A 57,671-nucleotide genomic window follows, 5' to 3' on the forward strand; every position below is an offset into this window, starting at 1 on the left:
CAAGACCGGCAAGCGCATCGTCGCCATGGTCGCCGAGGATCTGAAGCCCTCCGACATCATGACCAAGGACGCGTTCCACAACGCGATCGTCGTCAATTCGGCGATCGGCGGCTCGACCAACGCGCCGATCCACCTGGCCGCGATTGCGCGCCACATCGGCGTCGACCTGCCGATCGACGACTGGCAGACGCACGGCCACAAGGTGCCGTTGATGGTCAACCTTCAGCCCGCCGGCGAATATCTCGGCGAGGATTATTATCACGCAGGCGGTGTCCCCGCGGTGGTCGCCGAGCTGATGAAGCAGGGGCTGATCCACGAGGACGCGATGACCGCGAACGGCAAGTCGATCGGCGACAATTGCCGGACCGCGACGATCGAGGACGAGCGCGTCATCCGCCCGTTCGCGACGCCGCTGCTCGAGGATGCCGGCTTCATCGTCCTGCGCGGCAATCTGTTCGACAGCGCGATCATGAAGACCAGCGTGATCTCGCCGGAGTTTCGCGCACGCTACCTGTCCAACCCGGACGATCCCGAGGCGTTCGAGGGCCCCGCGGTCGTGTTCGACGGGCCGGAGGATTACCACCACCGGATCGACGATCCGTCGCTCGGCATCACCACCGATACGTTGCTGTTCATGCGCGGCGCCGGCCCGATCGGTTATCCTGGCGCCGCGGAGGTCGTGAACATGCGGCCGCCGGCGTATCTGATCCGCGAAGGCGTCCACGCCCTGCCCTGCATCGGCGACGGTCGCCAATCCGGCACCTCAGGCTCGCCCTCGATCCTCAACGCCTCGCCCGAAGCCGCGGCGATGGGCGGCCTCGCGCTGATCCGCACCGGCGACCGCGTCCGCATCGATCTCGGCAAGGGCACCGCGAACGTCTTGATCGCCGACGAAGAGCTCGCCGAACGCCGCCGCGCGCTGACCGAGGCGGGTGGCTATGCCTATCCGCGCTCGCAGACCCCGTGGCAGGAAATCCAGCGCGCCACCGTCGGCCAGATGGAAACCGGCGCGATCCTCGAAGGTGCCGAGAAGTATCAGCGGATCGCCCAGACGATGGGCCTCCCGCGCGACAACCACTGAGTACACGCAGCGCGGTACGGATCCGTTCAGACCAGGAGCCTTGATGACCCGATCCCTACCGCGCATCGTGACGACGCTGTCCGCGCTGGTGCTGGCCCAGGCGGCAGCTGCGCAAACCGCGCGGTTCGACAGCTTCAGCTATGACGGGCGATCGCAGGAGCGCGTCGTTGTGGCGCCGAACCAATACCGCAATCCGATCCTGTCGGGCTATTACCCCGATCCGTCGGTGACGCGCGTCGGCGACGACTATTACCTCGTCAATTCGAGCTTCGCGCATTTTCCAGGCCTGCCGATCTTCAAGTCGAAGGACCTGGTAAGCTGGGTCCAGATCGGCAACGCGATCTCGCGCCCGAGCCAGCTCGATCTTGCCGGGCGTGGGCTGTCGCAAGCGGTGTTCGCTCCCGACATCTCGTGGCACGCGGGCGTGTTCTACATCGTCAACACCTGCGTGCAGTGCAAAGGCAATTTCGTGATCACCGCGAAGGACGCGGCCGGGCCGTGGTCCGACCCGATCTGGCTGCCGTTCGAGGGGATCGACCCATCGATCTACTGGGAAGGCGACAAGGCCTATATCGTCAACAATCGCGCGCCCGACGAGACGCCGCGCTATGACGGGCACCGTGCGATCTGGGTGCAGGAATATGACTGGCGCGCCGGCAAGATGGTCGGGCCGAGCACGCAGATCGTCAATGGCGGTGTCGACCTTGCGACCAAGCCGGTGTGGATCGAGGGTCCCCACCTGATCAGGCACGACAACTTCTATTACCTGATCGCGGCGGAGGGCGGCACCGGCGACAATCATTCCGAAGTCGTGTTCAGGTCGAAAAGCCTGACCGGGCCGTTCGTCCCCTATCCCGACAATCCTATCCTGACGCAGCGCGGGCTGGCCGCGGATCGCGCGAACCCGGTGACGTCGGCCGGCCACGCCAAGTTCGTCCAGACGCAGAATGGCGACTGGTGGGCGACGTTTCTAGCGACCCGACCCTATGCGCCCGAACGCTATGCCATCGGCCGCGAGACGTTCCTGCTGCCCGTGACCTGGTCCGATGGCTGGCCGCACATCCTGGCGCCGAAGACCCCGATCCCGTTCGCCGCCACCAAGCCCAAGCTGCCCGCGCAGCCCCGGCCGACCACCCCCGTCACCGGCGATTTCGCGTATAGCGATGCGTTCGACGGCAAGAGCCTGGCGATTCAATGGATCGGCATCCGCGCGCCCGCCACGCCGTTCCATACGCTGGGTGCGGGTGGACTGACGCTGCGATCGCGCGCCGCGCTGGGCGATCGACAGGGCGTGCCGGCGTTTCTCGGCCGTCGCCAACAGCATCACATCGCGACGATCACGACGCGCGTGACCTTCGCGCCCCGGACCGATGGCGCACGCGCGGGCCTTGCCGCGGTGCAGAACGACGAGTCGTTCCTGTTCTTCGGGATCACGCGGATCGCGGGCAAGCCCGTCGTGGCGCTGTATGCACGCGACAAGGCGCAGGCCGATACGCTCGTCACGTCCGCGCCGGTGGATCCGTCGGGGCCGGTCACGCTGACGATCCGGGCCGACAAGGGCGTGATGGCGTTCGACTATCAGACGCGCGCCGGCCGCCGCACGCTGCTGTCGAACTTCGATGCGACGCTGCTGACTACCGCGCGCGCGGGTGGCTTTGTCGGGACGGTCGTCGGGCCCTATGTCTATGATCCCGCCGCCGGAACGTCGTGAGAATGCGCTGGACGGGTGCCTGCCTTGTAGCGGCGGCGCTGATCGCATCCCCAATGATCGCCGCGGCGCAGGCCTGGCAATCCGATCGCGGTGACGGGACCTTCGCGAACCCGCCGCTGAACGCCGATTATCCCGATCCCGACATCATCCGCGTCGGCGACGTCTTCTATTTCATCACGAGCACGTTTGCCGACGTGCCAGGGCTGACGATCCTGACCTCCCGGGATCTGGTGAACTGGCGGTTCGCGTCGCATGTCGTCGACACGCTGAGCGGCCGCCCGGAATATGACCTGCAGGCCGGCGGGTCGTATCGCCGCGGCATCTTCGCCCCCAGCCTGCGGCATCACGACGGGATGTTCTATGTCGCGGTCACCCCGGTCGGCGAGCCGACTCGGATCTACCGCGCCCGCGACGTCCGCGGGCCCTGGACGATGAACCGGCTGAGCGAGGCCGCGTTCGATCCGGGGCTGTTCTTCGACGATGACGGATTGGCCTATATCGCGACCGCGAGCAGCAGCGACGGGACCGAGACGCTGCTCAGCCTGGACCCAACGCTGCGGCGGATCACCGCCCGGCGGGTGATCCACTATTCCAAGGGCGCCGAAGGCTCGAAGCTGGTCCGACGGGGCAAATATTATTACCTGTTCAACGCGATCCCGCATCGGCTGGGGCTGACGGTCTCGCGCGCCACCGCGCTGGCCGGCCCGTGGGAGACGCGCAATCAGATCGACGACACCAGCGGCGGCCATCAGGGCGCGATCGTCGATCTGGCCGACGGCAGCGATTACGGATTCGTCATGATCGACGCAGGCGCGATCGGGCGGACGACGAACATCAGCCCGATCCACTGGCGCGACGGTTGGCCGATCTGGGGCACGCCCGAGGCGCCGAACCGGGTCCCCGCCACCGCGCGCAAGCCGATCCAGGGCATGCCCGTCGAAACGCCCGCCGCCTCCGACGATTTCGCGCAGACCAGGCTCGGCCTGCAATGGCAGTGGAATCACAACCCCCTCCCCGACCGCTGGTCGCTGACCGCAAGGCCCGGCTTCCTGCGGCTTAACGCAGCGCCTGGCAGTTCGATCTGGACCGCGCGCAACACGCTCCTCCAGAAAGGGCAAGCGCCGTGGAGCCGTGCCACGGTCCGGCTCGACGCGAGCCACGTCGTGCGCGGCGATCAATGCGGGGCGGGCGTCTTCGGCAAATATAGCGGCGGCATCGCGCTCGGCCGCGACGCGCAGGGACATTTGACGCTGTCGATGCGCATCATCGAGGATGTCGCCAGCCCGGCAAAGACGACGATCCAGCGCATCGTCCGGGAGAGCCCCGCCGTGACCGTCCGCAGTACCCAGCTGACGCTGCGGACCGAGATGGATTTCGGCGATGACACCGGCGCGGTGGCGTACAGCACCGACGGCACGACGTTCACGCCGCTCGGCCCGCGCTTCCCGCTCGCTTTCGACTGGCAAACCGGCACGTTCCAGGGGCAGCAGTTCAGCCTGTTCTGTTACAATCCGGCCGGTCGTGGCGGGTATCTCGATATCGGCTCGGTCACGCTCGACGGTCGGGGCAAACGGTAACCCTCCCCTGTCAGATCGTCGTGACGGACCCTCGGCACCGCTCGCTCTTCTTCTGTGTCAGGGGCGGCAATCTGCCGCGACGCGGCAGGGCCGACATCGGTAGAAAAGAGTTGCCGCCGGCCTTTGTCGGAGTATAAATTTCGTGTGAGCGATACCATGGCGCTGCCGGCGTGCGATGCATGACGGCGTGCCGAAAAGAATGGACCGCTCGAAACGCCTCCCGACCGAACGTCGGGGCGGTGGGCGCGCAGGGAGAGGGTGAGGATGATAGCCTATCAATCGACGAGCAGGGCTGCGTCGACCATCCTGTCCGGGATCACCGCATCCTTCGTTACGATCGGTTTGGCCACCGCGGCAGTCGCTGCGGCTCCGGACACCGCCCCCAGCCTCGACGGTCTGGTCGGCGATCACGGCGTCGTGCAGCGGGGCCAGCCGATCCTGCTGCGCGGGCGGAGCGTGCCGGGCCGGCCGGTCACCGCGCGGCTGAGCACGCGCACCGCAACCGCGACGGCGGATCGCAACGGTCGGTTTACGCTGCGCCTCGAACCGCTTGCCGCGGGCGGCCCTTATGATCTGACGCTGACGGGCGGCGACGGCGTAACCACCGTCCGCGACCTGCTGATCGGCGACGTGTTCCTGTGTTCGGGCCAGAGCAACATGGAACTGCCCGTCAACGCCGCGCAGGACCTGATCCCCGACGCGCATCCGGCGCTCGACGATCAACTCCGCCTCGTCACGATCCCCAAGGCGACCAGCGAGACGCCGCTCGCGCGGTTCGCCGCGATGCCGCGATGGGCGGCGGCCGGGCCGGATACGGTCCCCGGGTTCTCGGCGGCATGCTTCTACATGGTGCAGGCGCTCCGGCGGAGCGAGCGGGTGCCGATCGGTGCGATCCACGCAAGCTGGGGCGGATCGCGGATCAGCGCGTGGATGAGCGACACCGCGCTGCGGTCCGCGGGGCTGGCGCGCGCGGCGGACCTGCTCGCGCTGCACGCGACGGATCCGGTCGCGGCGGAGCGCGGCGCGTCGACGATCTGGGAAGACTGGTGGCGACGCGGCACCGGCGATGCGCCTGGACGCGAGCCCTGGCAGCCCGACGCCGCGATCGACTGGAAACCGGTGCCACGCATCGGCAATTTCGAGCAATGGGGCGTCCCCGCGCTCGCCGACTATAACGGCATGGTCTGGTATCAGCGCGTCGTGACGTTGACCGCGGCGCAGGCGCGCGGCGCGGCGACGCTGGCGATCGGCGTGGTCGACGACGCGGATCGCACCTGGGTCAACGGGATCGGCGTCGGGGGCAACAGCAACGCCGGCCGCGCGCGCGTCTATCCGCTACCCGCGGGGCTGCTGAAAGCAGGGCGCAACGTCATCACCGTCAACGACGACGACGTCTATGCCTATGGCGGCATGACCGGGCCGGAGGCGGCGATGATGCTGACGCTGGCGGACGGCAGCGCGGTGCCGATCGGCGATGGCTGGCGCTATGCGATCGCGAAGCGCGTGGCGGGCAATGCGCCGCGGTCGCCATGGGACGACATCAACGGCGCGGGCACGCTGTACAACGGGATGATCGCGCCGATCGGGGCGACCGCGCTCGCCGGGATCGCGTGGTACCAGGGCGAATCCGACACCGGCCTGCCCGGATACGAGACGCGGCTGGCGGCGATGATCCGCGGCTGGCGCCAGCAGTTCGGCGGGCCGGCGATCCCGCTGGCGATCGCCCAGCTCGCCAATTACGGCACGCCGCCGATCGCGGCGGGCGAGAGCGGCTGGGCGGAGGTCCGCGAGGCGCAGCGGCTGATGGCCGCCCGCGACGGGCATGCCGGTGTCGCGGTGACGATCGATCTGGGCGATCCGCTCGACATCCATCCGGGCGAGAAGCATGCGGTGGGCCAGCGGCTCGCGCGCGTGCTGCGTCCGCTCGCTTATGGCGCGCGCGCGCCGGCCGGACCGGCCATCGCATCGGCAAGCCGCGCCCCCGGTGGCGGCGTGACGCTGCGCTTCACCGGCGTCACCGGCGCGCTGCACGCACAGGCCGCACGCGGGCCGATCGGGTTCGAACTCTGCGGGGCCGAGGCCGGCAGCTGCCGCTATGCCGACGGCATCGCGCAAGGCGACCGCGTGACGCTCGCCGCCGACGGCAAGCCGGTCGTCCGGGTCCGCTATGCCTGGGCGGACAGCCCCGTGGTCAACCTATCCGACGACGCACAGCTGCCGGTCGGGCCGTTCGAGATCGTGCTGCCCTGACGTGACACGAAGGAGAAACGCGATGCGTGCTGATCGTCCAGGCTGCCGGCGCATCACAAAGCCTGGAACACCCGCGTCAGTCGGATCCGCGCGGCGAGCAGATGGACGACCTTGCAAAACACGCCGGTGTATCGGTAATGGTACCGCTACCGCCAATAACCGGCGGAGGAGAGGACTTTACCGATCTGCCGCATCGCGCGGTGACGTTGGCACGTCGACCAAAGCTACGTGACGGAGGCATGTCCGTGCCACCTGACCACCGATTTTTCGCCTGATACAGCCCTGCCGGAGATGTTGCCGTGACATTCGCTTTCGATACCCTCGACGCCCTTGGACCCGACTGGCGCACCGCGCGCTGGATCGGCCGGATCGACCGCGGCGAAGGCCCCACGCCCGTCATTGTCGCCGGCGGCATCGTGTTCGACATGAGCAAGGCCGCACCAACCGTCGCCGAACTGGTCGCGCGCGACCTGCTCGATCCGACTGCCGGCGAGGCGATCTGCGATCTCGATACGCTCGGCCTGTCGGTCGGTGGCGTACCGCGGCTGCTCAGCCCGATCGACGTGCAGTGCGTCAAGGCGGCCGGCGTCACCTTCGCGGTATCCGCGCTCGAACGCGTGATCGAGGAACAGGCGCGCGGCGATGCGGGGGCGGCGACCGCGGTGCGTGCGCGGCTCGAGGACCGGATCGGCGGCGGACTGGCGCGCGTCGTGCCCGGCACGCCCGAGGCGGCGGCGTTGAAGACCGCGCTGATCGAGGAGGGACTCTGGTCGCAATATCTCGAGGTGGCGATCGGCCCGGATGCGGAGATCTTCACCAAGGCGCCGTCCTTGTCGACGGTCGGCTGGGGCGCGGACATCGGCGTGCGCTCCGATTCGACCTGGAACAACCCCGAGCCCGAGATCGTGCTGCTGGTGGCGCCCGATGCGCGCATCGTCGGCGCGACGATCGGCAACGACGTCAACCTGCGCGACTTCGAGGGGCGTTCCGCGCTGCTGCTCGGCAAGGCGAAGGACAATAACGCGTCCTGCTCGCTCGGCGCGTTCATCCGCCTGTTCGACGACTCCTTCACGATCGACGATGTCCGCCGCACCGAAGTCGCGCTGCGCATCGAGGGCACCGACGGCTATGTCCTCGACGGCGCCAGCTCGATGAGCCAGATCAGCCGCGATCCCGAGGAACTCGTCCGCCAGGCGTTGAGCGAGCATCAATATCCCGACGGGTTCGTCCTGTTCTTGGGCACGCTGTTCGCGCCGACCAAGGATCGCGACGATGTCGGCCGGGGCTTCACGCACAAGTCGGGCGATACCGTCTCGATCGCCGCGCCCGGGCTTGGCCGCCTCATCAACACCGTCACCACATCGAAGGCCGCAGCGCCCTGGGAGTTCGGCCTGGTCGCGCTGATGCGCAACCTCGCCGCACGCGGGCTGTTGTCGGCATGACCCATTCGGAGAACAGCGTGCTGCAGAAAATCGCCGGTCGCCACGAAGGCGCCGTCTACCCATCGCTCAGGAACAAGCGCGTCATCATCACCGGCGGCGGGTCGGGCATCGGTGCCGGGCTGGTCGAGGGGTTCGTGGCGCAAGGCGCGCGGGTCGCGTTCGTCGACGTGGCGCAGGCCGACAGCATGGCACTGGTCGAGCGCCTGTCCGGCGGGGCGGAGCATGCCCCGATCTTCCACCCGCTCGACCTGACCGACATCGACGCGCTCGACGTCACGTTCAAGACGATGATCGAGCAGCTCGGCGGCGTTGACATCCTGCTGAACAACGCGGCCAATGACGACCGCCACACGATCGACGAGGTGACCCCGGCCTATTGGGATCAGCGGATGAACGTCAATCTGCGGCATTTGTTCTTCGCAGCACAGGCGGTGGTGCCGTCGATGAAGGCAGCAGGCGGTGGCGCCATCGTCAATTTCGGATCGATCAGCTGGCACCTCGGCATGAAGGACCTGATCCTCTACCAGACCGCCAAGGCGGCGATCGAGGGCCTCACGCGCAGCCTGGCGCGCGATCTCGGCCGCGACTGCATTCGCGTCAACGCGATCATCCCCGGCAACGTCCAGACGCCGCGCCAGGAGAAATGGTACACGCCCGAGGGCGAGGCCGCGATCGTCGACGCGCAATGCCTCGACGGCCGGATCCAGCCGGCGGACATCGCCGCGATGGCGCTGTTTCTCGCGTCCGACGATGCGCGTATGTGCACGGGACATAATTACTGGGTGGATGCAGGATGGCGGTAAACGGCGATGTAAACGGTGGCGTGGAACGCGTGCTCGGCGTCGGCGCGATGCTGGGCGAAGGCCCGTTGTGGCTCGACGATGCGCTGTGGTTCGTCGACATCAAGCAGCACCTGATCCACCGCTTCACGCCCGCAACCGGCGATCATCAGACTTGGACCGCCCCCGCGCAGGTCGGCTGGGTCCAGCCGCTGGCGGACGGCGGCATGCTGGCCGGATTGCAGACCGGGCTGCACCGGTTCGACCCCGCCGATGGCAGCTTCACGCACCTCCACGTCGTCGAGCCTGATTCGCCGGGCAACCGCCTGAACGATTCAACCGTCGATGCCGCGGGGCGGCTCTGGTTCGGGTCGATGGACGATGGCGAGAGCGCGGCGTCCGGGCTGATCTACCGCGCCGACGCAGACGGCGTGGCGCCCGTCGTCGACGGCATCGTGATCACCAACGGGCCCGCCATCTCGACCGATGGCACCACGCTGTATCACTGCGACACGCTGGCCGGCACGATCCACGCCTGCACGATCCGCGAGGACGGCAGCCTTGCCGACACGCGCATCTTCGCGGCGGTCGACGTCGCGACGCAGGGCTATCCCGACGGACCGATCGTCGATGCCGAAGGCCATGTCTGGGTGTCCTTCTATGGTGGATGGTGCGTACGACGCTATTCGCCGGACGGGGAACAGGTCGCCGAGATCCGCCTGCCCGTCTCCAACGTCACCAAGATCGCGATCGGTGGCCCCGATGGCCGCACCGCCTATGCGACGACGGCCGCCAAGGGCCTGTCGGACGATCACCGCGCGCTCCAGCCTTATGCAGGCGACGTGTTCGCGTTCGATGCGGGCGTGGCAGGCCAGCCGGCACACCGTGTCGCCACGATAGCGGGCCGCCGTATCACCTGACCGGCGCGGCTCCGTCGAACGAGAAAAAGGGCCCCGCGGAGCGATCCGCGGGGCCCTTTTCGTTTGGCGCTATCTTTTCCTCCCCCGCCAGGGGGAGGTAGCACCGAAGGTGACTGAGGGGGAGGACACCGAACGGCCGTCGCCCTTCCCTCCCCCTCCGTCTGGCAAGCGCCAGCCACCTCCCCCTTGCGAGGGAGGAGCGACGATCAGCCGGTCATGTCCTCGAGTTCGCGACCGCGCGTTTCGTTGACCAGCGCCTTCACGAAGAAGAACGAGATCGCGGCGAAGAACGCGTAGCCGGCATAGGTCACCGCCAGGCCCGGCGACAGCGCAAGCGCGGGGAAGCTGACCGAGATCGCCGCGTTGGCGATCCACTGCGCGAAGCCCGATACTGCCAGACCCGATCCGCGGATCTGGTTCGGGAACATCTCGCCGAGCATCACCCACATCACCGGGCCCCAGCTGGCGTTGAAGAAGATGACGTACAGATTGGCCGCGACCAGCGCGATCATGCCGTTATGGCCGGGCAGCGACACCGCGCCGTCCGCCCCCGTCACCGCGGTCGAGAACGCATAGGCGACCACCGCCAGCGTGACGGCCATGCCCGCCGAGCCGACCAGCAGCAGCGGCTTGCGACCGATCCGGTCGACGGTCGCGATCGTGAACAGGCAGGCCGCGATCGACAGGACGCCCGACAGGATGTTGATCTGCAGCGCATTGTCTTCGGTAAAGCCGACCGCTTCCCACAGCACGGCGCCGTAATAGAAGACGACGTTGATGCCGACGAGCTGCTGGAACACGGCGAGGCCGATGCCGGCCCACAGGATCGGCCGGATCTTGCCCGTGGTCTTGTCGACCAGGTCGCTGAGCTTGGGCTTGTGATGATCGGCGGCGAGCGAATTGCGGATCTCGACGACCTTGCGGTCCGCCTCGGCAGTGCCGAACAGGCGCGTGAGCACGACATGCGCCTCGGCTTCGCGGCCCTTGGCGACCAGGAAGCGCGGGCTTTCCGGGATCACGAGCAGCGCGAGGAAATAGATCGCGGCCGGGATCGCCTGCAGCCAGAACATCCAGCGCCAGGCGGGATAGCCGAGCCAGAAATCGGCGGTCGAGCCACCGGCATAGCGCGCGAGCGCGAAGTTGGCGACGAACGCACCGGTCAGGCCGGAGATGATCATGACCTGCTGGACGCTCGACAGGCGACCGCGGATCGAGGCCGGCGTGACCTCCGAGATATACACCGGCGAGATGACGCTGGCCGCGCCGACGCCCAGGCCGCCGATGATCCGCGCGAAGATGAAGATGCCGGAGCCGGTCGCAGCCCCGGCGAGCAGCGCGCTGAACAGGAACAGCGCGGCGGCGAGCATCATGACGTTGCGACGGCCGATCGCGTCGGCCATCCGCCCGGCGCCGAACGCACCGACCGCCGAGCCGACGAGGATCGCGCCGACATTGACGCCGATCCCGAGCCGACCGAGGCCGAAGGCGGCTTCGAGACCCTTTTGCGTGCCGTTGATGACACCCGAATCATAGCCGAACATGAACCCGCCGATCGTCGCCACCGCGACGATCGCGGCGATGAAGCCGTGGTTGACCGCGGCGTTCCCCTGCAATCCCGCTCCCGGATCTCCACTGTGCATATTCGCCATGATGTTCCTCTCCTGTGCGCCGACCGTTGCGGCCTGGTGTCGTCTGTCTTGGTTTTGGTAGTCGAAGCGGTCAGTGATTGTGCCGCGGCGTGCGCGCCGCGATGCCGCGATATTTGACCGCGAAGTCGAGCACCGCGCCATCGGCGAGCTGCCCGGTCTTTTCGCGGTACAGCTCCTCCCACGGCGTATTGCTCGGCGGTATCGGCGGCGCCGGTTCGCCACGCCGCCGCGCGATCTCGTCCGCGTCGACCAGCGCGTCGCACCGCCCCGCCTTGAGGTCGATGCGGATGATGTCGCCGGTTCGCAGCCAGGACAGGCCGCCGCCGACCGCGCTCTCCGGGCTGGCGTTCAGGATCGACGGGCTGTCCGACGTGCCCGACTGGCGTCCGTCGCCGAGCGTCGGCAGCGTCATGATGCCGCGCTGGATCAGATGATCGGGCGGCTGCATGTTGACGACCTCGGCCGAGCCGGGCCAGCCGATCGGCCCCGCCCCGCGGATCACGAGCATGCAATCCTCGTCGATGTCGAGCGCGGGATCGTTGATCCGGTGATGATAATCGTCCGACCCTTCGAACACGATCGCGCGCGATTCGAACACGTCCACGGCGCCGGTGCGCTCCAGATAGCGCGCGCGGAACGCGGGCGAGATCACGCTGGTCTTCATGATCGCGACGTCGAACAAATTGCCCGAGAGCACGAGGAAGCCCGCCTGCTCCTTCAGCGGCGTGTCATAGGCGCGGATCACCTCGCGATCGGTGGCGACCCGGCCGGTGATGTTCTCGGCCAGCGTCCGGCCGGTCACGGTCAGGCAATCGCCGTCGAGCCGGCCCGCCGCGAGCAGCTCGCTCAGCACCGCGGGCACGCCGCCGGCACGGTGGAACCGCTCGCCCAGGAAGCGCCCGGCGGGCTGCACGTCGACCAGCAACGGCAGGTCGTAGCCGTAGTCTGACCAGTCGGCGGCGGTAATCTCGATTCCCGCATGCTTGGCCATCGCATGGATATGCGGCTGCGCGTTCGACGATCCGCCAATCGCGGTCACGACCCGGATCGCGTTGAGGAAACTCTCTCGGCTGAGGATCCGCGAGGGGCGCAGGTCTTCATACGCCATGTCGACGATGCGCCGCCCGGTCTCATAGGCGAACTGGCCGCGTTCGCGGTACGGCGCGGGGATCGCCGCGCAGCCGGTGAGCGACAGCCCGAGCGCCTCGGCGACCGCGTTCATCGTCGAGGCGGTACCCATCGTGTTGCAGTGGCCGGCCGACGGCGCGCTGTCGGTGGCGCGCTGGAGAAACTCCTCCTCGTCGATCTCGCCCGCCGCGAGCTTGCGCCGCGATCGCCAGATGACGGTACCCGACCCGACCAGCTCGCCTTCGTGCCAGCCGTCGAGCATCGGCCCCCCCGACAGCACGATCGCGGGGATATCGACGGTCGATGCCGCCATGATCCCCGACGGCGTGGTCTTGTCGCAGCCGGTGGTCAGCACGACCGCGTCGATCGGATAGCCGTACAGCGTCTCGACGAGGCCGAGATAAGCGAGGTTGCGGTCGAGCGCGGCGGTCGGCCGGCGGCAATTCTCGAAGATCGGATGGACGGGGAATTCCATCGCGATTCCGCCTGCGTCGCGGATGCCGTCACGGACGCGGCGTGCGAGATCGAGGTGGATGCGGTTGCACGGCGACAGATCGCTGCCGGTCTGCGCGATGCCGATGATCGGCCGCCCCGAGCGGAGTTCCGCCGGGGTGAGACCGTAGTTCATGAATCGCTCGAGATAGAGCGCGGTCATGTCCGAGCGCGCGGGGTCCGCGAACCAGTCACGCGATCGGAAGGGCCGAACCGGTTGCCGTTGCACGCGAAACTCTCCTGCTGGCCGTCGCCGATCAGTCGGCGCACGTTAATACTGGTATCGCTACCATCTTCGCTGACGACGTCAAGCGCGCTGCGTCGGCATCGAGCATCAGTTTATCGCGGTTTTCGGACGCGGATCATGCCTGGTCCGCGCGCGGGCGCCGCCGCGGTGCGGCGTCCGACTGGCGACGGATCAGCGTGTAATCGAGCAGCCGGTGGCGGTCGGCGGTGGCGACTCCGGCCGGGCGACGAATCGCGGCGACGAGCATCTCGACCGCGATTCGCGCCATGTCCGCGATCGGCTGATAGACCGTCGTGAGCTCGGGCCAGATCGCGGTCGACATGATCGTGTCGTCGAACCCGCACACGGTGAGGTCGCCCGGCACGTCGAGCCCGCGGCGATGCGCGACCGCGACGGTGGCGGCGGCCATGTCGTCGTTGGACGAGAAGATCGCGGTCGGTGGCTCGGGCAGCGCGAGCAGCGCCTCGGCAGCGTCGAGCCCAGACCGGTAGGTGTAGAGCCCGGGCTGGATCAGCGTCTCGTCGACCGCGATCCCCGCTTCCTGCAACGCGGCGCCATAGCCTTCGAGGCGACGCGCGCTGGCCGACAAATTGGGATTGCCGGTGATGAAGCCGATCCGGCGATGGCCGAGCGCCATGATGTGGCGGGTCATCGTCAGCGCCGCCTCGCGGTCATCGATCCGGACGGCCAGGACATCGTCCGACGGCCGGCCGCTGGCGACCGACACCGTCGGGATCCGCGCCTCGGCGAGCAGGTCGAGGATCGCCTCGGCCTCGCACAAGGGCGGCGGCAGGACGATACCGTCGATCCCGCCCGCGATCAGATGCCGAGTCACCTCGAGCTCATGCTCGCCGAGGTCGCATTTCTCGACGATGATCTGGACATCGCTGCGCGCCGCCTGATCGAGACTGCCGAGCAGGAACTCGCTGAGGAAGCCCGCGCTCGGGTTGCTGTAGAGCAGCCCGATCCGAGTCTGCCCTGCCCCGGCCAGGCTGCGCGCGGCGGGGTTGGGCGCATAGTTCAGCGCGGTGATCGCGGCGTTCACCGCGTCGCGCGTGACCGGACGGACGTTGCTTTCGCCATTGATGACACGCGACACCGTCATCGGTGAAACGCCGGCGCGCCGCGCGACGTCGCTGATCGTCGGCGCGCCGCCCGCGCGACGCGACGGCCTGATCGTGGGAGGGGGAATGATGTCCATCTGGCGTAGCGTTAGCGCAACCGCCCGTCGCAGGAAATGGCTGTCGACTGCAGACGCTCGTCCGACCGCGGTGACCGGCATTCCTTATGCGCAACGGCGGCAGCGATGCGCGGCAACGCAACCATCAAAGTCCGCTTGCCCAGCCCGAAGGGGCTGTTATGGTAGCGCTATTTCCGTCATCAGGCGGAGGGCAGATCTCGCAGAAGATCGCCGACATTAGGAAGGATCGAACGGCCATGCAGCTTCGTCTACCCACCCTCGCCGCGAGCTTGCCGCTGTTGCTCGCCGGCAGCGTCGCACTGGCGCAGACTGCCGCGCCCACCGCCCCGTCCGCGCCAGCGAAGAGCGAGCCGCGCAGCCCCGACGGCAAGCGCTATCTGTCGCAGCCGCTGGTCAGCAGCATCTATACCGCCGATCCGTCGGCACACGTCTTCAACGGCAAGATCTACGTCTATCCCAGCCATGACATCGACGCGGGCATCGGCGACGACGATCTCGGCAACCAATATGCGATGCGCGACTACCGCGTCCTGAGCATGGACCGCATCGGCGGCCCGGTTAAGGTCAATGGCGTCGCGCTCGACGTGAAGGACGTGCCCTGGGCGTCGAAGCAGATGTGGGCACCCGATGCCGCCTACAAGAACGGCACGTATTTCCTGTACTTCCCGGTACGCGACAAGGCGCTCGACAAGAACGGCCTCGGCACGTTCCGGATCGGCGTCGCCACGTCGAAAAGCCCGACCGGCCCGTTCAAGGCCGATCCCAAGCCGATCGCCGGCAGCTTCTCGATGGATCCGGCCGTCTTCACCGACACGACCGGCACCAGCTACATGTATTTCGGCGGTATCTGGGGTGGCCAGCTCCAGCGCTGGAAGGACGGCAAGTTCGACGCCAACGGCTCGGACACCGACCTCGGCAAGGACGACCAGCCCGCGCTGTCGGGCAAGATCGCCAAGCTCAACCCCGACATGAAGAGCTTTGCCGAGACGCCGCGCGACGTCCAGATCCTCGACGACGCCGGCAAGCCCGTCCTCGGCGGCGACCATGAGAAACGCTTCTTCGAGGCGTCCTGGGTCTTCAAGCGCGGCGACACATATTACTATACCTACTCGACCGGCGACACGCACTTCCTGAACTATGCGACCGGCGACAACCCCTATGGTCCGTTCACCTATCGGGGCCATATCCTGAAGCCGGTGCAGGGCTGGACGAGCCACCATTCGATCGTCGAATGGAACAAGAAATGGTGGCTGTTCTATGCGGACACGCAGCTGAGCAACAAGAACCACCTCCGCAACGTCAAGGTGACCGAACTCAAGTTCACCGCCGACGGCTCGATCCCGACCATCGATCCGTTCGTCAACTGATGTTCCTCGGAATCGATATCGGCACCTCGGGTGTCAAGGCCGTGGTGCTCGACTCGCATGGCAGCGTGGTCGGCCAGGGCACGGCCGCGCTAACCGTGCAGCGGCCGCACCCGCTCTGGTCCGAACAGGATCCCGACGCATGGTGGCAGGCGACCACCGCGGCGGTCCAGGCGATCGACCCGAGCGTCCGCCGCGCGGTGCGTGGCGTCGGGCTCGCGGGCCAGATGCACGGCGCCACGCTGCTGGATGCCGACGACCGTCCGCTGCGCCCGGCGATCCTGTGGAACGATGGCCGCAGCTTTGCACAATGCGCCGCGCTGGAGCGTGCCGTCCCTGACCTGCGCGCGATTGCGGGCAACATCGCGATGCCAGGCTTCACCGCGCCGAAACTGCTGTGGGTGCGCGAGCATGAACCGGACGTCTTCGCGAAGATCGCCACCGTGCTGCTGCCCAAGGATTATGTCAGGTTGCTGATGACCGGCGACAAGGCCTCGGACCTGTCCGACAGCGCGGGCACTTTGTGGCTCGACGTCGGTGGCCGCTGCTGGAGCGACGCGCTGCTCGGCGCGTGCGGACTGACACAGGCGCAGATGCCGCGGCTGTACGAGGGCACGCAGATCACCGGCACGCTGACCGCCGCGGTCGCCGAGCTCTGGGGGATGCGGCAGGTGCCGGTCGCGGCGGGCGGCGGCGACAATGCGGCGGGCGCGGTCGGTGTCGGCGTGGTCGCGGACGGCGATGCGTTGCTGTCGCTCGGCACGTCGGGGGTGATCTTCGTCGCGACCAGCGACTTCCGCCCCAATCCCGATCGCGCGGTCCATGCCTTCTGCCATGCGCTGCCGGGGCTGTGGCACCAGATGTCGGTGCACCTGTCGGCCGCGTCGTGCATCGACTGGGTCGCGCGGATCACCGGTGCCGCCGGCGCCGCCGACCTGTTCGCACGCGCCGAGGCCGCCGGCCCCGCGTGTGGCCCCGAGCTTTTCCTCCCCTATCTGTCGGGTGAGCGCACGCCGCACAACGACCCCGAAGTTCGCGGCGCGTTCCTGCGTCTCGACAACGACACCGATGCCGGCCGCCTGTCGCAGGCGGTGCTCGAAGGCGTCGCGTTCGCGCTCGCCGACGGGCTCGACGTGCTGCGCGAAGCGGGCACCGTCGTCGAGCGGCTCGCGGTCATCGGCGGCGGCGCACGCTCCCGCTATTGGGGCGAGGTGATCGCCGCGGCGATGGAGGTCGAACTCGTCTACCTCCAGGGCGGCGAAGTCGGCCCCGCGCTGGGCGCCGCACGGCTTGCCCAGCTCGGCGTCGACGGCGGCGACCCCGCCGACATCTGCGTCGCGCCCCCCGTCTCGCACAGCATCGTCCCCGACCCTGCCCTCGTCTCGGCGCTCGCCGAGAAGAAGGCCGCGTTCCGCCACGCCTATTCCCGCATCACTCCAAAATCGTAGGAATCCCGATGTCCGACTTCTTCGCCGATATCCCCCAGATCAAATATGAGGGCCCCGACAGCACCAACGAGCTGGCCTATCGCTTCTACGACAAGGACAAGATGGTCCTTGGCAAGCGGATGGAGGATCATCTCCGGTTCGCCGCGTGTTTCTGGCATACCTTCTGCTGGCCCGGCTCCGACGTGTTTGGTGGCGGCACGTTCGACCGGCCCTGGCATCGCGGTGCCAATGACAGCGCCGCCGCGGCGATGAAGCGCGAGGTCGCGTTCGACTTCTTCAAGACGCTCGACGTGCCCTATTACTGCTTCCACGACGTCGACGTGATGGCCGATGCCGCCAACATCACCGAGCACCGCAAATTCTTCGCCGAAGCCGTCGACCATCTCGAACAGCTCCAGGCCGCATCGGGTCGCAAGCTGCTGTGGGGCACCGCGAACCTGTTCAGCCATCCGCGCTTTGCGGCAGGCGGCGCGACCAATCCCGATCCGGAAGTGTTCGCGTTCGGCGCGATGCAGGTGCGCGACGCGCTCGAGGCGACGCATCGGCTGGGTGGCCAGAACTATGTGCTGTGGGGCGGTCGCGAGGGCTATGAGACGCTGCTCAACACCGACATGAAGCGCGAGCTCGACAATTTCGGCCGCTTCCTGAGCCTGGTCGTCGAGCACAAGCACAAGATCGGGTTCACGGGCACGATCCTGATCGAGCCGAAGCCGTTCGAGCCGACCAAGCACCAGTACGACTTCGACACCGCGACGGTGTACGGCTTTCTCAAGCGCTATGGCCTGGAGAACGAGGTCAAGGTGAACATCGAGGCGAACCATGCGACGCTGGCCAGCCACACCTTCGAGCACGAGATCGCGACCGCGGCGGCGCTGGGGATCTTCGGGTCGATCGACGCCAATCGCGGCGATCCGCAGAATGGCTGGGACACGGATCAATTCCCCAATTCGGTCGAGGAACTGACGCTCGCCAATCTCGAGATCATCCGCGCTGGCGGGTTCACGACCGGCGGCTTCAACTTCGACGCCAAGGTGCGGCGCCAGAGCATGGACCCGGCGGACCTGTTCTATGGCCATGTCGGCGCGATCGACGTCGTCGCGAAGGGCCTGCTGAACGCGGCCAAGCTGATCGAGGACGGCCGGATTGATGCGATCAAGGCCAAGCGCTATGCGGGCTGGGACGGCGAGTTCGGCGGCGCGATCGGCGGGCTGGACCTTGCCGGCATCGCCGACCTGGCGGTCGAGCGCGGCATCGATCCGAAGCCGGTTTCGGGCCAGCAGGAGCGGATCGAAAACCTGATCAACCGCATGCTGTGATCGGCTGACGATCGATCCCGTCGGGCGGCGCGCACGTCGCTCGACGGGACACTGAAACGACGATCAGGAGAGCGGCGGAGCGAACCGCAGGATGATCGCCGTGCCGCGATCGACATCGACGAACCCGACGGTGGCGTTCAGCCGCGTCGCGGCCGAGCGGACGATCGCCAAGCCAAGCCCACTCCCCTCCGGGCTATTCGCGGGGCCCAGCCGGACGAAGCGGTCGAACGCCTTTTCGCGGTAAGCCGGTATGATCCCCGGGCCGTCATCGGCGACCACGACCGCGATCCGCGCGTCCTCCGCCTGCAACGCGACCGACACCGTACCGCCGCGCCGGTTGTAGCGAATGCCGTTGTCGATCAGGTTCGACAGGATTTCGAAGATCAGCGTGCGGTGGCCCGACACCATGTAGCGCGTCTCCGCATCCCCCTCGAGGATCAGGTCGACGCCCGCCCGGATCGCCTGGTTGATCTGCCGCGCGATGACCGCGGCAGCGACCTCGCGCAGATCGACCGCCTCGAGCGGCGCGGAGACGCCCGCCTCCTCGGCGCGGGCGAGCGCGAGCAGCTGCGTCACGAGCCGTTCGAGCCGGACCGCGACGTCGGCGATCTCGTCGAGTGCATCGCGGCGCTCGGCTTCCGATCCGCGGCGGGCGAGCGCGACCTGAACCTTCAGGACGGAGAGTGGCGTGCGCATCTGGTGCGAGGCGTCGGCGGTGAAGCGGCGGACGCCGACGGTGGCGGTGTCGAGCTGCGCCAGGAGCCGGTCGAACGCGCCGGCGAGTGGGCGGAGTTCGCTGGGCAGCGGCCCGGTGTCGAGCGGCGAAAAATCGGGTCGCGCGCGCTTGTCCCGCGCCTCGACCGCGCCGCGCAGGCGCGAGAGCGGGCGCAACGACCAGCCGAGCGCCGGGCGGAGCAACAGCGCGGCGGCGCCGACAAGGACGCATTCGCCAATCAGCAGCGCGAGCATCAGCCGGCGGGTGAGCGCACCGCGATTGTCGAGCGTCTCGGCGATCTGGACGATGACGGGCTTGTCGATGCGCGGCAGCGACCGGCGCACCTCGGCGATGCGGATCGGCTGGTCGCGATAGCGGGCGAAGCGGTAGCGCGGCACGTCGACCGCGAGCGTGGCGGGATCGGGCGCGGGCAGGTCCGCATAGCCGGTCAGCAGATCGCCGCCGACCGCGACCCGGTAATAGACATTGTCGCGCTCGGTATTCTCCAGCATCCCGAACGCGGCGGCGGGCAGGTCCAGCGTCACCTCGCCGCGTTCGACCTGCACCGTCTCCGCGATCGCGCCGAGTGCGCCGGCGAGCACGCGGTCGTTGGTGCGGCGGACGACATCGGCGATCAGCGCGGCGCCGACGACACCGATCAGGATCGCCGCGGCCAGCAACGGCCCGAGCACCGCGACCAGCAGCCGCGTCCGCAGCGCGGGGGCACCCCGATCGGTGACGACAGTCTCAGCCGGCATCGAGCATGTAACCGACGCCGCGCACGGTACGGATGCCGGGGCCGTCGGGCGCGAGCTTGGTGCGCAGCCGCGTGACATGGACCTCGATCGCGTTGCCGCCGACGGGTTCGTCGAAACCGAACACCTCGCCGATCAGCAATTCGCGCGGCACCACCCGGCCCGCGCGCGTCGCCAGCGCCTCCAGCACCGCGCGTTCGCGACGACGCAGGTCGAGCGCGCGGCCGGCAATGTCCGCATCGCCGGTCGATCGGTTGATCGTCAGCGTGCCGACGCTGAGCACCGGCAGCGGATCGCCGCCGCGTCGCCGGCCGAGCGCCCGCACGCGCGCCTCCAGCTCCTCGGGCTCGAACGGCTTGCGGAGATAATCGTCGGCGCCGAGATCGAGCCCGCGCACGCGGTCGTCGAGCGCGTCGCGCGCGGTGAGCATCAGCACGGGGACCCGCTCGCCGCGCCGTCGCAGCGTCTCCAGCACGGTGAAGCCGTCGATCCCGGGAAGCCCGACATCGAGGATTACCAGCGCATAGGGTTCGCCCGCGACCACCGCCAGCGCGTCCTCGCCGGTCGCGACGTGATCGACCGCGTTGCCGCCCGCGCGCAGCAATGCCGCGATGCTGCGCGCGAGCGCGGCGTCGTCCTCGATCACCAGGATGCGCATGAAAACCCGTGAAAGGTTGGTGACAGCTTCGGTTCGTACTCCACGGATGCAGTCTATCCGAACACAGAGACGGAAGGCGAGGAGAGTGATGATGGCCCGAATTTTTCTGAGGATTGCAGTGTTGGCCACGACGGTCGCCGCGACGCCGCTCGTGGCGCAGCGTCCCGCCAACTATCCGCGCTCCTATGATCAGATCATCAGCGACGCGCGCGCCGAGCGGCAGGTGCGGATCTACGGCAATGCCGATCGCGCCGAACTGCTGCCGGTGGTCGCTGCGTTCCGGAAGCGCTATCCGGGGATCACCGTTCTCTATGCCGATCTCGGCTCGACCGAGATGTATCGCCGCTTCGTCACCGAAACGCGCGCCAAGCGGCTGTCCGCGGATATCGTCTGGTCGTCGGCGATGGATTTGCAGGTCAAGCTGATCAACGACGGTTTCGCGCAAGGCTATGCCAGCCCCGAAAAGCCCGCGCTGCCGCCGCAGTCAGTGTGGAAGAACATGGGCTTCGGGGTCACCGCCGAGCCGATCGGGATCGTCTACAACACGCGGCTGATCCCCGCCGCGCGCGTACCGCGGACGCATGCCGCGCTCGAGGCGATGCTGCGGCAGAACGGCCGCGCGTTCGCCGGCAAGGTGACCACGTTCGACCCCGCGCGGTCGAACACCGGCTATCTGTACCTGACGCAGGACATGGCGACGACGCGCGACACGCGCTCGCTGCTCGAGGCGATCGCCGCCACGAAGCCGGTCCTGTCGCTCACCACCGAGCCGATGCTGCGCGGTGTCGCCGAGGGGCGGCAGGCGATCGCGTACAACGTCATCGGCTCCTACGCGCTCGAACGCGCACGCACCGACCGCCGCATCGGCGTGGTCTTTCCGCAGGATTACACGCTGGTCACGTCGCGGATCGCGTTCATCGCGCGCGAGGCCGCGCACCCGGCGGCGGCGAAACTCTTTCTCGACTTCCTGCTGTCGCGCGAGGGGCAGTCGCTGCTTGCCAAGCGCAGCCTGTGGCCGGTCCGCACCGACGTTTCGGCACGCCGTCTTCCCACCGCGCAGGCCCGACCGATCCGTGTCGGCCCGCAACTTCTCGTCAACCTCGACCGCGTCAAGCGCCAGCGTTTCCTGCGCGACTGGACCGCGATTCTCGCCACCGGAGCCAAAGCCCAATGACCCTTTTCCGTACCGGGTGCGCCGCACTCGCCCTGATTGCAGCAACCCCGGCGCTGGCGCAGACTCCGAGCGAGGCCGACCTCGCCGCGCTGGTCCGCGCGCAGGCGGCCGAGATCGCCGCGCTCAAATCGCGGCTCGATCGGCTCGAGAATGCTACGGCAGTGGCACAGGCGTCCGCGCCGGTCGCGCCCGTGCAGGTGGCGCCGCAGGCGGTCGCGCAGAACAACGAACCGCGCCGTACGGTGCCGTTCGCGCCGCAGCTCGCGCCGCCGGGGCCGGCCGATCGCAGCGTCGCGCAAGCCTTGGCCGCGCGCGACAATCCGTCGGGCGTGACGACCGAATGGGGGGCCGGCCTGCCCGTCTTCCACTCGGCCGACGGCGTGTACACGTTCAAGCCGCGCGGCCGCATCCTGACCGATGTCAGCTCCAGCTTCGGCTCCAAATATGACGGTCGCAACATCACGACGACGGGCATGCGCGCGCTGCGCCTCGGCCTCGAAGGCGGCGTCGGCACGCATTTCTTCTACCAGTTCGAGAGCGACTTCTCGGAGAACGAGGTCGACGTCGTCACCGCGTTCGTCGGCTGGCGCAACAAGATCAAGCCTGGCCTCGACTACGACGTCCGCGCCGGGCATCTGTTCAACGATCGCGGGTTCGAGGGCTCGACGGGCTCGGATTCGACGCCGTTCCTCGAGCGTACGACGGTCGCCACCGCGATCATCCCACAGCGCGGCTTCTACGGCATCGGCGTGATGCCGCGCCTGTTCTGGAAGACCGGCCACGCGTCCGTCTCGATCACCGGCGACCGGATCGACGGCTCGCAGACCGTCGGCGACAGCCGCACCGTGACGGCACGCGCGCACTGGAACCCGATCAAGTCCGACACCGGCGTGCTGCACATCGGCGCCTGGGGCTTCGACGAGTCGCTGTCGTCGGTCGCGGGCACGCTCACGCGCAACACGGTGATCGGCGGCCGCTTCAACGGCGCGCTGCGCGTGTCGAGCGGGCCGCTGACCGGCGGCACGGGTACGACCGGCTACGGCGTCGAGCTCGGCGGGTATCGCGGGCCATTGTGGGTGATGGGCGAGGCGGGCCGCCGCAACGCGCGGCTCGACGGTGGGCGTCCCGATTTCGTCAGCAAGGCGTGGAGCGTCTCGGGCGGTCTGTTCCTGACCGGCGACCTGCCGCCATACAACCCGCGCCTCGGCAGCTTCGGCCAGCCCAAGGTGTTGAAGCCGACCTTTGACGGCGGCGTCGGCGCGATCGAACTGACCGCGCGCTACGAAAGCCTCGACTACACCGACCTGCTGACCGGCGGCGAAGGCTGGGCGGCGACCGTGGGCGTCAACTGGTATCTCAACAGCTTCACCCGCTTCCAGGTCAACGCGATCCAATGGGACACCGACAACCGCTCGGGCACGTTCACCGGCAACGACAGCGGCCAGACGCTCAGCGCCCGCGTCGGCGTCACCTTCTGATGCGTGGTGATGTTCGCAGAGCCCTGCCCCCCGGCTCCGTCATCCTGACGAAAGTCAGGATCCAGAGCCACGCAGCACTGCACCCTGTAACCCTGGGTCCTGACTTTTGTCAGGATGACGGTGGTTTTCCTGCCACCGCCCCCACCCCCTTTTTCACGCCCTTTCCTAGGACGATGCGATGAACCTTGCCCTGCTTGGCTTCCTGATGGTGGCCACGTTCATGACCTTGATCATGACCAAGAAGATGACGCCTTTGGTCGCGCTCATCGTGATCCCGTCGATCTTCGGCGTGTTCGCCGGCGAGGCCGCGGGTCTCGGCCCGATGATGATCGACGGTATCAAGAACCTCGCGCCGACCGGCGTGATGCTGCTATTCGCGATCCTGTTCTTCTCGACAATGACGGATACAGGGCTCTTCGATCCGCTGGTCGGGCGGCTGATCCGGATGGTCCACGGCGATCCGATGCGGATCCTGATCGGGTCGGTCGTGCTGTGCGCGCTCGTCAGCCTCGATGGCGACGGGTCGACGACCTACATCATCACGATCGCCGCGCTGTTGCCGCTGTACAAGCGTTTCAACATGAACCGGCTGTACCTCGTCTGCCTGTTGATGACGACGAGCGGCATCATGAACCTGACGCCGTGGGGCGGGCCGACCGCGCGCGCCGCGAGCGCGCTCAAGATCGATCCGGCGACTTTGTTCCTGCCGCTGATCCCCGGCATGATCGCCGGCCTCGCCTTCCTGATCGGTCTCGCGGTGTATTTCGGCCGGAAGGAACGCGCGCGGATGGGTGAAGCGGGGATCACCGCGGACACCGAGTTCACCGGCATGGCCGTCTCGCAATATCCCGAGGCGCGTCGCCCCAAGCTGATCTGGTTCAACGCGGCGCTCGTCGTCACGCTGCTCACGTTGCTCGTCTGGGGCATCCTGCCGCTGTCGGTGCTGATGATGCTGGCGTTCGCGATCGCGATGATCGTCAACTATCCCGGCGTCGCCGACCAGAAGGAGCGCATCTCCGCGCATGCCGGCAACGTGCTGGCGGTCGTCTCGCTGATCTTCGCGGCGGGTATCTTCACCGGGATCCTCGGCGGCACCGGCATGGTCGAGGCGATGAGCAAGGCGGTGGTCGGCGTGATCCCGCCCGCGCTCGGGCCGTACATGGCGCCGATCACCGCAGTGCTGAGCATGCCGTTCACCTTCTTCATCTCGAACGACGCCTTCTATTTCGGGATGCTGCCGATCCTCGCCGAGGCCGGCGCGCATTACGGCGTCTCGGCCGAAGCGATCGGGCGCGCGTCGCTGATGGGCCAGCCGGTCCATCTGCTCAGCCCGCTGGTGCCGTCGACCTATCTGCTGGTCAGCCTGGTCGGGATCGACCTTGCCGATCACCAGCGCTTCACGCTCGTCCCCGCGATCCTCGTCTGCACGGTGATGACCGTCGTCGGCATGATCGCGCTCGCCTTCCCGTTCGTCGCCTGAGGTGAGCATCCCCGCAACCCGCCGCTTCCGGAGATTTCGCATGGTCCGATCGCGTACACCGCTGATGCTGCTCCCCGCGATGGGGTGCGACGGGCAATTATGGGCGCGGCAGATCGTCGATCTCGCCGGCCTCGCGCAGGTCGAGTTCGGCGACCTGTCGCAGGACGATACCTTGTCCGCCATGGCCGCCCGCGTTCTCGCGAGCGCGCCGCCGCGGTTCGCGGTCGCGGGCGTCAGCCTGGGCGGGTACGTCGCGATGGAGATCGTCCGGCAGGCGCCCGAGCGAGTCACGCGGATCGCGCTGTTCGGCACGCGCGGATCGATGGACGGCCGCCCGCGCACCGTCGCGGGACAAGGGATGCTCGCCACCGCGCCGGCCGCCGATCCACACCTGTCCGCCAATGTCAGCGGCCCCGCGCAGGCGATGGCGGACCGCGTCGGCCCCGTCGTGTTCGAGCGCCAGCAACGCGCGCTGCTCGCCCGGCCGGACATCAGCGAGGCGATCGCCGCGATCGCCGTGCCCACGCTGGTCGCGGTCGGCGATCGCGACCGGATCTGCACGCCCGACGACGCGCTTGCCTTGTCGCTGCGGATCGCGGGTGCGCGGTTCCACCTGCTGCGCGGCTGCGGGCATCTGGCGCCGATGGAACGCCCCGGCGAAGTCACCGCGGTGCTCCGCCAATGGCTCAGGTCGGGCTGAACCCGGCGGCGGGGGTCAGCGGCTGGCGGTCGTCATCGGCACGCCGGCCACGGCGCTGCGAGTCGCGATCCGGTAGCGGACCTCGATGCCGACATGATCCGACAGCATCGTCCCGTCCGGATGCCGTCCAAAGGGGGCGGCGAGACCGGTCGGCGTGATCGCGACGCGCGGCGAGGAGCGGTACATCAGCCAGTCCTTGCCGCGCGCGATCGACTCCGCGATCCCCGCGGGTTCGGCAACGGGACATTCGGGCGCCACGCGGCACGTCGCCACCGCCGCCTGCAGCGCAGTTCCGCCGCCGAGCATCCGCATGTCGAACTGCGCGCGTCGCGCGAGATCGCGACCGACGTTGAAATCGCCCGCCACCAGAACCGGACGCGTGCCGGCGCCGAGGCTGGTGATGAACGCCGCGAGCAGATCGATCTGGCGACGATAGGCCTGGATCGCCCGCGCCGAAGGTGTACCCGACGCGCCGTTCGAATTCAGGTGCGTGTCGACCACGATCACCGGCGTCGCGACACCGGGGATCGCGATCAGCGCCGCCAGCGCGCCCTTGTTGGCAAGGCAATCATAGCCCGCGCAGGTCGGGTAGGCCATGCGCCGCACCGCGAGGATCGGATAGTCGGAGAAGATCGCGAGGCCGCTGTCGACATGCTTGCCGAGCCGTTCGCCGACCATCCGGCTGCCATCCGCGACGAACCCGTCATCGACGCGCGGCACCATCGCGGGGGCATCCTCCGCCGGACCGAACGCGGCGTAGCGATAGCCCGCAGTCCGCCCGATCGCCTTGGCGTCGTCGACGAACGCCTCCTGCACCGCGACGATCTCGGGCGCGTCGGCGTGGCGGCGCATCGCCCTCAGCTGATTGCCGATCGCCGCCAGCGCCGCCGAGCGATCCTCGACGATCGGCCAGGGCAGACCGTGGACGTTGTAGGTCATCAGCGTCACGTCGCGCGCCGGCGCCGGGTTCGCGGTGGCCGGCGCACCGGTCAGCAGGGCAGCGACGGCAAGCGCCGCCAGGGGTCGAAGCATGGACTGGTCCTGATTGGGGGTGGTGGTGGATCAGCGCTTGATCGGCGCGAACGAGAACAGCCCGCTGCGATAGTTCATCACGACATGCGTGGTGGTCAGCCCCTCATGCACCGCGACGCTCGCCTGATCGGCATGCGGCTTGGAATGGCCGAGCCTGGGGTTGCTCCCAAAGCCGATGCCGTCATGGAGCAGGCTGAACCCGTGGCCGCCATCGCGCGCATGGACCACGCTCAGCGCATAGGTGCCGGGCGCCGGCACGCGCAGGCACAACGACACCGGCCCTGCGCTGGGCACGGTGACGACTGCGCGGCGGAACGTCTTGCCCTGCCCGATCAGGACATTGTCGTCGGCCAGGAAATCGCCGTCGCGCGCGGGATAGAGCTCGCCGCGCAGGACGCCGACCCGGTCCTTCAGGCCGTCGATCTCGACGATCAGCGCGGGCCCGGTCTCATGCGGGCGGCAGCGCGCTTCGGCGGTGCCCAAGGCCGGGGTCGAAGGCGGGGTGACGGCAAGGGTCAGCAAGGCAAGCAGGATCACTTCATACGCTCCATGGTGACGAGTTCGACGGCGGTCAGCGCAGCGCCGAGCAGCAGATGGGTGACGAGCCAGAGACCGGCGATCATCGTCATGACCGCGGTCACGTCCGAATTCCGGCCGACGGTAAACGCGACCAGCCCGGCGAAGACGATGTCCTTGTTGGGCAGCAGCGGCAGGCGCGAGACGAGCAGGCGCAGCGTCGCCAGCGCCAACCACCAGGCGAGCGGCGCGGCGGGCATCACCGCGGCCCACAGCAATGCGGCGAACAGCGTGGTGGCCACGATCCGGAGGAAATGGATGACCGCGATCCGGCCGAGTTCGGTGCGGGGCAGAGTCAGCAGCTTCTTGCGCAGGACGAGCGTGACGAGCGACGGGATCGCCATGCTCGCCGCCGATACCGTCATCACCTTCGCATCGGTGCCGAGATGCAGCGCGCCGAGCGCCTGCCAGCTGACCAGCGCGAGCGCGAGCGTGCAGACATTGGCGACGACCGCCGACAGGATCGACACGTCCTTGATCGCGCCGAACGGCGTGCCGACCATCGTCGCGTGCTTGCGCGCCCAGCCATAGAAATACAGCTCGCCCGAATAGCCGAGCACGATCTCGTTGCTGATCCGCTTGCGCAGCAGCGCGAGCATGCCGCTTGGCGGCAACTGCCATAGCCGCCGATAGATCACCCATTCGCTGAACGGCGTGACCAGATAGCCGAGCGCGAAGATCGTCCAGAACAGCGGCGAGCGCGGCACCATGTGGAGCATGCCCCGCACGTCGAGCCCGCGAAGTTGCCACAGCGCGGCGACCAGGATCGCCGCCGACAGCAGCGGCGCGAGCCAGCGCGAGAGGAAGGTCTTGCGGATGATCGTCGGGGTCAGCGGCGGGACTTGCACACGCGCCAGCGTCAGCGTCAGCGGCATGTCGCTCATGCAGCGCTCCTTTCGGGAAAGCGGGATCTCGGCCCGCTCTGGATCCGCGCGGTGGCGGGCGTCGAAACGGGGATACCAGGTGGGATCATGCCCGAACGACGCCGCCGCCATCGCCGCGCCGCAGCCATGGCTGACGCCGCGGTGAAATAATTTTCTGGCAAGCATCGGATGGGACTGCGGAGGCAGGCTGGCGGTGCCGTCCCGTCACGAGCGATCCGATGACGAACGAGAGCGAGACGATGGCGCGAACCGACTTTGCCGATCCCATCCAGAGGACGCCGACCGGGCGCGACGGCCCGGACCTGCCGGCCCCCGAACAGCGCCTGCCCGAGAAGCGGCTCGTGGTCGCCATCCATGACGTAGCGCCGACCTTCGCCGTGCCGATCGCGATGCTTGCCGAGCGGATCGACCGGATCCTGGGGGGCGCGCGGTTCGCGATGCTGGTGGTGCCCGATCACTGGGGCGCGGCGCGACTCGACCGCGCACCGGCGTTCGAGCGGCGGCTGCGCGACTGGGCGGATGCGGGCGTCGAGATGTTCCTGCACGGCTGGTTCCACCGCGACTCGACCGCGCATCGCGGCACCGCCACGGCCCTCAAGGCACGCTACATGACCGCCGGCGAAGGCGAGTTCCTCGGGCTCGACGCGATCGAGGCGGAGCTTCGCATGCGCGCCGGCCGCGACATGGTCGAACAGGCGATCGGACGGCCGATCGCGGGGTTCATCGCCCCCGCCTGGCTCTACGGCCCCGGCGCGCACGCGGCGCTCAAGGCGTGCGGCATCGCCTTGGCCGAAGATCATTTCCGGGTCTGGCAACCGACCACCGGGCGGATCGTCGCGCGTGGCCCGGTCGTGACCTGGGCCAGCCGGTCCGCGGCGCGGACCGCCAGCTCGCTCGCCGTCGCGGCCGCGGCGCGCGCGATGCCCGACTGGATCCCGACGATGCGGGTCGCGGTGCATCCCGGCGACGTCACCAAGGACACGCTGCTGACCAGCATCGACCGGACGCTGCGCACGCTGGCCGAGCGTCGCACCGTCTCGCGCTACGCCGATCTGCTTGCCGAGCCGGTGGCGCCATGAAGATCGTCGACGTCTGTGCGTTCTACACGCCGACCGGCGGCGGCGTGCGGACCTATATCGATCGCAAGCTGGTCGCGCTCGCCGCGCGGGGACATGAGATCGTCGTGATCGCGCCCGGCGAGGAGGACCGCGAGGAGCAGCGTGGCCCGAATGCGCGCGTCCGCTGGCTGCGCTCGCCGCGGTTTCCGCTCGACCGGTCCTATCGCTATTTCGCGGACCGCGCGGCGCTGCACGCGGTGCTCGACGAGGAGGATGCCGATGTCGTCGAGGTCTCGTCGCCGTGGCGCAGCGCGTCGATGGTCGCGGACTGGCGCGCGCGATCGGGATCGCGCGCGCGGCTGTCGCTGATCGCGCATGCCGATCCGCTGTCGGCCTATGCCTATCGCTGGTTCGGCAACGTCGCCTCCACCCAGGCGATTGACCGCGCGTTCGACTGGTATTGGCGGCATCTGCGCCGGCTCGATGCGCAGTTCGACCATGTCGTCAGCGCCAGCGCCAGCCTGACCGAGCGACTGCGCGAGGGTGGCCTGCGCAAGGTGATGACCGATCCGATGGGGGTCGAGCCGGGCCAGTTCTCGCCCCGGCTGCGCGATGCCGACCTGCGGCGCGAGATGCTCGCGCTGTGCGGGCTGGGCGAGGATGCGCTGTTGCTGATCGGCGTCGGCCGGCATGCCCCGGAGAAACGCTGGGACATGGTCGCGCAGGCGGCGGCGATCGCGGGCACGCACTTGCCGGTCGGGCTGCTGATCATCGGTGGTGGCGCGCGCCAGCGCCGCGTGATCGACGCGATCGGCGACAATCCGCACGTCCGGTTGCTCGATCCCGTCGGCGACCGCGCGGCGCTGGCGCGGCTGATGGCGAGCGCCGATGCGCTGATCCATGGCTGCGAGGCGGAGACCTTCTGCTTCGTCGCCGCGGAGGCGATCGCGTCGGGGCTGACGGTGATCGCGCCCGACCGCGGCGGCGCCGCCGACCTCGCCTGCGCCAACGACGGCGCGGTGTACCGCTCTGGCGATGCGCAGGACGCGGCCGAGGCGATCCTGACGGTCGCCGGATCGGCCGAGGTCGGGCCGTCGCGCCGCCACGACCGTCCGATCCGAACGATGGACGATCATTTCGACGCGTTGCTCTCGCTCTATGCAACGCAGCATCCGCAGCCGCGATACCAGCAAGGAACGGGACGATGACCGCGATCGCACCACGCATAGCCCATGCCGCCACCGAGCGCCCGCGCATCCCGGCGCCGGTGCAGCACCAAGTCGCAGAGTCGCCCGCGTCGCCGTGGCGCGCGCCGCTCTTCTACCTGTCGTTGCTTGCGGGCCTGGTGCTGCTCGTGGCGGTCGCGATGCTCCTGATCTGGCGCATGGTCACGGGCGTGCGGCTGGGCTGACCGAGGCGTTACCAAAGGAGGTTGATCGTCCGGCGCGATTTCGGGGGCGACTTCCGGTTTTGACGGGTGCACAAGGCTCGGCTTCGAGAGTGGCATGATTGCCGGAGATGTGCCGTAGCCGACGCCGACCCCGCCCAAGCTGGCCAGCCTGCCGGGCTTTCCGCCGTGCTTGCGACCCACCGGCCGCAACTCGTCCGCTTCTTCACCGGGCGGACGGGCAGCGTCGCCGAGGCCGAGGACGTGGTGCAGGACATCTGGCTGCACATCGCGACCCCGGTAGCGGGTCCGATCGCTAACCCGCTCGCCTATCTCCACCGCATCGGCATGAACATCGTGCTCGACCGCGTGCGCGCGAGCGGCCGGCGGGTGCGGCGCGACGGCGGCTATGTCGAGGCGACGGTCTCGGTGATCGGCGGCGAAAGCGTTGACGATACGCCATCGGCGTTCGATGCGGTCGCCGGGCGGCAGCGGATGGCGCAGCTTGCCGCCGTGCTCGCCGGCCCGCCCGAGGGTGCGATGCGCGTGTTTCGCCGCCACAAGATCGACGGGCTGTCGCACGCGGAGGTCGCCGCCGAGTTCGGCATCAGCCGCAGCGCGGTGGAGAAACATATCGCCGTGGCGCTGCGCCATCTCAGAAAGGCGCTCGATGATTGATTTTTACGCCGGACTGCGGTGCCAGGCGATTGGCGGCGTCCATGACACGAGCGGGGGGCATCCGCTCGGAACGAGGGTGCCGTGATGGACGCAACGACCCAGGACCCGATCGATACCGCCGCCACCTGGCACGCGCGGATCGATTCGCCCGACATGGATTGGGCCGGCTTCGGCGACTGGCTCGCAGCCGATCCGTCGCATCGCACCGCCTATGACTCGATCGCGCTGCTCGATGCCGAGATCGGTGCGGCCGCCCCCGCGATCGCGGCGTTGCTGCCGGCGAACGACGACGACGACGGCGTCGCCGACGCCCAGCCGGCGGTGGCAGCACGCCCGACGAGGTGGCGGTGGATGGCGGCGGGCACCGGCGGCGCGCTCGCGGCCGGCCTCGCGTTGCTGCTGGTCGCGCCGGCGGTCACCCCTGGCGACAGCGGCGTGCAGACCTATGCGACCGGCCCCGGCGAGACGCGCGCGGTCACGCTCGCGGATGGCAGCGCGATGCAGCTCGATCGCGGGTCGCGCGTCTCGGTTTCGGGGGGCCGCACGCCGCTCATCGAAGTCGCGGACGGCGCCGCGAGCTTCTCCGTGCGGCACGATCCGTCGCGCACGCTGATCGTCCGCGCGGGCGGCTATGACGTCCGCGACATCGGTACCCGCTTTGCGGTGGTCAGCGCGGGCGGCAGGATTTCGGTCGCCGTGGCGCAGGGCAGCGTCAGCGTCGCGCCGCAGACCGCCGATGGCAGCGCGCCGACGACGCTCGTCGCGGGGCAACGCATCGACATCGACCCCGCCGCCGGGATCGCGGAGCGCCGCGCCGTCGCGCCGACATCGGTGGCGGACTGGACCGACGGCCGCCTCGATTATGACGGCGCACCGTTGCCGCTGGTTGTCGCCGACATATCGCGATATGCTCGCACCCCGTTGGTGGTCGATCCGTCCGCCGCCGGATTACGTTTTTCCGGGGTTTTGACGATTGGCGACGGCTCGCGGCTTCTCGATCAGCTTCGCGCGGTGCTGCCACTGCGCCTGCGTCGCGCTGATGGCGTCGTCCATATCGAGCGCTCCAGCCAGCGCTGAGAAGACGGGCGCCAACCCGGCGCGCGAAATCACCATACCCGCCGGGTCGCTGCGATCGGCACTCGATTCACTGGCGCGTCAGACGGGTATTTCGATCGGCATGGCGGGGATCCTGCCTGCTACGTCAACGCGGAAGACCGTCCGCGCGCGCGACGTCGCGCAGGCGCTGCAGCGGGTGCTGGCAGGAACTCGCCTGCGCGCGGTCCGCGTCGATGCGACGACGTGGCGGATCGAGCCCCTGCCCGTCGCACCGATCCGGGTCCGCTTGCCCCGCACCCCGCCGCCGATCGTCGAGGGCGGCGACATCATCGTCACCGCCAGCAAGCGCGACGAACGCCTCTCCGACCTACCCGCGTCGATCAGCATCCTCGGCGGCCCGGCGCTCGACCACCTCGCCGGCAAGCGCGGGCTGGTCGACCTGCTCGCGACCACCGACGGCGCGTTCTCGACCAATCTTGGTCCGGGCCGCGACCGCGTGTTCCTGCGCGGCGTCGCCGACAGCGCGTTCAACGGCACCAGCCAGTCGCTCGTCAGCCTGTATCTCGACGACGCGCGGATCGGCTATTCGTCGCCCGATCCCGATCTGCGGATGGTCGATATCGACCGGGTCGAGATCCTGCGCGGTCCGCAGGGCACGCTCTACGGCACCGGCGCGCTGGGCGGAGTCATCCGGATCGTCACCACCGCGCCCGATCTCGACGAGGTGTCGGGCCGGATCGCCGGCGACGTGACCGCAACCAACAACGGCGCGTTCGGCGGCGCGTTCGAAGGCACGCTGAACCTGCCGATCGTCACCGGCGCGCTGGCACTCCGCGCGTCGGGATGGACCGAGACGATGCCCGGCTGGATCGACGATACCGGCCGCGGCACGCGTGACGTGAACCGCACCGGCCGCAGCGGTGGCCGTGCCGCATTGCGCTGGGCGATCGGAGGCGGCTGGACCGCGACCGCGAGCGGCATCGGCCAGTGGATCAACGCCCGCGACAGCCAATATGCGACCAGGGGCCTGTCGCGCGCGACCGCGATCGCCGAGCCGCAGGACAACGACTTCCTGTCGGGATCGCTCGATATCCACGGGCCGATCGGCAGCCTGGACGCGCAGTCGACCACCGCGATCGTCTCGCACGAGTTCGGCAGCACCTATGATGCGAGCATCATGGCGGCCGCGCTCGGAAGGACCGCGCCGGTTGCCTATGTAGAGGATCGCGCGATCCGGCTGGTCACGCAGGAGGTCCGGCTCAGCGACCCGACCGCGCGCCATCCCTGGATCGTCGGCGCGTCCGTCCTGCACGCGACCACGCGTCTCAAGGGACGCTTCGAATCGGACTCGACCAGCTCGCTCGCGCGCGACGACAAGGAGGCGGTGTTCGAGGCGGCGATGTTCGCCGAGGGGACACAACGCCTGTCGTCCGCACTCGACCTGAAGATCGGCCTGCGCGGCTTCGTGACGGTCAACGACATAGAGCAGCGCGGCCCCGACGAACAGAGCACCACCAAGCTGGGCGTCACGCCGAGCGGCACGCTGAGCTGGCACCGCGACGATGTCGGACTGATCTGGCTGCGCTACGCCAGTGCGATCCGTCCCGCCGGCGTGACGCGCGCTTCGGTCGACACCGAGCGGCGGATTCCCGGCGACGAGTTGCAGAGCATCGAACTGGGCTGGCGGATCCGCGGGATGGGCGACCGGCTGACGCTCAACGGCGCGATCTTCGGCTCGACCTGGGAGCATCTTCGCAGCGACGTGGTCGGATCGGACGGGCTGCTGGGGACGGTGGATGCGGGGAACGCCACGAATTACGGCATCGAGTTTGGCGGGCGGTTCGACGCGGCGCCCTACGGGATCGACTTCGGCACGACGATCCAGCGCGCGCGGCTGACGTCACCGGCCAATGATCGCGGTCCGGAGGACGATCGCCGCCTGCCCGTCGTTCCCGATTATTCCGCCCGGCTGGGTCTCTCGCGGCGGTTCGCGCTGATCGGGAAGCCTGCGAGCGGGTATGTGACCGCGCGCTATATCGGCCAGACCCGGCTGAGCTTCGATCCGCTGCTCGACCGACCGGCGGGCGACTATGCCACGCTCGACGCGGGCGCGACGCTCAACGACGGGCGGCGCCAATGGTCGATCGCGGTCGACAATGTGCTCGACGGCCGCGGCAACAGCTTCGGGTTCGGCAATCCGTTCACGCTGTCGACGACCACGCAGACGGTGCCGATCCGACCGCGCACGATCACGCTGCGGCTCGCGATCGGGTTGTGACCCCCCGTTGCCTATACGATGTGATTGTGCGCAGGCGCGTGCGGCGCTAGCGGCGTCCTACCATGTCGATCCCCTTCCCTTCGCCCGCCAAGCCCTTGAACTGGCAGCAACCCCTGCCCGGGTTGCGGATCCTGACACGCGGCGACGTGCCGATCACGCGCGTGCAGATCTATGGCCAGCGGTGCAGCGGGACCAACCTCGTCACACGCGCGATCGAGGCGAACATGCCGGGTGCCGAGATCACCGAGGCGTTCGGCTTCAAGCATTGGTTCGTGCCGCCGCAGACGCTGTTCGTGAAGGACACGCTGGTGCTGGTCGTCGCGCGCAACGCATATGACTGGGCGCGAAGCCTCCACCGCCAGCCCTGGCACGCGCACCCCGAGCTGAAGGCCAAGCCGTTCGACGCGTTCATCCGCAGCCACTGGCACAGCTATTGGGACGATCATTTCGGCCATATCGAGCCGGGCCACCCGATGTATGGCAACGAGATGCTGCACGAACGCGATCCCGAGACGGGCGAGCGCTTCGCCAACTGCATCGCCAAGCGGACCGCCAAGCTGCGCCACTGGTCGTCGCTGACGAACCGCGCGCACAACGTCGCGTTGCTCGGCTATGATGCGTTCACGCGCGATCCGGCGGCGTTCGTGGCAGCGCTGGCGGAGGCGACGGGGTTCGCGCGCCACGAGTCCTACGTGCCGATCACCAGCTACAAGGGGCAAGGCTATGCACCCTATGTGCCGACGCCCTATCCCGATCTGGCGCCGGCCGACGCCGAGCACATCGCCGCCTGGCTCGATCCCGCGGTCGAGGCCGAGTTCGGGCTGAGCGCCGACCATGCTGATCGACATCAATCGCCTTCGCCGCAGGCTTCGGTACAGACCGCCGCATGAGCCAGCCGATCACCTTCTTTATCCACCATCAGGGCCGCGGCCATGCGAACCGCGCGATGGCGATCATCCGCGAACTCCCGGCCGAGCGCGCGGTGACGATCCTGACCGCCAAGCCGTCGCTGTTCGACGGGTTCGAGCGGCCGATCACGATCGCAGCACTACCCGACATGATCGGTGCGCCGGTGCCGACCCCCGGCCTGTTCGCGCAGGCGACGCCCGAGGTGATGCACTGCGTCCCGCTCGGCGTGGCGAAGACGCGGGCGACGATGCGGACGATCATCGACCATCTCGACGATGTCGATCCGGCGCTGTTCGTGGTCGACGTGTCCGCCGAGATCACGCTGCTCGCGCGGATCGCCAGCGTGCCAGCGATCAGCATCCGGATGCACGGCGACCGGCTCGATCAGGGGCATCTGGGCGCGTATCAGGCGAGCGTCGGGTTGCTCGCGCCGTTCGGCGCGGCGCTCGAGCAGGGCGACACCCCCGACTGGGTGCGCGCGAACACCTGCTATGCCGGCGGGCTGTGCACGACGGTCGATCCGGTGCCGACCAAGGCCGAGGCGCGCGCGAAGCTGGGCCTCGATCCGGACCAGGAGATCGTCGTCGTGCTGACCGGCGGCGGCGGCGCGGGCACGCCCTACGCACCGCTGACGATGGCCGCGCGTGCGGTGCCCGACGCGCTGTGGCTGGTGCTGGGTCCGGTGCACCGCGAAGGGCATGAGACCGATTTCGGCAACCTGGTCGAGCTGGGCTGGGTCCCCGGCGTGACCGATCACATCGCCGCGGCGGACGTGGTCATCGCATCGGCTGGCGACAACACGGTGCACGAGATTGCGCGTGTCGGGCGGCCCTATGTCTGCGCACCCGAATGGCGCTATTTCGGCGAGCAGACTCGCAAAGCCGAGCGGCTGGCCGAACTGGGCGCGGCGGTCGCGCTGCCGACATGGCCGGGCGCGCTGGCGCCGTGGCGTGGCATCCTCGACGCGGCCAAGGCGCTCGATCCGGCGGCGCTGGCCGGGCTCTATGACGACGATGCGGCGAAGGTGGCGGCGGATTATCTGGAGGGGCTGGCGGTCTCGCTGTGGGCGGCGGACTAGCTGAACAAGGTCTCCGGCGACATCTTTGAACCGGCGATCTCCTCCGCGGTCGGCTGTCGCAGGATGGTGATCGCCTCGTCGTCCCAGGCGATCAGGCCGCGCTCGCTGAACTGCCCGAGCCAATATTGCATGCACCACCGGCCCCAGGTCGCGCGAAACAGCCGCGCGTTGCGGACAATCGCGTCGAAATGCTGGAACGCTGGCGTGTGGACGACGTGATGCTGGTGATAGGCGCGCGCGCCGCCGACCCACCACATCGCGACGCCCGCCTGCTCCAGCCGCGCGGCAAAGTCGGTTTCCTCGCCGCCATAGCCGATATAGCGCTCGTCCATCCCGCCTGCCCGCCTCCAGTCCGCCGCGGCGATCGCGAACGACAGGCCCCAGAGTTCGCCATGGCTCGGCGTCGGACGAATGTCGTCGCGCGCGATCGCCGGCTTGTCGGGATGACGCTTGCCGATCCGGTCTAGCGCGGCGAAATCGATCCCGTCGGCGACGGCCCCCGCGGGGAGATACAACACCTCTCCCAACCGGATCCCGCCGGGCTGGAACGCGGTTTCGGCGTAGCGCCCGACCAAAGTCGGTGACGGCACGCAATCGACATCGAGGAAGATGAGCTGATCGCCCAACGCGGCCGCCGCGGCACGGTTACGCGCCGCCGCCAGCGGCATCTCGTCGCCCGCGACGAACACCTCGCGGATCGGGAAACGTGTCGCGGGGAGGTCCGCATGCGCCTCGGGCTGCATATACGCGATCACCAGCTCGTCGGGCTGGCGCAGCGAAGCGTTCAGCCCCGCGATCAGGTTCACGAGATGCTCGCGACGGCCGCGCACCAGGGTGAGGACGCTGACGCTCACGAGACACGCCGCCTGACGGGCTCGAACGCTGCGGCCTCACGGAAATACGCCACGCCCTCGATCACGCCGCGCGCATGATGGCCGATCGCGACATAGCCGTGCGCGAGGTCCGCACGCGAGCCCAAGCCGTCCGAATAATTGCCGACAATGATCGCGTGCCGCGACGAGCGCAGCATCTCGATATCGTTGCCGCTGTCGCCCGCGACGATCACCTGGCGCGGTTCGAGGCCGAGGCGGCGGCGGACATGCTCGACCGCGGTCCCCTTCGATGCGGCGTGCGGCAGGATGTCGAGATAGCGGCCATGGCTCTGGATGATCGAGCAGCTATGCCCGTGCTCCGCAAGCAACGCGCGCACGCGTTCGGCCGCCGCCATGTCGCCGTCCGCGAAATAGCTGAGCTTGAACCGGCGCTGTTCGAGCGGGCTTTGCGGAGTCAGCCCGGCATAACGCCCGACCAGCGCCGCGACCGCATCGCGGTCCCAGCCCGCGGCGATGATCCCGTCCCATTCGGTGTCGCGATCATACACCGCGCCCTGCACCGCGCGGTAATAGATCTCCGAGCCGACCGAGGTGATCAGGATCTCCGGGCGTGGCGCGTCATGCTGGCCGAGCACCGCCATCGCGCTGTGGAAGCTGCGCCCGGTGGCGATCGCGAACGCCACGTCGGTCTGTGCCGCGTGCCACGCCGCGAAGGCGTCGACGCCCTGCGCGCAGCCGATCAGCGTCCCGTCGATGTCGGACACGAGCAACACTGCGGGGTCGCGCTCGACGACCTCGGGCGTCCGGACGACCTCCTCGAGTAGCCCGACATAAAGCTGGACGTGGCGATCCCAGTCATAGGCGCGGATCGCGACCGACCCCGCCGCCGAATAGCGCGACCAGAGCGCCGGATCGTCGAGGATGCCAAGGATCGCATCGGTGATCGCGCTCGGCGATCGCGGGTCGACGAGGATGCCGTTGCCGCACGTCTCGACGATGTCGTTCGGCCCGCCGCTGTCGGTCGCGACCACGGGCAGCCCGCTCGCCGCCGCCTCGAGCAACGTCAGCCCGAACGGCTCGTTGAGCGCGGGGTTGACGAAGACGCCGCGCCGGGTGCGGGCATGCGCATAGACCGCGGCGATGTCGTCGGGGCGGTGGTGCTTGGGATAGGCGACCTTGCCGTACAGGTCATAGCGGTCGATCAGCTGGAGCAGTTCGGCGATGTTGTCGCGGATCTCGGGTTCGAGCGTCGTGCTGTCGTCGCGTGTGCCCGCCAGGATCACGAGGTTCGCCGCCGCCTGCAACGCGGGTGAGCGACCATAGGCATGCACCAGCGCGGCGAGGTTCTTCTTGGTCACGGGGCGCGCGATCGCGAGGATCACGGGCTTGTCGGGATCGTCGAGGAACCGGTTGATCAGCGCATCGACATGCGCGTCGGTGGCGCAGTTCGCGAACTGCTTCAGGTCGCTGCCGGGCGCGAACACGCGGATCCGGCCGGGGTCGTAGGCTGCGTAATCGGCATATTGCACCTCGGCCTCGTCGCGCGACGAGGCGATGATCGCGGCGGCGCCCGCAATCGCCTCCTCCTCGATCGCGATGCGGCGATCGAGCCCGGCGGTCTCGGCGCAGTCGCGATCGAACGCGGCCAGCTTGACCCGGCCCAGCGAATGCGCGGTAAAGACATAGGGGATGCCGGTACGCGCCGACACGCGCGCCGCGATCAGCCCGGCATCGGCGTAGTGCGCGTGCATCACATCGGGCGCGCGGTCGAGCGTGGCGATGTGCGCGACGAGCGCCTCGACCAGGCTGTCATGCTCGGTCCACAGCTCTTCCTTGACCAGATACGCGTCGGAGGCGGACAGCAGGCGGACGATCCGCGTGGTGCCGTCGATCGTCTCGACCGGCTCGGCATAGCATTCGGCATAGGCGACATGGTGGAAGGCGCGGGTGACGATTTCCATCCGGTCGATCGCCGGATTGCGCCCGCTGGCAGCGACCAGATCGAGCAGATACCGGATATGGCCTCCGGTGTCGGCGGTGATCCCGTATTCAACGTCGGTTGCGCGTAAGCACCCCTGCAACGCGATATGAAGTACGAACACCCTTCCCCCGTTCATCTAAAATTCAGCCAAGGAACCGTCCGCGCGGTTGTGAGTTCCGGGCGAATGCCAGTTAAAACCCTTGTATTGACGCAAGTTACTACGTTCGTTCCGGCGCGCGGCCGCGCCTGTTGCCACCCGATATGAGGATCGCACTGCTCTCCTGGGCCTATCCCCCTGAAAAGAGTGGACTTACGCGCGCGGCGCGCGAGATTGCGCAGTCGCTGGCGGATGCCGGCAACGACGTGACCGTATTTGCGATGGACCGGCGCGAGGACAGCCGCGACGGTCGGGTTTCGGTGATTGGATGCGGGCTGCGCAAAGGATCGCTCGCCGCTCGGCTGCGCAAGGTCGTCGCGATCGGCCATCTCGTCGCGCCGATCGCGTTCCGCCGCGCGGTCGCGCGCGAACATCGCCGCGCGCCCTTCGACGTGGTCGAGGCGACCAACTGGTATGCGCCCGGGCTCGCGATCGCGCTCGCCGGTCCGGCACCGCTGGTGACGCGCAACTCGACTCCGGCGGCGACGTCGGCGGCGACCGTGACCAGCCTGCGCGACCGGATCGATCGTCGTGCCGCGATGCTGGTGGAGCGGATCGCCGCGCGCCGCAGCAAGGCGCTGATCTCGAACACGCAGCTTCACGGCGAGAAGGTCGCGGCGCTGTACGGTGTTGCAGCACCCGGCGAGGATGGCCGACACGCGGTGATCGGGCTCAGCCTGCCCCCCGAGATCGTCGCGCGCGGCGCTGCGGCACCCTATCCGACCGGCGAGCCGATCCAGTTGCTGTTCGTCGGCCGCGACGAGCATCGCAAGGGGTTCGACGCGCTGATCATGGCGCACCGGATCCTCTCGCGCCGTGCCGATGCCGGGATGCGCGACTTCCGCCTGACGATCGTCGGCGTGCATGCGGACGATGTCGGCGCGATCCCCGGATCGGCGCGCGCGCGGCTGACCTGCCACCACCGCGTCGAGGAAGCCATGCTTCACGACCTCATGGAGGCCGCGCACGTGATCGTCGCGCCGTCGCGCTACGAGAGCTTCGGGCTGGTCTATCAAGAGGCGATGATGTTCGGCCGCCCCGTCGTGGCGTGCGCGGAGGATCCGAGCGCGCGGCTGTTCATCGGCGCAAGCGGTGCGGGTCTGCTCGCCAGGCGCTGCACCGGCGACGATCTCGCGACGCAGGTCCAGCGGCTGATCGAGGATACGGGGCTGCGAACGCACCATGCCGAGGCGAGCCGCCGCGCGTCGGGCATGTTCACGCGAGACACGCTCGCCGCGGAGACGATCGCAGTCTATCGCACCGCCGCGGAATCGAACGGCGCGAGCAGCAGCGCCTCGTCCTCGGGCCGCCCTGCGCCGGTCGACATCGCCTCGTAGATCCGGGTCCGCTCGCGCACGCGCGCACCGTCGAGCCGGTGTTCGAGCGCCCCCGTCAGTGCCAGCGAACTCTCGACGAACGGCACGACCGGCCGCTCATGGACGCGACCGGCGAACCGGATGTCGCTGCGATTGAGGCGGTACTGGATGTCGGGATAGGAGGCGGACTGCACGCCGTCGACGAGGTTGCGGCGCGGCAGTCCGAGCGAGCGCAGGCCGTCACGGTCCGCCGCCGCAACCAGCCAGCCGAGCGCGCCGAGCAAGGCGGCATCGGGCCGCTCGTCGGTATCGATCTGCAACGCCCATCGGGTCTGCATCGCATCCTGAAGACGGTTGCGTTGCGCGGCGAAATCGCCGGCGAGGGGGTGGTGGAGGACGGAGATCCACGGAAGCCGCGCGGCCAGCGCAGCGGCGTCGTCCGCCGTGCCGTCGAGCAGCACGACGATCCGGCTGAAGTCGTCTCGAAACTCGGTGGCGATCGCGGTGATGTCGGCCGCATCGGCGGGGCGCGCCATGATCCCGAGCCCGATCTGGTGCGACACCGATGCCGCAGGGGTCGAGCGCGCGCGGGCGGGAGAGTCATCCGGCGGAAAGCGGACGGTGTCGGGCGCGACGGCAATCGGCTCGACCTCGAAGCCGAAGCGCCACGCGGCGTTGCGCAGTCCCGCCGGGTCAAGCGTCCAGCGGTCCGCCGGGTCGCGCTCCAGATCGACGGTGCCGCTTTCGAGCCGGGCGACGATGTCGCATGCGACCGCGCCGACCTCGTTCACATCGCGTACCAGCAGGCGGCAATGGCTACATTCGGACCAGGCCTCGCGCGCGATCCAGTCCCAGTTCCCGCAGATCGAGCATCGTATTTGCATGGTGCGGGCAACCCGTAGCGCGGGGACGCGGTTCCCGTGCGGCGCGGGGTCAGTTGGCTAAGACACCCTGCCCCAACCCACACCCGTCATCCTGACGAAAGTCAGGACCCAGAGCCACGCACGCCCCGCCTGTTACCCTGGGTCCTGACTTTCGTCAGGATGACGAGAAGGTGTCAGGATGACGGAACGGATGGAGGATGACGCGAGGCGCTCAATACCCCAGCGAGTGCGCCAGCGTCAGCAGCAGCCAGTACAACCCGCCCGACAGCAGCATCGCCACCGGCAGCGTCATCACCCAGGCCAGCGCCATGTTCATGACCGTACGACGCTGCAGCCCGGCACCGTTGGCGACGCTCGCGCCCGCGACGCCCGACGACAGGATGTGCGTGGTCGACACCGGCATCCCGAAATTGACCGCCAGCAGGATCGTCGACGCCGCGACGAGCTCGGCCGACGCGCCCATCCCGTAGGTCAGGTGCGTCTTGCCGATCCGCTCGCCCACCGTGACGACGATCCGCTTCCACCCGACCATCGTCCCCAGCCCCAGCGCCAGCGCGACGGTCACCTTCACCCAGGTCGGGATGTAGCGCGTGCCCTGTTCGAGCCCGCTGTTGTAGCTCTTGAGCGTCGTGATCTCCTGCGCGGTGAAGCGGCTTTGCGCGGACGTGTCGGCGGCGATCAGCTTGGTCGTGTCGAGCACGAGGTACATGTCGTTGCGCAGGTTCGGCGTCGCCGCAGCGGGCACCTTGCCGAGCGACCCATAACCCGCGATCCGGCTCGACACGTCGTCCGACAGGGTCGCCAGCGCACCATAGATGACCGGATCCGAAACCTGCTTGGTCTTCAGCGCCTGCGTGACCTGCGCGCGTGCTGCGCCGACGCCAGCCGGCGCGCCATTGGCGTGCGCGCGATAGGCGGCGGAGGCGGCCTGCGCGGTCTGCACGAACGCGGGCGTCGCGCTCTCTGGCATCGTCCGGTTGAGTGCATAGGCGGTCGGCGCGCAGCCGATCAGGATGAGCATGATCAGCCCCATCCCCTTCTGCCCGTCATTGCTGCCATGCGCGAAGCTGACCGCGGTGCACGTGCCGATCAGCAGCGCACGGATGCCGCGCGGCGGCGGCGTCTGGCCCTCGGGCGCCTCGTACAGCGCCTTGTCGCGCAGGAACCGCTTCATCACGAGCAGCAGCAGGAGCGCGCCGACGAAGCCGACGATCGGGCTGAACGCGAGCGCGGACAGCACTTTCCAGACCTGCGCCATGTCGACGCCCGACGTCCCGTCCGCGCCGCCGCGGATGAGCTGGTTGGCGAGGCCGACGCCGAGGATCGAGCCGATCAGCGCATGGCTCGACGAATTCGGCAGACCGACCGCCCAGGTCGCGAGGTTCCACACGATCGCCGCGAGCAGCAGCGCGAAGATCATCGCGAACCCGCCGACGCTGCCGACGTTGAGGATCAGGTCGACCGGCAACAGCGTGACGATCGAATACGCCACTGCACCCGACGACAGCATCACGCCGAGGAAGTTAAAGAACCCCGACCACACCACCGCGAGCGGCGCGGGCATCGAATGCGTGTAGATGACGGTCGCCACCGCGTTGGCGGTATCGTGGAAGCCGTTCACGAACTCGAACCCGAGCGCGATCAGCAGCGCGAGCGCGAGGAACGCGAACGCGCCGCCCGCCAGGCTCTCGCCGACCTGCGCGGTATCGAACGCGATGCTGAAGCCCGCATAGGCCAGCCCGCCGATCAGCACGGCGAGGAATATCCACCGCCCCGCCGGGTGCAGCGCGTGATCGAGCTTGGGGCCAGTACGCGGTGCCGAGGCGATAGCACTCGGATCAGCCGTCAGCGCGTCGGGTGCAAATGTGGAAGTAGCCATGGAGGTGCAGTCGGCCCTTACGATGACAATCTTATGACAGATGTAAATCAAGCGATCGACACGCCTGATTCGGGACGCCCGCATAACGATCCTTCCCCGCCAGGGGGAGGTGGCGCCGAAGGCGACGGAGGGGGCGGACACGCAACCGAGGTTACGCTCCCCTCCCCCTCCGTCTGGCAAGCGCCAGCCACCCCCCCCTTGCGGGCGAGGGTCGGTCGAAGCCGACCTTCGTGGCTAGCGCGACAGGTCAGCGCGTCGCGTTGATGCTGGCCAGCTGCGTGCCGTCGCGACGCAGCAGGGCGGCCATCTTGACGCTGGCATCGGCGGTCATCTCCTGGCGGCAGCGATGCGCGTCGGCGAACGCATCGAGACCGCTCGTGCGCGGCTCACACGCCCTGGCGATCGCCGATTGCAGCCGGCGCTGGAACAGGGTCCGCCCCGCGGCGCTGGTCAGGTCGAGCCCCGCATGCGAGACGCGCACGGACACGGGCTCACGCACGGAACTGGCCGATGCGGCCGTCGAGAACAGGCACGCGCCGACGATCGCCGCCGAAGCGACGCTGATGAAAATCTTCATGATGATGGTCCTCGTTTGGTCCTGCGGTCCGCAGGCATCGGCCTGCGGGCGACGGCGCTTGCGCATCGGGACGCCGTTCTGCGTGCGGAGTCTCCGACGACGAACCACGTCGCTGCGCATCCCCTAGTCGCGGATCATGACGCCCACGCGACGGTTCGGCGACGTTTCAAAGGTTGCCCCACCGCGCCCCGTTCCCTACCTGTTCACCGGTGAACCAGATCGCCCAAACGTCCGCGCCGCAAGCCGAGCCCCCCTATCTCCGCGGCCTCAATCCGCCGCAGCGCGAGGCGGTGCTGACAACCGACGGACCCGTCCTGATCATCGCCGGCGCAGGCACCGGCAAGACCGCGGCGCTGACCGCGCGACTCGCACACCTGATCTTCACCAAGAAGGCCTGGCCGTCGGAGATTCTCTCGGTCACCTTCACCAACAAGGCCGCGCGCGAGATGCGCGAGCGGGTCGGGCGACTCGTCGGCGACGCGGTCGAGGGGATGCCGTGGCTCGGCACCTTCCACGCGATCGCCGCCAAGATGCTGCGCCGCCATGCCGAGCTCGTCGGGCTGCAATCGAACTTTACCATCCTCGATACCGACGACCAGCTGCGGTTGCTCAAGCAACTCATCCTCGCCGCGGACATCGACGAGAAGCGTTTCCCGACGCGCAGCCTTGCCGGGCTGATCGACCAGTGGAAGAACAAGGGCCTCGTCCCCGCCGATATCGATGCGGGCGAGAGCGAGCGCTACGCCAACGGCCGCGGCGGCGAACTCTACGAGCAATATCAGACCCGGCTGCGCGCGCTTAACGCATGCGACTTCGGCGACCTGCTGCTCCACATGCTCGTCATCCTGAAGACGCACCGCGACGTGCTCGCGCAGTATCAGCAGCGCTTCAAATACATCATGGTCGACGAGTATCAGGACACCAACTCGTCGCAATATCTCTGGCTGCGGCTGCTCGCGCAGGAGCGCAAGAACATCGCCTGCGTCGGCGACGACGACCAGTCGATCTATTCGTGGCGCGGCGCGCAAGTCGAGAATATCCTGAAGTTCGAGCGCGACTTTCCGGGCGCGAAAGTCATCCGCCTCGAACAGAATTACCGCAGCACGCCGCACATCCTCGGCGCGGCGTCGGGCGTGATCGCCAACAATGGCGGCCGCCTCGGCAAGCAGCTCTGGACCGAGCTCGACGTCGGCGAGAAGGTCAAGGTCATCGGCGTCTGGGACGGCCCCGAGGAAGCGCGCCGCGTCGGCGAGGAGATCGAGTCGGTGCGCCGCTCGGGCAAATCGCTCGACGAGGTCGCGATCCTGGTCCGCGCGCAGCACCAGACGCGCGAGTTCGAGGATCGCTTCATCGCGATCGGCATGCCGTACAAGATCGTCGGCGGCTTCCGCTTCTACGAACGCGCCGAGATCCGCGACGCGCTCGCCTATCTCCGCGTCGTCAACCAGCCCGCGGACGACCTCGCCTTCGAACGCATCGTCAACGTCCCCAAGCGCGGCCTCGGCGACAAGGCGCTCGCGCGGATCCACCAGCTCGCGCGCGCCACTGGTACGCCGCTCACGACGGCTGCGGCCCGCATCCTCGACACCGACGAGCTGACCGGGGCTGCGAAGAAGTCGCTCGGCCGCCTCGTCGGCGACATCGCGCGCTGGCGCGACATGGCGACCAGCCTGCCGCACGCCGAACTCGCGCGCCAATTGCTCGACGAAAGCGGCTACACCGCGATGTACCAGGCCGAGAAATCGGTCGAGGCGACCGGTCGGCTCGAGAATCTGAGCGAACTCGTCCGCGCGATGGAGGAATATGACTCGCTCGGTGCATTCCTCGAACATGTCTCTCTGGTCATGGACAATGAGGGCGGTGCGCAGGATCCGCAGGTCACGATCATGACGATCCACGCCGCCAAGGGCCTCGAATACGACACCGTGTTCTGCGTCGGCTGGGAGGAAGGGCTGTTCCCGTCGCAGCGGTCGCTCGACGAGGGCGGCGTGAAGAGCCTCGAGGAGGAACGTCGCCTCGCCTATGTCGCGATCACGCGCGCGCGGCGGCTGGCGGTGATCCTCCACGCCGCCAATCGCCGCATCTACGGCCAGTGGAATTCGTCGATCCCCTCGCGCTTCGTCGCCGAGCTGCCCGCCGAGCACACCGACACCGAGACGACGATGTCGGGCGGTGCGAGCCTGTGGCAGGCCAACTGGTCCGACCGCGCCGACCCGTTCGCCGACGTCGCGCGCGGCACCGGCCGCGGCCCCGGCTGGCAACGCGCGGCCACGCCCGGCGGCGGCTTCTCCACCAAACCCGCCCGCGTCGTCGAAAGCCGCGCGAGCGCGATCAGCCTCGGCAACAAGGGTCGCGACGACCTGTCGCTCGGGATGCGCGTGTTCCACCAGAAGTTCGGCTATGGCAGCATCGCCGAGATCGAGGGCAACAAGCTCGAGATCGACTTCGAACAATCGGGCCGCAAGCGCGTGATGGACAGCTTCGTGACGCTGACGCCCTAGTACCCCCGCGTCGGCGTACCTGTACGGGAGCCGACAATCGCGTTCAGGAACCATGTCTCTCGACAGCCGTATCAGCGTGGCACCCCGATACTCGGGTTCGAGAGGACGTCCCATGAAGTTTACGCATCTCATCGCCGCAGGGCTCGCCTTTGCGACTCTCGGCCTCGGCGCCGCCGCACCCGCCGAAGCGCAGCGCGCTCGCGGCTATAGCCAGCACGACAATGGCCCCCGTGGCGGTCCCCGCGGCGATCATCACGGTGGCCCGCGTGGCGATCATCGCGGCGACCGTCACGGTTTCCGCGGCAACGATCATCGTGGCGATCGCCGTGACGACCGGCGCTATCGCGGTCGCGGCAACGACCGTCGCAACTGGAACAACAGCCGTCGCTGCCGCACCGAGTGGCGCAACCATCGCCGCGTGCAGATCTGCCGCTGAGATAGACCGTTGATATCGGGCGGGCGGCAGTCGCATATTGCCGCCCGCCCTCGTCGTGACACCCTGAAAGGATCCTGATCATGAAGCGTTTTCTCGGCACGGCTGCGATGATCGCCGCCACCTGCCTGTCCGTCGCCACCCCAGCCGTCGCACAGAGCAGTGCCGACGATGCGCGCTTCGCCGCCGCCCAGGCGCGGCTCGACAGCGAACTGCAGATTTTCCGTACCGAATTCGATCGCTACCAGTCGGTGCGCGGCAATCGCGGCGGCTATGCACCCCAGGGCGGGTATCGCCAGGCGCCCGATCGCAGCGGCGGGTATCAGGAAGCCTATCCCGACGAGCGCGACGAGGGCAATTACGACCCCTCGCGCTATTATCGCGCAGGGCCGAACTATCAGGAGCGCACGCTGGCGACCAACGACCGCGTCTATGCCGGGCAGGATGGCCGCTATTACTGCAAGCGCAACGACGGCACGACCGGGTTGATCATCGGTGCCGCGGGCGGCGGTATCCTCGGCAACGTAATCGACGGCGGCCGTTCGCGGATCGTCGGCTCGCTGCTGGGCGCGGCCGCGGGTGGCCTTGCCGGGCGTGCGGTGGACCAGAGCAACAGCCAGGTCCGCTGCCGCTGAGGTCTATTCCGTCATCCTGACGAAAGTCAGGATCCAGAGCCACAGGCGTTAAGCCTTGTGGCTCTGGATCCCGGATCAAGTCCAGGATGACGGCAAAGGCCTACTTCGCCGGCCCGACCAGCTTCTGCGTGAAGTAGGTCATCTGCAACGCCTGCAACCGGGCACCCTGCTCGATATCGGCATCGCCCGAATGGCCGCCCGCGGTATCCTCATAATATAGATACGGCAGGCCATATTCCTTCAACCGCGCGGCGAACTTGCGCGCATGCTGCGGCCCGACGCGGTCGTCCTTGGTCGTCGTCCAGATATACGGCTCCGGATAAGCGACGCCCTTCTTGATGTTCTGATAGGGCGAGATCTTCTCGAGGAACGCCTTCTCCTCGGGCACGCTCACGGATCCATATTCGTCGACCCAGGACGCGCCCGCCGCGATCCCCTCGTAGCGGATCATGTCGAGCAGCGGCACCTGGATCGTCACCGCCTTCCAGAGCTCTGGATGCTGGTTGAACTCGACGCCCATCAGCAGCCCGCCATTCGACCCGCCATAGATGCCGAGTTTCGCCGGGCTCGTCAGCTTGCGCGCGAACAGGTCCTTGGCGACCGCGGCAAAGTCGTCATAGATCACCTGCCGCTTCGTCTTGCGGCCCGCGTCGTGCCACTTCGGCCCGAACTCGCCGCCGCCGCGGATGTTGGCGAGCACGTAGCTGCCGCCGCGTTCCAGCCACAGCTTGCCGGTGCTGCCCGAATAGCTCGGCGTCATCGACACCTCGAAGCCGCCATACGCCGTCATGATCGTCGGCGTGGTCCCGTCGAGCGCGATGCCCTTCTTGTGGACGACGAAATACGGCACCTTCGTCCCGTCGGTCGAGGTCGCCTCGAACTGCTCGACCACGTCGTTCGACGCATCGAACTTCGGCGGCAGCGTCTTGATCGGCTTGGGTGCAGCGCCGGACGCCGCATCGAGCGCATAGAGCGAGGTCGGCGTCAGGAACCCCGTCACCGTCAGATACGCGTCGTCGCTACGATCGGTCGTGCTCGCGACGTCGATCGAGGCGTTGTCGGGCAGTGCGATCGGCTTGGCGGTCCAGCCGCCTGCGCCGTGCGTATAGACCGACGCGCGGCCGCGGACATTGTCCGACACCACCAGCAGCAGCTTCGATTTCGTCAGCCCCATGCCGTCGACCGACTGGCGCGGCCCCGGCGCGAACACGATCGTCGGGTTGATCGCCCCCTTTTCCACCTCGGCAAGCGGTGCCGACGCAATCGCGCCCTCGGGGATCTTGCCCCAGGGGTCGCTCGTCGAGAAGATCACCTGCCCGTCGATCATCCCCGCCGGGAACGTCCGGTCGGGCAAGGCGAGCGGTCGCGCACCGGCCGGCGTCCACACCAGCTTGTCCGCCCCGAAGAAGGTTTTCCGGCGCTGGATCACGATCAGGCGGTTGCCCTTCTCGTCCGTCAGCACGTTCGCCGCCGTACCGCCCTGGTCGGTCGCAGCCCCCCGATACACCTCGGTCGCAGCGCTGAGCGGCTGCCCCCGCTTCAGCTGCTTCATCACGAACGCATAGCCCGACTGCGTCGTCGTCCCTGCCCCCCAGTCGCGCGCGACCAGCAACGTATCCTTGTCGACCCAGGTCGCATCCTGCTTCGACTTGGGCAGCGTGAACCCGTTCGCGACGAACGCACCCGTCTGCAGATCGAATTCGCGATAGGTCACCGCGTCCTCACCGCCTTCCGACAGCGCGACCAGGCACAGCCGCTGCTCGGGCTCGAGACAGGTCGAACCCTTCCAGACCCACTGCTTGCCCTCGGCCTTGCCCAGCGCGTCGAGGTCGAGCGCGGTCGTCCAGTGCGGCGTGGCCGACGCATAGTCCGCCGCGCTCGTCCAGCGCCACAGCCCGTGCGGATGATCGGCATCGCGCCAGAAATTGTAGATCCGCCCGAACATCTGGTTCGGCATCGGGATACGGTCCTTCGCCGACGCGATCGCGAGCGCCTCGGCATGGAAGGTCTTGTAGCGCGGATCGTTCTGGAGCCGCGGGAGCGTCTTCGCATTCTCCGCCTCGACCCAGGCGAGCGGCTTGGCGCCATCCTTGTCCTCGAGCCAGATATAGGGGTCAGTGGCGGTGTTCGTCTGTGTCATCGGTGCGACTTGGGCAAGCGCGGTGCCGCTCGCAAGCCCGGCGCCCCCGCTGAGTATCGTCGCCGCCAGCATCGAAGCCAGAACCCGCATCACCGTATCTCCCTGATTTGCTTGGCGTGCTACATGCCGGGGTCTATCGCGGGGCGCAATGCAACCGGACCAGATATCGGCCGCCGACGGCCTGCCCAAACCCCGCCGTTTCATCGCCATCGCCGCGATCTCGGCGGGCACCGCGCTGACGATCATCGACGGCGGCATCGCCACCGTCGCGCTGCCGACGATCGCGCGCGACCTGGACGTCGGCAGCAGCGCGGTGGTCACCGTCGTCACGGTGTACCAGCTGATCCTCGCGATGGCGCTGCTTCCCTTTTCCGGGCTCGGCGGGCGGATCGGCCTCAAACGCATGTATCAATATGGCCAGCTCATCTTCACGCTCGCCACCCTGCTCTGCTTCTTCGCCAAGAGCCTCCCGTTCCTGCTCGTCGTCCGCGCCGCGCAGGCGCTGGGCGCGGCGGCGGCGCTCAGCGTTTCGTCCGCATTGATCCGGTCGATCTATCCGGCCAGGCAGCTCGGCCGCGGGCTCGGTATCAACGGCGTCGTCGTCTCCAGTTCGGCCGCGCTCGCGCCGACGATCGGCGGGCTCGTGCTGGCGATCGCACCCTGGCCGTGGGTGTTCGCCAGCGCGGTGCCGTTCGCGCTGCTGAGCCTCGCGCTCGGCCGCGCGCTGCCCGAGCCGCGCCCGCAGGACGCACCGTTCGACGTGCTCGGCGCAGTGATGTGCGCAGCGATGATCGGGCTCGTCATCGGCGGCGCGGAGAGCGCGGTGCACGGCGACAGCCCGATCGTCTCCGCCGCGATCGTGCTCACCGGGATCGCGATCGGCTGGGTGTTCGTCCGGCGCGAGCGCGGCGAGGCCAGTCCGATCCTGCCGATCGACCTGCTCGCTCGGCCGGTGCTCGCGCTGTCCGCGATCGGCGCGTACACCGCGTTCATCGCGCAGATGACGCTGCTGCTGTCGACGCCGTTCCGGTTGACGCATGCCTACGGCTTCAGCGCGGCGGAGGTGGGTGCGGCGATCGCGCCGTGGCCGCTCGCGAACATGGTCGTCGCGCCGCTGTCGGGGTGGCTGTCGGATCGCTATCCGGCGGGGTTGCTCGGCGGGATCGGGATGGGCGTGTCGATCTGCGCGTTGCTGCTGCTTGCGTTCATGCCGGCCGATCCGGGCTATTTCGACATTGCGTGGCGGATGGCGCTGTGCGGATCGGGGTTCGGGATGTTCATGGCGCCGAACGCGCGTCTGATCATCGGATCGGCCCCGCGCGAACGCGCGGCGGCGGCGGGCGGGCTGGTCTCGACGGTGCGGCTGGTAGGGCAGACCACCGGCGCGACGCTGGTCGCAGCGCTGCTGGCGATGGGCGTGGGCGCGGGCACGACGCCGCCGCTCGTAGCCGCGGGCCTCGCGCTGGTGGCCGGCCTATGCAGCCTAAGCCGCCTCCGCCCCTCGATCCGCAACCCGCCGACCGAGGAAACGCAGGACGTGCAGCCCGCGCAACAGACGCGGTGACCGCTTCTCCCTCTCCCCGGCGGGAAGAGGGAGCAGAAGAATGTTCACCCGCGAAGGCGGGTGCCCAGTCTGTGTCCCCGCCTTCGCGGGGACACAAGCTTTGCAGCGATCTAATTCAAAACCATCCTCCCCGGCGAAGGCCGGGGCCCAATTGGAACGTCGGATATAACGAAGCGATGCGCTTCGTTAGCACCGTCCCCCAATTGGGCCCCGGCCTTCGCCGGGGTGGTGCAAGCACCAATCAGAAAGCAGCGCTGGCCTTCGCCTCCCCCATCATCGCCTTGCGGACCAGCGGGATCGGCGGGCCGCCATAGCTCAGTAACTGGTCGTGAAACGCCTTCCACGCCTTGCGCCCACCCCGGCTCGCGGTCCAGTCGGCGCGCAGCTTGCGGATCATCAGCTTGCCCATCGTGTAGTTCAGATACGCCGGATCATACGTCCCGCGCGCCGCTTGCTGCCGCGCATTGCCCTCGTCCTGATAGCATTCGTCGACGAACATCCGGAACGACTGCTCCTGCGTCATCCCCTTGGCATGCATGCGGATCGCCGACAGATACCGGCAATCGCGCAGCAACGCGTTCGAGATCTGCCCGACATGCGTCTCCGGGTCCCCGTTGTTGAGCCCCGCCTCCCACATCATCTCCTCGGCATAATGCGCCCAGCCTTCGGCAAACGCATAGCCGACAAACAGCCGCCCGAAGAGCGACGGCGACCGGTTCGCGTGCAGGAACTGGACGAAATGCCCCGGCATGACCTCGTGCACCGAGGTGAACAGCAGGTCGTTCTTGCCGGGCACGAACGCGTCCTGCACCGCCTTGGTCCAGCTCGGATCGGGCGGCGAGATATAGTAGATCGACGGCACGCCCGTCTCGAACGGTCCGGGTGGATCGATATACGCCGAGTTCTGCCGGTTATAGGGCGGTGATTCCTCGACCAGCGCCTGCTCGGTCCCCGGGATCGTCAGCAGGTCGTGATCGACCACGAACTTGCGCAAGCTCGGGATCTGCCGCCGCGCCTCCGCGACCGGGCCACCGACCGGCTTGTTCGCGTTCATCTTGTCCATGCACGCGAGGATCGTCTGTCCCTTGGCGAACACGCCGCACGCCTGCGCGAGCGCCGCCTGGTTGCGCTTCAGATCGGCGACACCCGCCGCCTCGAGCTGGTCGAGCGGCGTATCGACGCCCTCGGTCATCGACACCATCCGCGCGAACTTGTCGGCCCCGAGCGCGAAATCCTGCGTCGCGGTCGCGCGCTGCCCTTCGGTCCACGTACCCAGATCGCGCATCGCCTTCGACGCCGCCTGCGCCGCATCGCTCAGCTGCTTCTGCGCCGCGTCATCCTTGACGCTCGCGAACGCCTTCACCGCGTCGCCCGTATAATAGTCCGCAAAGCCGTTGAACGCCGCAGCGCCATAATTGACGAAGCTCAGCGGCATCGGCGTCTTGAGGTTCGCCTTGATGTTGCCCGTCGCCGCCGGGATCTTCTGCAGGAACGCGGTCAGCGCCTTCATCCGGGTCGGCGCATCGGCATAGTTGCGCGCGATATAGACGTTCGGATCGAGGCCGGCGCTGACATACCAGGCCGGGTTGCGATGCGGCTGATCCGCGTCCTCCAGCCAGAACAGCTTGCCCTTGGCGACCTGCACCAGATAGTCGCGCTCGAACGCCTCGGTCGGCTTCAGCTCCTTGAACGCCCCCGCCTTGTCGATCACGCTATGCAGGAAGTCGGCCTGCCGCTTCAGCCCCGCGGCACTCCAGTCGCCGAGCCCACCGTCATAGTCGTGCTTCCCCTGATAGACCGCGTTCGCCGGATCGATCTTGAACCAGCCGTCGATAAAGCCGTCGCGGAACCCGGCCCAGTCGCTTGCCGCGACCGGCGTCGGTGCAGGCGCAACCGCCTGCGTATTAGACGTGGTCTGCGCGGGCCCACACGCGCTGAGCGCGAGCGCCGCGCCCATCGCCGTCGTCAGAAGTCCGATCCGCATCCTGTCTCCAATTCTGAGTCGTCCGGCGCCATGCTGCCAGTCGACGGCTCGGTACGCCAGCGTGCGGAACGGCCCTCGCGGTGAGCCGTTGACCTTGCATCTGCCAGAACAGACCGGAGAATAGCGATGCCCTATGTAAAAACGCGCGACGGTACAGATATTTACGTCAAGGACTGGGGCACTGGACGCCCGGTCATCCTCACCCATGGCTGGCCGCTCAACGCCGACAGCTGGGACGCGCAGGCTATGGCGCTCGCGCAGGCCGGCTTCCGCGCGATCGCCTATGACCGCCGCGGGTTCGGCCGCTCGGGCCAGCCCTGGAGCGGTTACGACTATGACACGCTCACCGACGATCTGGCCGACGTGATGGAAGCCACCGGCGCGAACACCGACGCGACGATCGTCGGCTTCTCGATGGGTGGCGGCGAAATCGCGCGCTACATGAGCCGCTACGACGGCAAGGGCGTGGTCGCCGCGGGGCTGATCTCGTCGGTCGTGCCGTACATGCTCAAGACCGACGACAATCCCGATGGCGTCGACGAAGAGACGCTGGCCGGGATCGGCGCGGGGATCGAAGACGATCGCCCGGCCTTCTTCAAGACCTTCCTCCAGCAATTCCTCGGCGTCGGGTTCATCACCTCGCCGGTCAGCGACGAGGTCGTCGACTGGGCCTGGGGCCTGGCGATGCAGGCAGGGCTCCATCCGACGCTGCGCTGTGCAGAAGCGTTCGGCCACACCGACTTCCGCGGCGACCTGGCGGCGTTCCGCGTGCCCACGCTGGTGGTTCACGGCACGAGTGACAAGACCGTGCCGATCGACGCCACCGGCCGCGCCGCGGCAAAGGGTATCGCGGGCTCGCAGCTCGTCGAATATGACGGCGCGCCGCACGGCCTGACGATCACGGAGAGCGACCGCTTCACGAACGACCTGCTGACGTTCCTGGGTCGGTAATTCGCCTCCCGTCATCCTGACGGAAGTCAGGATGACGGGACGTTTAGTTCCCCAGCGGGACGATAACCTCGTCCGGATGCGCGACGTTCAGTTCCTTGCGGACCATCTCGTCGACCATATCGGGGTTCGCGTGATCCGGGTTGAGCAACGCCACCCGGTTCTTCAACACCTCGCGCCGGCGATCGAGCGCGGCATAGTCCTGCTCGCGCTTCGCCAGCTGGCGCTTGTAATCGCCATACGCAAACATCCCGTTCGGGCCGAGCACGGCATACGCGCCGAAAAAGGCCATCAGCGTCAGCCCCAGCGCAGGCCAGGCAGCCTTGCGCATCGTCTTCCGCAGCTTGCTGGTCTTCGTCGTCACGCGTGCCATGTCGTCCTCCGCGGGAGTGAGCGTATCAGCCGCCGATCAGGATGTCGCGGCCCGCGTAGCGCGCCGCGTCGCCCAGCTCTTCCTCGATGCGGATCAGCTGGTTGTACTTGGCCAACCGGTCCGACCGCGCCAGGCTGCCCGTCTTGATCTGGCCGCAGTTGGTCGCGACCGCGAGGTCGGCGATCGTCGAATCCTCGGTCTCGCCCGAGCGATGCGACATCACCGCGGTGTACTTGGCGCGCTGCGCCATCGATACGGCTTCCAAAGTCTCGGTCAGCGTGCCGATCTGGTTCACCTTCACCAGCAGCGAATTCGCATAGCCGCCGTCGATGCCGCGCTTGAGACGCTTCGGATTGGTCACGAACAGATCGTCGCCGACCAGCTGCACCTTGTCGCCGATCAGGTCGGTGAGCGTCTTCCAGCCCTCCCAATCGTCCTCGCCCATGCCGTCCTCGATCGAGAAGATCGGATAGCGGCGCGTCAGGTCGCCAAGATATTCAGCCATCTCGGCGCTCTCGAGGATCTTGCCCTCGCCCGAAATGTCGTACTTGCCGTTCTTGTAGAACTCAGTCGCGGCGCAATCGAGCGCGAGCATCACGTCCTCGCCGGGCGTGTAGCCGGCCTTCTCGATGCTCGACATGATGAAGTCGAGCGCCTCGGTCGTGCTGCCGATGTTCGGCGCGAAACCGCCCTCGTCGCCGACGCTGGTCGACAGGCCCTTCTCGCTCAGGCCCTTCTTGAGCGTGTGGAAGATCTCCGAGCCGCAGCGCACCGCCTCGAGGATGTTCGACGCGCCGACCGGCACGATCATGAATTCCTGGAAATCGATTGGGTTGTCGGCATGCTCGCCGCCGTTGATAATGTTCATCATCGGCACCGGCAGCAGATGCGCCTGCACGCCACCGATATAGCGGTACAGCGGCAGGCCGCGCGCTTCGGCCGCGGCCTTGGCGACCGCGAGGCTGACGCCGAGGATCGCGTTCGCGCCCAGCCGGCCCTTGTTCTCGGTCCCGTCGAGCTCGATCATCGCACGGTCGAGGTCCGACTGGTCCTCCGCGTCCATGCCGAGCACGGTGTCGGTGATCTCGTCGTTGACCGCGTCGACCGCGCCGTCGACGCCCTTGCCGCCCCAGCGGGTCTTGTCGCCATCGCGACGCTCGACTGCCTCATGTGCGCCGGTCGAGGCGCCCGACGGCACCGCCGCACGACCAAAGCTGCCGTCTTCGAGAAGAACGTCGACTTCGACCGTGGGATTGCCCCGGCTGTCGAGGATCTGGCGTGCATGAAGGTCGATGATTGCGGTCACGTAACGATGCTCCTACAAATCCCGGGGCGGGGTCGTTCGCGCTGCCTCTATCGCCTCGCGCCATTCCGGGCAATCGCGCGACTGCCCCACAGCCGGGCCCGGCGTCCGGCCCGGGACAGTGTCGTGCAATCGCGCGACGAATCGGGAACCCCGCTTCGACGGCGGTGTTGAGGGCGTAACAATTCTGAAAGGGACCGTCATGGCCGACTCCAGCGTAAACGATACCGTCAACGACCTGAAAACGACCACGACCCAGGTCGGCAACGAGCTCGCCAAGACCGTCGAGTCCGAGGCCAATACCCTGTCGGGCAAGACCACGGATGCCAAGCAGGCGATCAAGGACGGCGCCAGCAAGTACGGCGCACAGGCCGCCGACAAGGCGCGCACCTTCGCCGAGGACGGCAAGGCGCGTGCAAGCGGCGCACTCGAGCAGATCGCCCAACTGCTGACCGACGCCGCTGGCCAGGTCGACGAAAAGCTCGGGTCGCAATATGGCGGCTATGCGCGCAACGCGGCCGACAGCGTGTCCGGCTTTGCCGATCAGGTGAAGGCGAAGGATATTGACGAGCTGTTCGACGACGCACGCGAACTCGTCCGCAAGTCGCCCGCGATCGCAGTCGGCGCAGCTGCTGCCATCGGGTTCGTCGTCGCGCGACTGGTGCAGTCGGGTGTCGACGCGAACCCGAAGGTCTGAGGCCTTGACCAAGCCGATCCTGTCCGAGCCGGCGACGCTGACCGGCGAGGAGGAGAGCCTGTCCGCGATCGTCAGCCGTCTGGCGAGCGAAACGCGCAGCCTCGCGACTGCCGAAGTGGCAGTCTACAAGGCGAAGTTCGGTGAGACGGCGGGCGCGTACAAGTCGGCGGCGATGTTCTTCGCCGTCGCCGGCGTGTTGGCGCTGGCCGCGCTGATCGCACTGCTGGTCGGTGCGATCTTGACGCTGGCAACCGTGATGGGGCCTGGATGGTCGACCGCGATCGTCGTCGTGGCGGTGCTGGCTTTGGCCGGCATCCTCGCGATGATCGGCAAGTCGAAGCTTCAGACCAAGAGCGAGCCCGTATCATGACATCCGCCAAAGTCGCCGCCGCAGAGATCGAGTCCGCCCTTGCCCGCCAGCGCGTCATGATGACGCTCGGGCAGTTGCAGGATCGGCTCAATCCCCGGAAGCTCGCGCTCAACGCCAGCCGCGATGTCGCCGATGTCGGCACCGCCGCCCTGACCGCGGGTGTCGAGACAGTGCGGCGAAATCCCGGCCCGACCGCGGGCTTTGCCGCGGTCGCCGGGCTGTTCCTCGCCCGTCACCGGATCGTCGGCCTGTTTCGCCGCGGCCGCTGAAAGCCTTGAAACCATGAAGTCCCGGCTCGCGTTTAAAGACGAGCAGCTTGCCATTAGAAGGACCGTCCCATGACCGACGCAAAGACCACCATTCACGACACCGAAAACCGCGTCCGCGAAGGTCTCGACACCGTACGCGAGACCGCGTCGAAGGTGTATCACGACGCTGGCGACAAGGCCTCCGAGGTCCTCGAAGTCTCGCGCGAGAAGACCAAGCGCGTCGTCAACAATCTCGAATCGAACCCCCTCGGCATCCTCGTCGGCGGCCTCGCCGTCGGCGCGATCGCCGGTGCGCTCATCCCGCGCTCGGCGCGTGAGAAGGAATT

General features: G+C 68.1%; 50 protein-coding genes (2 of these 50 only partly in view). 33 read left to right on the top strand and 17 right to left on the bottom strand.

All coding sequences use genetic code 11. From position 1 onward, the window contains the following. The 8 genes from ASE79_RS00830 to ASE79_RS00860 form a co-directional block, all read left to right on the top strand. A protein-coding gene (locus ASE79_RS00830) for an IlvD/Edd family dehydratase (RefSeq protein ID WP_056410852.1) crosses the window boundary here: on the top strand, nucleotides 1-1,081 show its 3' portion. 710 nt of this gene lie to the left of the window's left edge; the window shows 1,081 of its 1,791 coding nt (coding positions 711-1,791); its start codon lies off the left edge, out of view; the stop codon is at nucleotides 1,079-1,081. Nucleotides 1,082-1,124: 43 nt separating this feature from the next. Continuing rightward, a complete protein-coding gene (locus ASE79_RS00835; protein ID WP_056410854.1) occupies nucleotides 1,125-2,792 on the top strand; it encodes a glycoside hydrolase family 43 protein in 1,668 nt (555 codons plus the stop codon). A 2-nt stretch (nucleotides 2,793-2,794) separates the two neighbouring features. Then, on the top strand, nucleotides 2,795-4,369 hold the full coding sequence (locus ASE79_RS00840; RefSeq protein ID WP_056410857.1) for a glycoside hydrolase 43 family protein: 1,575 nt from the start codon (nucleotides 2,795-2,797) through the stop codon (nucleotides 4,367-4,369). Nucleotides 4,370-4,633: 264 nt separating this feature from the next. Beyond that, nucleotides 4,634-6,619 (top strand): sialate O-acetylesterase, encoded by a 1,986-nt coding sequence (locus tag ASE79_RS00845; RefSeq protein WP_082444986.1) that lies wholly within the window; start codon nucleotides 4,634-4,636, stop codon nucleotides 6,617-6,619. A gap of 26 nt (nucleotides 6,620-6,645) precedes the next feature. Next, nucleotides 6,646-6,894, top strand: coding sequence for a hypothetical protein (locus ASE79_RS20660; RefSeq protein ID WP_156359477.1), 249 nt, complete (start codon nucleotides 6,646-6,648; stop codon nucleotides 6,892-6,894). A 24-nt stretch (nucleotides 6,895-6,918) separates the two neighbouring features. Then, entirely contained in the window at nucleotides 6,919-8,061 is a 1,143-nt protein-coding gene (locus ASE79_RS00850) for a fumarylacetoacetate hydrolase family protein (RefSeq protein ID WP_056410861.1), read from the top strand. Continuing rightward, nucleotides 8,058-8,864, top strand: a complete 807-nt coding sequence (locus ASE79_RS00855) for an SDR family NAD(P)-dependent oxidoreductase (protein WP_056410864.1) — start codon at nucleotides 8,058-8,060, stop codon at nucleotides 8,862-8,864. Before ASE79_RS00850 ends, ASE79_RS00855 begins: the two co-directional genes overlap by 4 nt. Continuing rightward, entirely contained in the window at nucleotides 8,855-9,760 is a 906-nt protein-coding gene (locus ASE79_RS00860) for an SMP-30/gluconolactonase/LRE family protein (RefSeq protein WP_056410867.1), read from the top strand. Before ASE79_RS00855 ends, ASE79_RS00860 begins: the two co-directional genes overlap by 10 nt. Nucleotides 9,761-9,966: 206 nt before the next feature. Here the strand turns inward: ASE79_RS00860 and ASE79_RS00865 are convergent, their stop codons facing one another. The 3 genes from ASE79_RS00865 to ASE79_RS00875 form a co-directional block, all read right to left on the bottom strand. Next, nucleotides 9,967-11,409: a sugar porter family MFS transporter gene (locus ASE79_RS00865; RefSeq protein WP_082444987.1), complete on the bottom strand. Its 1,443-nt coding sequence runs from the start codon at nucleotides 11,407-11,409 to the stop codon at nucleotides 9,967-9,969. A 70-nt stretch (nucleotides 11,410-11,479) separates the two neighbouring features. Then, nucleotides 11,480-13,258, bottom strand: coding sequence for an IlvD/Edd family dehydratase (locus tag ASE79_RS00870; RefSeq protein ID WP_056410869.1), 1,779 nt, complete (start codon nucleotides 13,256-13,258; stop codon nucleotides 11,480-11,482). A 133-nt stretch (nucleotides 13,259-13,391) separates the two neighbouring features. Beyond that, entirely contained in the window at nucleotides 13,392-14,477 is a 1,086-nt protein-coding gene (locus ASE79_RS00875) for a LacI family DNA-binding transcriptional regulator (RefSeq protein WP_056413118.1), read from the bottom strand. Nucleotides 14,478-14,713: 236 nt separating this feature from the next. Between ASE79_RS00875 and ASE79_RS00880 the strand changes: the two genes are divergently transcribed. From ASE79_RS00880 to xylA, 3 genes are read left to right on the top strand one after another with little or no spacing between them, the layout of a single operon-like run. Further along, a complete protein-coding gene (locus tag ASE79_RS00880; RefSeq protein WP_056410870.1) occupies nucleotides 14,714-15,844 on the top strand; it encodes a glycoside hydrolase family 43 protein in 1,131 nt (376 codons plus the stop codon). Beyond that, nucleotides 15,844-17,289: a xylulokinase gene (gene xylB / locus ASE79_RS00885; protein ID WP_056410873.1), complete on the top strand. Its 1,446-nt coding sequence runs from the start codon at nucleotides 15,844-15,846 to the stop codon at nucleotides 17,287-17,289. Before ASE79_RS00880 ends, xylB begins: the two co-directional genes overlap by 1 nt. A gap of 8 nt (nucleotides 17,290-17,297) precedes the next feature. Further along, complete coding sequence (gene xylA, locus ASE79_RS00890; RefSeq protein ID WP_056410878.1) at nucleotides 17,298-18,605, top strand: xylose isomerase; 1,308 nt, start codon at nucleotides 17,298-17,300, stop codon at nucleotides 18,603-18,605. A gap of 63 nt (nucleotides 18,606-18,668) precedes the next feature. Here the strand turns inward: xylA and ASE79_RS00895 are convergent, their stop codons facing one another. Together ASE79_RS00895 and ASE79_RS00900 are read right to left on the bottom strand one after the other, a co-directional pair. Next, a complete protein-coding gene (locus ASE79_RS00895; protein WP_056410881.1) occupies nucleotides 18,669-20,078 on the bottom strand; it encodes a sensor histidine kinase in 1,410 nt (469 codons plus the stop codon). Beyond that, nucleotides 20,068-20,733 carry a response regulator transcription factor gene (locus ASE79_RS00900; RefSeq protein WP_056410883.1) on the bottom strand — a complete coding sequence of 222 codons (666 nt, stop codon included), beginning with the start codon at nucleotides 20,731-20,733 and terminating at the stop codon, nucleotides 20,068-20,070. The genes ASE79_RS00895 and ASE79_RS00900 overlap by 11 nt, the downstream gene beginning before the upstream one ends. 88 nt (nucleotides 20,734-20,821) lie before the next feature. Here ASE79_RS00900 and ASE79_RS00905 point away from each other — a divergent pair, with 88 nt between their 5' ends. The 4 genes from ASE79_RS00905 (at nucleotide 20,822) to ASE79_RS00920 (ending at nucleotide 25,565) form a co-directional block, all read left to right on the top strand. Beyond that, complete coding sequence (locus ASE79_RS00905; RefSeq protein WP_416354491.1) at nucleotides 20,822-21,907, top strand: ABC transporter substrate-binding protein; 1,086 nt, start codon at nucleotides 20,822-20,824, stop codon at nucleotides 21,905-21,907. Next, complete coding sequence (locus ASE79_RS00910) at nucleotides 21,904-23,385, top strand: OprO/OprP family phosphate-selective porin (protein ID WP_056410886.1); 1,482 nt, start codon at nucleotides 21,904-21,906, stop codon at nucleotides 23,383-23,385. Before ASE79_RS00905 ends, ASE79_RS00910 begins: the two co-directional genes overlap by 4 nt. Before the next feature lie 178 nt (nucleotides 23,386-23,563). Further along, on the top strand, nucleotides 23,564-24,865 hold the full coding sequence (locus ASE79_RS00915; protein WP_056410889.1) for a CitMHS family transporter: 1,302 nt from the start codon (nucleotides 23,564-23,566) through the stop codon (nucleotides 24,863-24,865). A 40-nt stretch (nucleotides 24,866-24,905) separates the two neighbouring features. Continuing rightward, nucleotides 24,906-25,565, top strand: coding sequence for an alpha/beta fold hydrolase (locus tag ASE79_RS00920; RefSeq protein WP_056410891.1), 660 nt, complete (start codon nucleotides 24,906-24,908; stop codon nucleotides 25,563-25,565). A 15-nt stretch (nucleotides 25,566-25,580) separates the two neighbouring features. Here the strand turns inward: ASE79_RS00920 and ASE79_RS00925 are convergent, their stop codons facing one another. The 3 genes from ASE79_RS00925 to ASE79_RS21515 are packed head-to-tail and all read right to left on the bottom strand — an operon-like array spanning nucleotide 25,581 to nucleotide 28,057. Continuing rightward, nucleotides 25,581-26,597 carry an endonuclease/exonuclease/phosphatase family protein gene (locus tag ASE79_RS00925; protein ID WP_056410894.1) on the bottom strand — a complete coding sequence of 339 codons (1,017 nt, stop codon included), beginning with the start codon at nucleotides 26,595-26,597 and terminating at the stop codon, nucleotides 25,581-25,583. Nucleotides 26,598-26,627: 30 nt separating this feature from the next. Further along, nucleotides 26,628-27,134 carry a DUF2141 domain-containing protein gene (locus tag ASE79_RS21510; protein WP_056410896.1) on the bottom strand — a complete coding sequence of 169 codons (507 nt, stop codon included), beginning with the start codon at nucleotides 27,132-27,134 and terminating at the stop codon, nucleotides 26,628-26,630. Beyond that, nucleotides 27,131-28,057: a hypothetical protein gene (locus tag ASE79_RS21515; RefSeq protein ID WP_235516707.1), complete on the bottom strand. Its 927-nt coding sequence runs from the start codon at nucleotides 28,055-28,057 to the stop codon at nucleotides 27,131-27,133. Before ASE79_RS21515 ends, ASE79_RS21510 begins: the two co-directional genes overlap by 4 nt. A gap of 218 nt (nucleotides 28,058-28,275) precedes the next feature. Between ASE79_RS21515 and ASE79_RS00940 the strand changes: the two genes are divergently transcribed. The 8 genes from ASE79_RS00940 to ASE79_RS00975 all read left to right on the top strand — a co-directional run bounded on the left by ASE79_RS00940 (nucleotide 28,276) and on the right by ASE79_RS00975 (nucleotide 36,501). Then, nucleotides 28,276-29,136 carry a polysaccharide deacetylase family protein gene (locus tag ASE79_RS00940; RefSeq protein ID WP_268796138.1) on the top strand — a complete coding sequence of 287 codons (861 nt, stop codon included), beginning with the start codon at nucleotides 28,276-28,278 and terminating at the stop codon, nucleotides 29,134-29,136. Beyond that, nucleotides 29,133-30,323 carry a glycosyltransferase gene (locus ASE79_RS00945; RefSeq protein ID WP_056410901.1) on the top strand — a complete coding sequence of 397 codons (1,191 nt, stop codon included), beginning with the start codon at nucleotides 29,133-29,135 and terminating at the stop codon, nucleotides 30,321-30,323. The genes ASE79_RS00940 and ASE79_RS00945 overlap by 4 nt, the downstream gene beginning before the upstream one ends. Further along, nucleotides 30,320-30,526 carry a hypothetical protein gene (locus ASE79_RS00950; RefSeq protein ID WP_056410906.1) on the top strand — a complete coding sequence of 69 codons (207 nt, stop codon included), beginning with the start codon at nucleotides 30,320-30,322 and terminating at the stop codon, nucleotides 30,524-30,526. Before ASE79_RS00945 ends, ASE79_RS00950 begins: the two co-directional genes overlap by 4 nt. A 165-nt stretch (nucleotides 30,527-30,691) precedes the next feature. Next, complete coding sequence (locus ASE79_RS00955; RefSeq protein WP_056410909.1) at nucleotides 30,692-31,180, top strand: RNA polymerase sigma factor; 489 nt, start codon at nucleotides 30,692-30,694, stop codon at nucleotides 31,178-31,180. 84 nt (nucleotides 31,181-31,264) lie between these two features. Continuing rightward, a complete protein-coding gene (locus ASE79_RS00960) occupies nucleotides 31,265-32,257 on the top strand; it encodes a FecR family protein (protein ID WP_056410912.1) in 993 nt (330 codons plus the stop codon). Beyond that, nucleotides 32,220-34,514, top strand: coding sequence for a TonB-dependent receptor (locus ASE79_RS00965; RefSeq protein WP_056410914.1), 2,295 nt, complete (start codon nucleotides 32,220-32,222; stop codon nucleotides 34,512-34,514). The genes ASE79_RS00960 and ASE79_RS00965 overlap by 38 nt, the downstream gene beginning before the upstream one ends. A gap of 62 nt (nucleotides 34,515-34,576) precedes the next feature. Then, a complete protein-coding gene (locus tag ASE79_RS00970; protein WP_156359478.1) occupies nucleotides 34,577-35,404 on the top strand; it encodes a hypothetical protein in 828 nt (275 codons plus the stop codon). After that, nucleotides 35,401-36,501, top strand: coding sequence for a glycosyltransferase (locus ASE79_RS00975; RefSeq protein ID WP_056410920.1), 1,101 nt, complete (start codon nucleotides 35,401-35,403; stop codon nucleotides 36,499-36,501). The genes ASE79_RS00970 and ASE79_RS00975 overlap by 4 nt, the downstream gene beginning before the upstream one ends. Here ASE79_RS00975 and ASE79_RS00980 read toward each other — a convergent pair. Then, nucleotides 36,498-37,355, bottom strand: a complete 858-nt coding sequence (locus ASE79_RS00980; protein ID WP_056410924.1) for a glycosyltransferase family 2 protein — start codon at nucleotides 37,353-37,355, stop codon at nucleotides 36,498-36,500. The genes ASE79_RS00975 and ASE79_RS00980 overlap by 4 nt on opposite strands. Further along, a complete protein-coding gene (locus ASE79_RS00985) occupies nucleotides 37,352-39,436 on the bottom strand; it encodes an HAD-IIB family hydrolase (protein ID WP_056410928.1) in 2,085 nt (694 codons plus the stop codon). The genes ASE79_RS00980 and ASE79_RS00985 overlap by 4 nt, the downstream gene beginning before the upstream one ends. Before the next feature lie 140 nt (nucleotides 39,437-39,576). Between ASE79_RS00985 and ASE79_RS00990 the strand changes: the two genes are divergently transcribed. Then, a complete protein-coding gene (locus ASE79_RS00990) occupies nucleotides 39,577-40,809 on the top strand; it encodes a glycosyltransferase family 4 protein (RefSeq protein WP_056410931.1) in 1,233 nt (410 codons plus the stop codon). Here the strand turns inward: ASE79_RS00990 and ASE79_RS00995 are convergent. The 3 genes from ASE79_RS00995 to ASE79_RS01005 form a co-directional block, all read right to left on the bottom strand. Next, complete coding sequence (locus tag ASE79_RS00995; RefSeq protein ID WP_056410934.1) at nucleotides 40,725-41,672, bottom strand: hypothetical protein; 948 nt, start codon at nucleotides 41,670-41,672, stop codon at nucleotides 40,725-40,727. The two genes, ASE79_RS00990 and ASE79_RS00995, sit on opposite strands and share 85 nt — an antisense overlap. Before the next feature lie 211 nt (nucleotides 41,673-41,883). After that, entirely contained in the window at nucleotides 41,884-43,551 is a 1,668-nt protein-coding gene (locus tag ASE79_RS01000; protein ID WP_082444989.1) for an inorganic phosphate transporter, read from the bottom strand. Nucleotides 43,552-43,798: 247 nt separating this feature from the next. Then, on the bottom strand, nucleotides 43,799-44,128 hold the full coding sequence (locus tag ASE79_RS01005) for a UrcA family protein (RefSeq protein WP_162236984.1): 330 nt from the start codon (nucleotides 44,126-44,128) through the stop codon (nucleotides 43,799-43,801). A 209-nt stretch (nucleotides 44,129-44,337) separates the two neighbouring features. On the opposite strand from ASE79_RS01005, the gene ASE79_RS01010 reads away from it, so the two are divergent. The 3 genes from ASE79_RS01010 to ASE79_RS01020 all read left to right on the top strand — a co-directional run bounded on the left by ASE79_RS01010 (nucleotide 44,338) and on the right by ASE79_RS01020 (nucleotide 47,697). Beyond that, on the top strand, nucleotides 44,338-46,629 hold the full coding sequence (locus ASE79_RS01010; RefSeq protein WP_416354492.1) for an ATP-dependent helicase: 2,292 nt from the start codon (nucleotides 44,338-44,340) through the stop codon (nucleotides 46,627-46,629). Between the two features lie 112 nt (nucleotides 46,630-46,741). Then, entirely contained in the window at nucleotides 46,742-47,065 is a 324-nt protein-coding gene (locus ASE79_RS01015) for a hypothetical protein (protein ID WP_056410940.1), read from the top strand. 80 nt (nucleotides 47,066-47,145) lie between these two features. After that, a complete protein-coding gene (locus ASE79_RS01020) occupies nucleotides 47,146-47,697 on the top strand; it encodes a glycine zipper 2TM domain-containing protein (protein ID WP_056410942.1) in 552 nt (183 codons plus the stop codon). 100 nt (nucleotides 47,698-47,797) lie between these two features. Here ASE79_RS01020 and ASE79_RS01025 read toward each other — a convergent pair whose 3' ends face one another. Then, nucleotides 47,798-49,927 (bottom strand): prolyl oligopeptidase family serine peptidase, encoded by a 2,130-nt coding sequence (locus ASE79_RS01025; protein WP_056410946.1) that lies wholly within the window; start codon nucleotides 49,925-49,927, stop codon nucleotides 47,798-47,800. A 58-nt stretch (nucleotides 49,928-49,985) separates the two neighbouring features. Here ASE79_RS01025 and ASE79_RS01030 point away from each other — a divergent pair, with 58 nt between their 5' ends. Further along, nucleotides 49,986-51,401 (top strand): MFS transporter, encoded by a 1,416-nt coding sequence (locus ASE79_RS01030; protein WP_056410950.1) that lies wholly within the window; start codon nucleotides 49,986-49,988, stop codon nucleotides 51,399-51,401. Nucleotides 51,402-51,642: 241 nt separating this feature from the next. On the opposite strand, the gene ASE79_RS01035 is transcribed toward ASE79_RS01030, so the two are convergent. After that, nucleotides 51,643-53,385: a DUF885 domain-containing protein gene (locus tag ASE79_RS01035; protein WP_056410953.1), complete on the bottom strand. Its 1,743-nt coding sequence runs from the start codon at nucleotides 53,383-53,385 to the stop codon at nucleotides 51,643-51,645. A gap of 126 nt (nucleotides 53,386-53,511) precedes the next feature. Here ASE79_RS01035 and ASE79_RS01040 point away from each other — a divergent pair, with 126 nt between their 5' ends. Beyond that, nucleotides 53,512-54,336: an alpha/beta fold hydrolase gene (locus tag ASE79_RS01040; RefSeq protein ID WP_056410958.1), complete on the top strand. Its 825-nt coding sequence runs from the start codon at nucleotides 53,512-53,514 to the stop codon at nucleotides 54,334-54,336. 43 nt (nucleotides 54,337-54,379) lie between these two features. On the opposite strand, the gene ASE79_RS01045 is transcribed toward ASE79_RS01040, so the two are convergent. Both ASE79_RS01045 and eno read right to left on the bottom strand, forming a co-directional pair. Then, on the bottom strand, nucleotides 54,380-54,706 hold the full coding sequence (locus ASE79_RS01045) for an FtsB family cell division protein (protein WP_056410961.1): 327 nt from the start codon (nucleotides 54,704-54,706) through the stop codon (nucleotides 54,380-54,382). Between the two features lie 25 nt (nucleotides 54,707-54,731). Further along, complete coding sequence (eno, locus tag ASE79_RS01050) at nucleotides 54,732-56,012, bottom strand: phosphopyruvate hydratase (protein ID WP_056410964.1); 1,281 nt, start codon at nucleotides 56,010-56,012, stop codon at nucleotides 54,732-54,734. 199 nt (nucleotides 56,013-56,211) lie between these two features. On the opposite strand from eno, the gene ASE79_RS01055 reads away from it, so the two are divergent. The 4 genes from ASE79_RS01055 to ASE79_RS01070 form a co-directional block, all read left to right on the top strand. Beyond that, nucleotides 56,212-56,706: a hypothetical protein gene (locus tag ASE79_RS01055; protein WP_056410968.1), complete on the top strand. Its 495-nt coding sequence runs from the start codon at nucleotides 56,212-56,214 to the stop codon at nucleotides 56,704-56,706. 4 nt (nucleotides 56,707-56,710) lie between these two features. Beyond that, nucleotides 56,711-57,076: a phage holin family protein gene (locus tag ASE79_RS01060; protein WP_056410971.1), complete on the top strand. Its 366-nt coding sequence runs from the start codon at nucleotides 56,711-56,713 to the stop codon at nucleotides 57,074-57,076. Next, a complete protein-coding gene (locus tag ASE79_RS01065; protein ID WP_056410974.1) occupies nucleotides 57,073-57,345 on the top strand; it encodes a hypothetical protein in 273 nt (90 codons plus the stop codon). Before ASE79_RS01060 ends, ASE79_RS01065 begins: the two co-directional genes overlap by 4 nt. Nucleotides 57,346-57,414: 69 nt before the next feature. Beyond that, nucleotides 57,415-57,671 carry the 5' portion of a hypothetical protein gene (locus ASE79_RS01070; RefSeq protein WP_056410977.1) on the top strand. Its footprint extends 211 nt past the window's final position, so only the first 257 of its 468 coding nucleotides appear in the window; the start codon lies at nucleotides 57,415-57,417; the stop codon falls past the right edge of the window.

The sequence above is a fragment of the Sphingomonas sp. Leaf28 genome (assembly GCF_001421685.1).
In the GTDB taxonomy this organism is placed as follows: domain Bacteria; phylum Pseudomonadota; class Alphaproteobacteria; order Sphingomonadales; family Sphingomonadaceae; genus Sphingomonas; species Sphingomonas aurantiaca.

Coding starts and splice junctions, on each gene's coding strand:
- ASE79_RS00835 (WP_056410854.1), top strand. CDS start 1,125: ATGACCCGATCCCTACCGCGCATCGTGACGACGCTGTCCGCGCTGGTG.
- ASE79_RS00840 (WP_056410857.1), top strand. CDS start 2,795: ATGCGCTGGACGGGTGCCTGCCTTGTAGCGGCGGCGCTGATCGCATCC.
- ASE79_RS00845 (WP_082444986.1), top strand. CDS start 4,634: ATGATAGCCTATCAATCGACGAGCAGGGCTGCGTCGACCATCCTGTCC.
- ASE79_RS00855 (WP_056410864.1), top strand. CDS start 8,058: ATGACCCATTCGGAGAACAGCGTGCTGCAGAAAATCGCCGGTCGCCAC.
- ASE79_RS00860 (WP_056410867.1), top strand. CDS start 8,855: ATGGCGGTAAACGGCGATGTAAACGGTGGCGTGGAACGCGTGCTCGGC.
- ASE79_RS00865 (WP_082444987.1), bottom strand. CDS start 11,409: ATGGCGAATATGCACAGTGGAGATCCGGGAGCGGGATTGCAGGGGAAC.
- ASE79_RS00875 (WP_056413118.1), bottom strand. CDS start 14,477: ATGGACATCATTCCCCCTCCCACGATCAGGCCGTCGCGTCGCGCGGGC.
- ASE79_RS00880 (WP_056410870.1), top strand. CDS start 14,714: ATGCAGCTTCGTCTACCCACCCTCGCCGCGAGCTTGCCGCTGTTGCTC.
- xylB (WP_056410873.1), top strand. CDS start 15,844: ATGTTCCTCGGAATCGATATCGGCACCTCGGGTGTCAAGGCCGTGGTG.
- xylA (WP_056410878.1), top strand. CDS start 17,298: ATGTCCGACTTCTTCGCCGATATCCCCCAGATCAAATATGAGGGCCCC.
- ASE79_RS00895 (WP_056410881.1), bottom strand. CDS start 20,078: ATGCCGGCTGAGACTGTCGTCACCGATCGGGGTGCCCCCGCGCTGCGG.
- ASE79_RS00900 (WP_056410883.1), bottom strand. CDS start 20,733: ATGCGCATCCTGGTGATCGAGGACGACGCCGCGCTCGCGCGCAGCATC.
- ASE79_RS00905 (WP_416354491.1), top strand. CDS start 20,822: ATGATGGCCCGAATTTTTCTGAGGATTGCAGTGTTGGCCACGACGGTC.
- ASE79_RS00910 (WP_056410886.1), top strand. CDS start 21,904: ATGACCCTTTTCCGTACCGGGTGCGCCGCACTCGCCCTGATTGCAGCA.
- ASE79_RS00915 (WP_056410889.1), top strand. CDS start 23,564: ATGAACCTTGCCCTGCTTGGCTTCCTGATGGTGGCCACGTTCATGACC.
- ASE79_RS00920 (WP_056410891.1), top strand. CDS start 24,906: ATGGTCCGATCGCGTACACCGCTGATGCTGCTCCCCGCGATGGGGTGC.
- ASE79_RS00925 (WP_056410894.1), bottom strand. CDS start 26,597: ATGCTTCGACCCCTGGCGGCGCTTGCCGTCGCTGCCCTGCTGACCGGT.
- ASE79_RS21515 (WP_235516707.1), bottom strand. CDS start 28,057: ATGAGCGACATGCCGCTGACGCTGACGCTGGCGCGTGTGCAAGTCCCG.
- ASE79_RS00940 (WP_268796138.1), top strand. CDS start 28,276: ATGACGAACGAGAGCGAGACGATGGCGCGAACCGACTTTGCCGATCCC.
- ASE79_RS00945 (WP_056410901.1), top strand. CDS start 29,133: ATGAAGATCGTCGACGTCTGTGCGTTCTACACGCCGACCGGCGGCGGC.
- ASE79_RS00950 (WP_056410906.1), top strand. CDS start 30,320: ATGACCGCGATCGCACCACGCATAGCCCATGCCGCCACCGAGCGCCCG.
- ASE79_RS00960 (WP_056410912.1), top strand. CDS start 31,265: ATGGACGCAACGACCCAGGACCCGATCGATACCGCCGCCACCTGGCAC.
- ASE79_RS00965 (WP_056410914.1), top strand. CDS start 32,220: ATGGCGTCGTCCATATCGAGCGCTCCAGCCAGCGCTGAGAAGACGGGC.
- ASE79_RS00970 (WP_156359478.1), top strand. CDS start 34,577: ATGTCGATCCCCTTCCCTTCGCCCGCCAAGCCCTTGAACTGGCAGCAA.
- ASE79_RS00975 (WP_056410920.1), top strand. CDS start 35,401: ATGAGCCAGCCGATCACCTTCTTTATCCACCATCAGGGCCGCGGCCAT.
- ASE79_RS00990 (WP_056410931.1), top strand. CDS start 39,577: ATGAGGATCGCACTGCTCTCCTGGGCCTATCCCCCTGAAAAGAGTGGA.
- ASE79_RS00995 (WP_056410934.1), bottom strand. CDS start 41,672: ATGCAAATACGATGCTCGATCTGCGGGAACTGGGACTGGATCGCGCGC.
- ASE79_RS01000 (WP_082444989.1), bottom strand. CDS start 43,551: ATGGCTACTTCCACATTTGCACCCGACGCGCTGACGGCTGATCCGAGT.
- ASE79_RS01005 (WP_162236984.1), bottom strand. CDS start 44,128: ATGAAGATTTTCATCAGCGTCGCTTCGGCGGCGATCGTCGGCGCGTGC.
- ASE79_RS01015 (WP_056410940.1), top strand. CDS start 46,742: ATGAAGTTTACGCATCTCATCGCCGCAGGGCTCGCCTTTGCGACTCTC.
- ASE79_RS01020 (WP_056410942.1), top strand. CDS start 47,146: ATGAAGCGTTTTCTCGGCACGGCTGCGATGATCGCCGCCACCTGCCTG.
- ASE79_RS01025 (WP_056410946.1), bottom strand. CDS start 49,927: ATGCGGGTTCTGGCTTCGATGCTGGCGGCGACGATACTCAGCGGGGGC.
- ASE79_RS01030 (WP_056410950.1), top strand. CDS start 49,986: ATGCAACCGGACCAGATATCGGCCGCCGACGGCCTGCCCAAACCCCGC.
- ASE79_RS01035 (WP_056410953.1), bottom strand. CDS start 53,385: ATGCGGATCGGACTTCTGACGACGGCGATGGGCGCGGCGCTCGCGCTC.
- ASE79_RS01040 (WP_056410958.1), top strand. CDS start 53,512: ATGCCCTATGTAAAAACGCGCGACGGTACAGATATTTACGTCAAGGAC.
- ASE79_RS01045 (WP_056410961.1), bottom strand. CDS start 54,706: ATGGCACGCGTGACGACGAAGACCAGCAAGCTGCGGAAGACGATGCGC.
- ASE79_RS01055 (WP_056410968.1), top strand. CDS start 56,212: ATGGCCGACTCCAGCGTAAACGATACCGTCAACGACCTGAAAACGACC.
- ASE79_RS01065 (WP_056410974.1), top strand. CDS start 57,073: ATGACATCCGCCAAAGTCGCCGCCGCAGAGATCGAGTCCGCCCTTGCC.